Source organism: Paracoccus sp. SM22M-07, assembly GCF_001887735.1.
GTDB lineage: Bacteria > Pseudomonadota > Alphaproteobacteria > Rhodobacterales > Rhodobacteraceae > Paracoccus.
The window spans coordinates 1-55,547 of record NZ_JPKW01000004.1 but is presented as its reverse complement, the minus strand read 5'-3'; the positions used below and the strand labels follow the sequence as shown (position 1 = coordinate 55,547).

Here is a 55,547-nt window from a genome sequence, read left to right as displayed (position 1 = left end):
GTCTGCAGGACCACCGCCATCAGGACCACGAACCACAGGGGGTCAATGCCCATTTCGCCCACCAGCGGCAGGAAGATCGGGAAGGACAGCAGCACGATGCCCGTCCAGTCCAGGAACATGCCCAGGATGAACACGACCAGCAGCATCACCGCGATCAGCGTATAGGGATCGTCGGCCAGACCGCGGATCAGGTCCTGGCTGGCGCGCAGGCCCCCGGTGATGTTGAAGACCCCGGTAAAGGCCGTGGCGCCGATGACGATGAACAGGATCATGGCGCTGGTGCGCCCGGTTTCCAGCAGCGCCGAGTAGAAGGTCTTCCACTGGAAGCGGCCGCGCATGATGACGATCAGCAGGGCCAGGACGGCGCCGATGGCGCTGGCCTCGGTCGCGGTGGCGATGCCCGCCAGCAGCGATCCCAGGATGCCCAGGATCAGGATCAGCGGCGGCACGGCTTCGATGATCAGCATCTTCCACATGGCGGCGCGGCTGATCTGGTCGGCCTCGGCCACCTTGGGGGCCCATTCGGGCTTCAGCCAGGCGATGAACACGACATAGAGCGCATACATCACCCCCAACAGCAGCCCCGGCACCATGGCACCCGCGAACAGCTGTCCCACCGACAGGCCCGGCGCATAGGAGGCCATCAGGATCAGCATGATCGAGGGCGGGATCAGGATGCCCAGGCAACCCGACGCGCCGATCAGCCCCGTGGCCAGCCGCTTGTCATATCCGTATTGCAGCATCGGGCGCAGGGCCATCATGCCCATCACGGTGATCGAGGCGCCGATGATGCCCGTCGTCGCCGCCAGCAGGATCGAGATGAAGACCACCGCCAGCCCCAGACCGCCGGTGACCCGCGCCATCAAGTGGCGCAGCGCCTCGAACATGCGGTCGGTGACGCCGCTGTCCGACAGGAAGCGCGCCATCAGCACGAACAGCGGGATGGCGATCAGCACGTAATTGTCCAGCACGTCGCCGAAGATGCGGTTGATGACGATGCCCAGCACCATCGGCTTGCCCGCGATCAGCGCGCCCAGAACGGCCGTGCCGCCCAGGACCATCGCCAGCGGATGCCCCATGAACAGGCCCAGCAGAAGCAGGCCCGACATGATCAGCCCGATCGTTTCACCCGACATCATGCGGCTCCAGGTATTCGGTCCGGTTCAGGACCAGTTTCAGAACCTCGCTGACGCCTTGGATCAGCAGCAGGACGGCGGCCGCGAACATGGCCATCTTCAGCGGATAGACCGGCAGCTGCACCGCGCCATAGGTCAGTTCCCCCTGCCGCCACGAGGTGATGGCAAAGTCCCAGCTGCGGGTGGCAAAGACCCAGGCGAAGGGAAAGAAGAAGATGAGATAGCCCGCGATCTCGATCAGGCGGCGGGGCAGGCCGGACAGGCGCGACGTGACCAGATCCACGCGCACATGGGCCTGGTGGCGCAGCGCATAACCGCCCAGCATGACGAAATAAAAGCCGTAAAGCTGCTTGGTGACGTCGAAGGCCCATCGCGTCGGTTGGCCCAGCACATAGCGCATGAAGACGTCATAGATGATCATGGCGGCGAAAATGAGCGCGACGACCGACACGATGCGACCGACGATCTCATTTATGCCGTCGATCAGACGGATAATCGGCAAATCTTGGACCCTCCCCAGAGTCGCGGGCGCCATTTTTCTGCACCTGCACAAGGCAGTGTTTCCAATGCTTACGCGGGTGTCAACTGTGCGTGGGCATTTGCAACCGGCGCGGGTCGTCCCCATTTGTCAGGGAACACCCACAGGAGGCAGACATGGCCGGAGGCTGGGCCCGCGACGGGGCCGTGAACGAACAGATCGAGATCAGCACCGCCGAGGCGGTCGCCCGCGCACGCCAGAACGCGGCGCGGCGTGCGGCCCAAGGTGACAGTGCGGAATTCTGCGCCGAATGCGACGAACCGATCCCCGAGGCGCGGCGCAAGGCGCTGCCGGGGGTCAAGCTGTGCGTGGATTGTCAGGGTGGCCATGACAGGTCGCGGCGCGTGATGGGCGGCATGAACCGCCGCGCCAGCAAGGATGCGCTGCTGAAATGAAAAACGGCCCCGCGGGGCCGTTGGTTCTGTCAGGTGAAGCGCCTTACCTTACCAGCGCAGGACGACCGAACCCCAGCTGAGGCCGCCGCCGATCGCTTCGGTCACCAGCAGGTCGCCTTGCTTGAAGCGTCCCTGCTGATTGGCGACCGAGAGGGCCAGCGGGATCGATGCCGCCGAGGTGTTGCCGTGATCGGCCACCGTCAGGACCACCTTGTCCATCGGCAGGCCCATCTTCTGCGCGGTCGAGGTGATGATGCGCAGGTTCGCCTGATGCGGCACCAGCCAATCGACATCCTGGGCGGTCAGCTGAGCCTTGGCCAGCGAAGTGGCCGCCGTCTTGGAAAGCTTTTCCACCGCGTGGCGGAAGACCAGGTTGCCCTGCATGCGCAGCTGGCCTGCCGTACCGGTCGAGGACACGCCGCCATCGACGTAAAGCAGGTCGCGATGGGTGCCGTCGCTGTTCAGATCGGCCGACAGGATGCCGCGGTCATCGCTGGTGCCGGCGCTGTCCTGCGCTTCGAGCACCACGGCGCCGGCGCCATCGCCGAACAGCACGCAGGTGCTGCGGTCGGTCCAGTCCATGATGCGAGAGAAGGTTTCCGCCCCGATGACCAGGATCCGTTCGGCCATGCCAGCGCGGATCATCGCATCGGCATTGGCCAACGCAAAGACAAAGCCCGCGCAAACGGCCTGCACGTCATAGGCAAAGCCGCGCCTGACGCCCAGACCGGCCTGAATCATCGTTCCGACCGAAGGGAATGTCAGATCGGGCGTCGATGTCGCGACCACGATGCCGTCGATGTCGTCGGGGGTCAGCCCCGCGTCTTCAAGCGCCGCACGGGCGGCACGGATGCCCAGATCGCTGGTGGTCTGGCCTTCGGCGGCAAAATGGCGACGCTCGATCCCGGTGCGGGACCGGATCCATTCGTCGCTGGTATCCAGCCGTTCCTCGAACCAGCTGTTTTCCACGATGCGTTCGGGCAGGTAATGTCCGCTGCCCCGGATGACCGAACGTCGAATCAAGACGATGCTCCTGTCTCGGCCGTGCCGGCCGAGGCTGCTGCACTCTGGGCGACACGGGCGGCCAGACGGTCCTGAAAGCCCGACTTGGCCAGAGTGAAGGCCAGCTTGATCGCGGCGGAGACCCCCGTCGCATCGGCAGAGCCGTGCGATTTCACGACGGTGCCATTCAGGCCAAGGAAGATCCCGCCATTCACGCGGCGCGGATCGATGCGTTTCTGCAGGCGTTTCAGCGATGTCATTGCCAGCACTGCGGCGAATTTGGACATCACCGAATTCGAGAAGGCGTCCTTCAGGAACGCTCCGACCAACTTGGCGGTGCCTTCGCCGGTCTTCAATGCGACATTGCCGGTGAATCCGTCGGTGACGATCACATCCACGCGCGCCGAGGGCAGATCGCCGCCTTCGACGAAGCCCACATAGTCAAAGCTGCCGCCTTGGGCCGCCTGTTCGATCAGGTCATGCGCCTGCTTCAGCTCCGGCCGGCCCTTGTGTTCCTCGGTGCCGACATTCAGCAATCCGACGCGCGGATTTTCCAGCCCCAGGCCGTTGCGGGCATAGGAGGTGCCCATCAGCGCGTATTGCAGCAGGTCATGCGCGTCGGCGCGGATATCGGCGCCCACGTCCAGCATGATGTTGAAGCCTTGCGGGTTCAGCGACGGCCACAGGCAGGCGATGGCGGGGCGGTTGACGCCGGGCAACTTGCGCAGCCGCAGCATCGATAGCGCCATCAGCGCGCCGGTATTGCCGCAGGACACGGCGACCTGCGCCTCGCCCTGTTTGACCGATTCGATCGTCGACCACATCGACGTTCCCGCGCCCTTGCGGACGATCTGGCTGGGCTTGTCATCCATCGTCACGACCGATTCCGTGTGACGGATGTCGCAGCGGCCGGCCAGCGACCGGCGACGCGCGATCAGAGCACGCAATTCAGCTTCATCGCCATGGACGATGAAGCGGATTTCCGGGTTCTTCTCGGCGCTTTCCGCCATGCCCGCGACCACGACCGATGGGCCGCGGTCGCCGCCCATGGCGTCAACCGATATCACCACGCCACCCTTGTCATCCAAGGGGCGCGGTGTATCTGAGGTCGCTGCTTCGTCGATCATATGGATACGGCGCAGGCCCTTATCAGGCTGCGTCGTCGTCCAGGTCGATCTCGTTGGCCTGCGCGACGACTTCGCGGTCGGCATAGTGACCGCAGGACGGGCAAACGTGGTGCGGACGCTTCAGTTCGCCGCAGTTCGTGCATTCGTTCGGGTTGCCCGCAACCAGGGCATCATGCGCGCGGCGCATGTTACGCTTCGAGCGGGTTACGCGATTCTGAGGGACAGCCATGTCACCACCTCGAGTTGTCAGGGTGCGGCGCCGAAACGCAGGAACACCGTGGATTTGAATTCGTAAATGAACCGCGCAGATACGTCATCACGGCCCCGCCCGCAAGCCCTCGTGGAGGGGGCTCGGGGCAAATTGCGCAAGGTCAGCGGCGCAAATGCCCCATATTTGCGGCCCTGGACGCCGAGGCGGCGCTTTTGCGGCGGCGTTGTGGCCTCCGCGCCACGCCTTGGTCAGGCGCCTGTCGTCAGGATTCGCCGCCTTCCTTCTTTAGCAGCTGATCGAGTCCCGCGAAGGGGCGGCGGGTGTCCGCGGCGGGTTCGGCGGCGATGTCGGGCGCCACATCGTCCAGCCGGGCGCCCTCGGCGCGGGGATATTCCGGCAGCGCCAGGCTGAGCGCCTCGACCATGATGGCGGTCAGGTCGATGAAATTGCCCAGGGGCTCCAGCGTCTCGTCCAGCATCTCGACCTCCTCGGCCTCGACATCGGGCATGTGCGGGGTAAAGCGGATACGGACATCGTCGGCGATGTCCGTGCGCACCGGTTTCAGCGTCACGACGCAGGGCTGGGTCACGCGGGCCTGCAGCTTGCCGGTCAGCAGCCAGCCGTCACGACCCTCGGCGCGGACCTGGCCCTGGAAATCCAGGCGCGTCAGCCCGTCCAGCCCAAGCTCGGTCGCGATGTCGGCGCGGGGCTGGTCGCCGGGCCGCAGGTGAAAGGCGGTCGGCGTGTTGGGATTCAGATGCGCGACGCGCAGACGCTGCGGATGCGATTCGGGGGCTGTCATGGGGGCCTCGGGGGTTCTTGTGCGGATATGGCGGACAGGCTGCGCGATGCACCGGCTTGCCCCGCCGATTGATATTCTTGAGCAGGGTGCCCGAGTTTGCTAGGCAGGGCGGGCCGCGTCAACCGCCCCAAGGAGGGAACCTGCCCATGACCGCCATCAGAAGCCTGATGACACTGGCGTTTCTTGCCGTCCTCGGGCTTGCCGCCTGCGCTCCGGTCTATCGCAACCACGGATATGTCCCCCCCGACCTGGAACTGGCCGAAGTCGTCGTGGGCCAGACCACGATGGATGACCTGCCCGGGCTGATCGGGCGTCCCTCGGCGCAGGGGCTGCTGACGGGGTCGGGCTGGTATTACGTCGGTTCGCGCTGGCGCCGCTATGGCGCCGCCCCCTCGCGCGAGGTCGAGCGGCAGGTCGTCGCCGTGTCCTTCACCCCCGAGGGCGTCGTCAGCAATATCGAACGCTTCGGGCTGGAACGCGGCCGTGTGGTCACCCTGTCGCGCCGCGTGACCGAGGGCAGCATCACCGAAGTGTCGTTGATCGGCCAGCTGCTGGGCAACCTGGGCAACTTCCAGGCGGGCGATTTCGTCGACTGAGGCAGGCAGGGCGGGCAGCGCGCCGTTCAGATGGCGCGCACCATGCTGTCGGCCAGCCGGTCGAGGCTGATTCGATATCCGTTATTCGCCGAAGGCTGGTCGGGGTCCGACGTCATGGCGATGGCCATGGCGGGCCGGGTCAGGGTTTCGGGCAGGACATAGAGCATCTGCCCCCCGTAACCCCAGGCGCAGCGCGCGGGCCTGCCGCCGACGCGGGTCAGGAACCAGCCATAGCCGTATCCCTGTCCGGTGAAGACCGATCTGGTGCGCCGCTGCCAGCTGTCCTCCAGCCAGGATGCGGGAATGACCTGGCGGCCGGCGGCCTGACCCTGGCGCGCGCAGCAGGCGCCGAAGGCCAGCAGGGACCGGGTGCTCATCGCCATCTGGTTGCCGCCCAGATAGATGCCCTGCGGGTCGCGGTCCCATCCGGTGATGCGGAACCCCGGGATCTGTCCCAGCCAGTCGCGCGCCACGTTCAGCAGGGGCCGCCCCGTGACGCGGGTCAGGATCGCCGCGACCAGATGGGTCGAGGCCGTGGAATATTGCATCCGGCTGCCCGGATCTTCGGTGAAGGGGGCGGCCAATGCCGTGCGGACCCAGTTGCCGCTGCTGACCCAACGGCCGTAATTCGGGCCCGATTGACGTTCCAGCCCCGCCTGCATGGACAGCAGATGGCCGATGGTCACCTGCGCCAGGCGCGGATCGGGATCGGCGGGCAGGTCGGATCGCAGCAGGGGCGCGATCCTCTGGTCCGGCCCTTCCAGCAGGCCCTTGCCGATGGCGATGCCCGCCAGGGCCGAGATGATGGATTTCGAGGCCGACTTGATGTTCGTGGGCTGATCGGGGGTAAAGCCGTGATAGCCTTGGGCCGCGACCTCGTGGCCGCCCTCGTCGTCATCGCGCCATATGGCGACGTTGCGCAGCGGGTCCAGCCGATCGGCCTGCGCAAGGATGGGGGACAGCCCCGCCCGCGCGATGCGGGGCGCGGCCAGAACGGGCGCAAGGGCGGCGGTCAGGATCAACATGCGACGCTTCATCCGAGGAATATGGTCGGATTTTTGCATGAGGTGCAATCCTGCAATATCGTCGCAGGGCTTGTTCCGTCGCGGTCGCGCGATTAGGGCAAGGGAAACCCCAAACCGAGGGCCTGCCGGAATGACCGCTCTGGACGATCTTGCCATTGTTCCCTTCCACGATGCCGATGCCCCGCAGCGGGCCCGCATGCTGTCGCGGCTGGCCGATACCGAAGTGGCGGTCGCGCTGATGCGCGAGCCCCTGCGCGATCAGGTCGAACTGAAGCTGTTCGATCTGGACGGCGCCCGCATGGCCATCGCCTGCGACGGCGAGGATCGGCTGGCGGATTTCTTTGGCCAGGCCGTCGCCTATGCCGCGATGCCGGGGCGGGTTCTGGCGGCGTTGTTGCAGGCGGACGGGGCGGGGCTGCTGGTCAATCCCGGCCACCCGTCGCAGATGATGCTGGATGCGGCCACGCTGGACTGGCTGACCGGTGCGCTGGAAAGCGCCCCCCAAGAGGACGAGGCCCGCCTGCGTCTGGTCACGCCCGACGCCGGCACCGTGAACGCGCTGGCCATGCCCCTTGGCGATCGGCTGGCCGATATGCGCGGGCTGATCGCGGGGGCGGCGCTGGTGGGCATCGCGGGCGATGACGGGCAGCCGGCATCCCATCTGCTGCTGATCTCGGGGGCGCCGGCGGATCGACAGGCGGCCATCGCCAAGGCCCTGTCCGAGGCGCTGGCCTTTCTGCCCCCGCAACCCGGCGGCGTCGATATCAGCTTTGCCGAGGCCGTGGCCCCCATCGGCGCGCTGATCTTCGATCTGACCCCGCCCGAACCCGTCGTCGCGCCGCCCCGGCCCAAGGGACCGCCGATCCTGCGCTGATCCGCCGTCAGGGACGGCCTGTGCGGTTGCGCAGCCCGGCGCAACCTGCGACAAACTGCGCATGCAGATTCAACACAAAGCCCTGTCCGTCCATCTTCTGACCGCCACGGGCGCGGTCCTGTCCATGCTGGCGATGCTGGCCGCCGCCAATGGCGAATGGGCGCTGATGTTCCTGTGGTTGGTCGTGGCCTTCGTCGTCGACGGCATCGATGGGCCACTGGCGCGGCGCTATGACGTCAAGACGAACTTCCCCGCCTATGACGGCGTGCTGATGGATCTGATCATCGATTACCTGACCTATGTCTTCATTCCGGCCTTCGCGCTGTTCCAGTCGGGACTGCTGTCGGGCTGGACGGGCTGGTTCGCGATCATCGTCATCGTCTTCGGCAGCGTCGTCTATTTCGCGGATACGCGGATGAAGACCAAGGACAATTCCTTTGCGGGATTTCCGGGCTGCTGGAACATGGTGGTGCTGGTGTTGTTCGCGACAGAGCCGCATTGGACCGTGATCCTGGCCATCGTCACCGCGCTGAGCGTCGCGATGTTCACCAACATCAAGTTCATCCACCCCGTCCGGACCGAGCGGTGGCGCCCCGTGTCGCTGACCATCGCGATCCTGTGGGTGCTGTTCGCCGGGCGCGCGGCCTGGGTCGATTTCCACCCGTCAAGCTGGGCGATCTGGGGATTGGTGCTGACGTCGGTCTGGCTGTTGCTGGCAGGTGCGGTGCAACAGCTGATCCCGCAGCGGCGGCGGGACGGGCATCAGGCCTGAGGGCGGCTCAGGCCTGCGCGGGTTGCATGCGGTTGCGGCTGCGGTTCGCCAGGCGCTTGCGCAGGCGGCGCAGGGTCGGGAAGGCGGCGTTCAGGGCGCCGATCTCGTGGGGCAGCAGCATGAAGCGGCGGCCTTGGGGGCTTTTCTGGGCCATCAGGCGCTGGCCTTGGGCGGAATTATAGATGCCGAACTGTCCAAGCATTGGGCTGTTCCTTTCATATCAGGTTCATCCCTAATGTTGGCGCTATCGGTGGGCGGGACAAGCCGGATTCCGGACAGGTCCGCCTTGCACCCACCGCATGGCGCAAGGCGCCGGGGGATCACCCTGTGCGGTCGCCCGATCTCAGATCGAACAGCCCGTAGGCCGCCACCACCAGGAAGCACAGGCCCGGCACGACATAGGATATCGCCGCGCCATAGGCGTCCATGACGCCGCCATGCACCAGGGGCATCACGGCCCCGCCCAGGATCGCCATGACCAGGCCCGCGGCCCCGAACTTGGTGTCGGTCCCCAGCCCGTGCAGCGCCAGCCCATAGATCGTTGGGAACATCAGCGACAGGCAGGCCGACAGCGCCACGACCGCCCAGGCACCTAGGATACCCGGCCCCGCGGCGGCAAAGAAGCACAGTGCGGTGCCCGCCAGCGCCATCACCAGCAGCAGCAGGGCGGGGCGGATGACGCCCATCAGGCCGACCATCACGAAACGCGATACCAGGAAGACCAGCAGGCTGGCCTGCAGGTACCAGCCGGCCTGCGCCTCGGTGCGCTGCAGGGTTTCCATCACGTATTGGATGGTGAAGGTCCAGGCGCAGGTCTGGGCGGCAACGTTGAAGAACTGCGCCGTCACGCCAAAAACGTAGTGGCGGTTGGCCAGAAGGCGACCCAGGGTGGCGCGGAAATGGACCGGGGTGTCGCTTTCCTCGATCTGCTCATGCCGGGTGGGCATGCGCTTCAGCGCGATCATGATCCAGATCGCCAGCAGGACGAAGGCAAAGCCGACATAGGGGACCATCACGGCCTGCAATTCGGCCTGCTGGACGGCGCGCAGGGCCTCGGGGGCCATGGCGGCGCGATCCTCGGCGGATGCGATGTTCAGCTTGGGCAGGATCAGGGTGGCGGCCAGGAAGACGCCGATATTGGTGCCGACCGGGTTGAAGGCCTGGGCGAAATTCAGGCGCCGCGTGGCGTTGGCCTCGGGGCCCATGTCCATGACGAAGGGATTGGCCGAGGTCTCAAGGATCGACAGCCCCCCGGCCAGCAGGAACAGCGCCAGCAGGAAGAAGCCGAAGGTCATTGCATGGGCGGCGGGATAGAACATGAAGGCGCCCAGGATGGCGCAGCCCAGCCCCGTCAGGATGCCCGTGCGATAGGAGAAGCGGCGGTTGATGAAGGCGGCAGGCAGGGCCAGCAGGAAATAGGCCCCGTAATAGGCGAATTGCACGAAGGATGCCTGCAGCGTGGTCATCGAGAAGATCCGCGAAAAGACCTGCACCAGCGGATCGGTCATGTTCGCCGCGATCCCCCATGCCGCAAAGCAGGTCACCAGCAGGGCGAAGGGCAGGCGCATACCCTGGTAAACGAAACTGGGTTTGGTCAACGTGACGATCCTCTCTTCCGCGTGCAAGCCGCTGGCCTCCTGCCACAGATTCGCGAAGGGGGCCACTGGCGATCGCATCAAAAAGGGGCGGGCGCGTGATGCGCCCGCCCCATCGGGGTCGTCGGTCGGGATGCCGCCTATTCGAACTTGCGGATATCGCCGGATTTCAGGCGGCCCAGATAGCGGTTCATCTCGGCCTTGACGATCGGCATCAGCAGATACAGCGCGATGATGTTGGGCACCGCCATGGCGAAAATCATCGCATCCGAGAAGTCGATGACCGGACCCAGACCCGCCGAAGCGCCGATGACGACGAAGATGCAGAAGATGATCTTGAAGACCAGTTCCTTGGTCTGGCCTTCGCCAAAGAGGAAGGTCCAGGCCTTCAGGCCGTAATAGCTCCACGAGATCATGGTCGAGAAGGCGAAGAGCACGACGGCCAGCACCAGCACATAGCGGAACCACCCGAACGAGCTGCTGAAGGCGGCCGAGGTCAGCGCCACGCCGGTGTTGTCGCCCACCGTGCGGATCGCGTTGCCGGATTCGTTCAGGATGAACATGCCGGTTTCGGGATCGGTGATCAGCTGGCCGGTGATGATGATGACCAGCGCGGTCATGGTGCAGATCACCACGGTGTCGATGAAGGGTTCCAGCAGAGAGACGAAGCCCTCGGTCACGGGTTCCTTGGTGCGCACGGCGCTGTGGGCGATGGCGGCGGACCCGATGCCGGCCTCGTTCGAGAAGGCGGCGCGGCGGAAGCCCTGGATCAGTGCGCCGATGGCCCCGCCGACCACGCCGTCATTGGTGAAGGCGCCCGCGAAGATCTGGCCGAAGGCCGAGCCGATCATGTCATAGTTCATCACGATGATGATCAGCGCCGTGCCGACATAAAGCGCGGCCATGAAGGGCACGATCTTTTCGGTCACGCTGGCGATGGATTTCAGGCCGCCCACGATGACCAGGAAGACGATGACCGCCATGACAAGACCGGTGATCCAGCCGGGATAGTCGCCCACCACGTTGATGATCTGGGCATGGGCCTGGTTGGCCTGGAACATGTTCCCGCCGCCGAAGCTGCCCAGGATGCAGAAGATCGCGAAAAGGACCGCCAGGATCTTGCCGCCCGGCAGGCCGCGTTCGGCAAAGCCCTTGGTCATGTAGTACATCGGGCCGCCCGACACGGTGCCGTCGGCGTATTCGTTGCGGTATTTCACCCCAAGCGTACATTCGGTGAACTTGGACGCCATGCCCAGCAGGCCCGCAAGGATCATCCAGAAGGTCGCCCCCGGTCCGCCGATGCCCACGGCCACCGCGACGCCCGCGATGTTGCCAAGGCCGACCGTGCCCGACAGGGCGGTGGTCAGGGCCTGGAAATGGCTGACCTCGCCCGCGTCATTGGGGTCGGAGTAATCGCCGCGCACCAGCGCGATCGCGTGGCCGAAGCAGCGCAGCTGGACCAGGCCGAAATACAGCGTGAAGATGACCGCCGCGATCACCAGCCAGCCGACGATCCAGGGAAAGGACGTGCCGGGAAAGTTGGAAAAGATCAGGCTGACGAACCAGCCCGTCGAATTGGCAAAGGCCGCGTTGATGGATTCGTCGATCCCCTGCGCGGCGGCCGGTCCTGCGGCCAGGCTGGCCGCCATGCCCGCCGTCATCAGCGCCTTCGTGGTGTGTTTCATGATTTCGCTATCCTTGTTGATGACGCGCATGCAGGCTCAGGGGACGATGACGACGGGAACCGGCGCGACCTGCGCCAGCGTCGCCGCGACCGACCCGAAGATGCGGGTGGCAAAGCCCGAATTGCCCATCCTGCCGATGAAGATCATCGCGCCATCGGATTCCTTGGCGACGCGGCAGAGCGTTTCGGCGATATGGCCGTAGCGCATGGTCGTCTCGAAGGGGATGCCTGCTTGCTCCATGCGCGTCATCACGGGGCGCATGACGGCCGTTTCGGCGCGCAGCAGTTCCTCCTTGCGGCGGCGGTGGCGTTCTTCCAGCTCGCTTGGGGTCAGGAAGCTGTAGGGCGACCATTCCAGCACATGGGCGATCAGCAGGCTGTCCCCTTGTGCCTGCGCGCGTGAGATGGCGAAATCAAGCGCCCGCAGCGATGCATCGCTGCCGTCGAAACCGACGACCAGTTTGCGTGACATCTTACCCTCATCTGTTGGTTTTCGTTTTATTATGTTGGTGCTGAAAGGATAGGCACAGCTTTCGCCAAGGGCCAGAGAAAATGTAGCGATACATATCCCGCGACCCCGGCATCGGGCGAACTGCTTGTGTCGCGGGCAGGGCCGGGGCGGGGTGCGGCAGTCGGGCGATGCCGCCGGGCGGATGAATTTTTGTCTTTTCAATCACCGGTCGGGCCTGCATATTCGGCCCCATGATCCGGAAGCACCAGATATCCGCCGCCATGCTAGCGCCCCGAGGGGCGCTTCCGGCCGTGCATCTCCGTGGTCTGTTGCGTCTTACGCTGCGCTGAGCGGGTCGTCCGGGCCGCCGCTCAGTCAGGTCATGGCCCGGGTCCCAACCCCAGACACGCAGGAAGCCCCATGCGGGCCGTAAGAAAGACAGACAGATGACCGACAAGAACCGCGTCGTGATTTTCGACACCACGCTTCGCGACGGCGAACAATCCCCCGGCGCCACCATGTCCCATGCCGAAAAGCTGGAAATCGCCTCCATGCTGGACGAGATGGGCGTCGATGTGATCGAAGCCGGCTTTCCCATCGCATCCGAAGGTGATTTCGCCGCCGTTTCCGAGATTGCGAAACTGGCCAAGACCAGCGTCATCTGCGGCCTGGCCCGCGCGCAGATCCCCGATATCGACCGCTGCTGGGAGGCCGTGAAGCATGCCCGCCAGCCGCGCATCCACACCTTCATCGGCACCTCGCCCCTGCACCGCGCCATTCCGAACCTGGACATGGACCAGATGGCCGAGCGGATCGAACAGACCGTCAGCCATGCCCGCAACCTGTGCGACAATGTCCAATGGTCGCCCATGGACGCCACCCGGACCGAGCATGACTACCTGTGCCGCGTGGTGGAAATCGCCATCAAGGCGGGGGCCACGACGATCAACATCCCCGACACCGTCGGCTATACCGCGCCGCGCGAAAGTGCCCAGCTGATCCGCATGCTGCTGGAACGCGTGCCGGGCGCGGATGACATCATCTTCGCCACGCATTGCCACAACGACCTGGGCATGGCGACCGCCAACGCCCTGGCCGCCGTCGAAGCGGGTGCCCGCCAGATCGAATGCACCATCAACGGCCTGGGCGAACGCGCCGGCAACACCGCGCTGGAGGAGGTGGTGATGGCGATGCGGGTCCGCAATGACATCATGCCGTTCCAGACGGGCATCGACACCACCAAGATCATGGGCATCTCGCGCCGCGTGGCCTCGGTGTCGGGTTTCCCGGTGCAGTTCAACAAGGCCATCGTCGGCAAGAACGCCTTTCTGCACGAATCGGGCATCCACCAGGACGGCGTGCTGAAGAATGTCGAGACCTTCGAGATCATGCGCCCCGCCGATATCGGCCTGACCGAGAACAACATCGCCATGGGCAAGCATTCGGGCCGCGCCGCCCTGCGCGCCAAGCTGGCCGATCTGGGATACGAGGTGGGCGACAACCAGCTGAAGGACATCTTCGTGCGGTTCAAGGCGCTGGCCGACCGCAAGAAGGAGGTCTTTGACGAGGATATCGTCGCGCTGGTGCTGGACGCCGCCGCCAACACCCAGGACGACCACCTGCAGGTCAAGCATCTGCGCGTGATCTGCGGCACGGACGGCCAGTCGGCGCAGCTGACCATGACGGTCGACGGCGTGGAAAAGCAGGCCGAAACCACCGGCGACGGCCCGGTCGACGCCTGTTTCAAGGCCGTGCGGCAGATCTTTCCGCACGAGGCGCGGCTGCAGCTTTACCAGGTGCACGCCGTGACCGAGGGCACCGACGCGCAGGCCACCGTCAGCGTCCGCATGGAGGAGGAGGGCCGCATCGTCACCGGCCAGGCCGCCGACACGGACACGATCCTGGCATCGGTCAAGGCCTATGTCGGCGCGCTGAACCGGCTGATCCTGCGCCGCGCGATGACCGGTCAGGGCAGCGACGCCAAGCAGATCAGCATGTATTCGCACTGATCGATCAAGGCCCGTTTCCGTCGCGGAACGGGCCCTTTTCCCGCGCGCAAGAAGCCGCCTTTGCCGTGTTTCGCGTGTATCGGGGCTTTTCGCCTGCGGGTCAGGGTTCTATACGGGGCCAAGCCTGCAGGGGCGATTCAGGGCCGTTCACGGTCCCAAGACTGATTTCAAAGCAGGGCAGGCCGGGCCAACCGGCACGAAAAGGATACGGGCATGGCATTCGGCGGTTTGTTTTCGACCGACATCGCAATCGACCTGGGGACGGCGAACACGCTGATCTATGTCAAGGGCAAGGGCATCATCCTGAACGAACCCTCGGTCGTGGCCTATCACGTCAAGGACGGCAAGCGTCAGGTTCTGGCCGTGGGCGAGGACGCCAAGCTGATGCTGGGCCGCACGCCCGGCAGCATCGAGGCCATCCGCCCGATGCGCGAAGGGGTCATCGCCGATTTCGACAGCGCCGAACAGATGATCAAGCACTTCATCAAGAAGGTGTTCAAGCGCACGACCTTTTCCAAGCCCAAGATCATCGTCTGCGTCCCCCACGGCGCGACCCCGGTTGAAAAGCGCGCGATCCGCCAGTCGGTCCTGTCCGCAGGCGCGCGCAAGGCCGGTCTGATCGCGGAACCGATCGCTGCGGCCATCGGCGCCGGCATGCCCATCACCGAACCGACCGGCAGCATGGTCGTCGATATCGGCGGCGGCACCACCGAGGTGGCGGTCCTGTCGCTGGGCGACGTGGTCTATGCGCGCTCGGTCCGGATCGGTGGCGACCGGATGGACGAATCGATCATCAACTATCTGCGCCGCAACCAGAACATGCTGATCGGCGATTCGACCGCCGAACGCATCAAGACCAGCATCGGCACCGCCCGCATGCCCGATGACGGGCGCGGCGCCACGCTGATGGTGCGCGGCCGCGACCTGCTGAACGGCATCCCCAAGGAGATCGAGGTCAGCCAGGCGATGATCGCCGAGGCCCTGACCGAGCCGGTCCAGGCGATCTGCGAGGCCGTGATGGTCGCGCTGGAAGCGACCCCGCCGGACCTGGCCGCCGACATCGTCGACCGGGGCGTGATGCTGACCGGCGGCGGCGCGATGCTGGGCGAACTGGACCTGGCGCTGCGCGAGCAGACCGGCCTGTCGATCAGCCTGGCCGATCAACCCATGAGCTGCGTCGCGCTTGGCACCGGCAAGGCCCTGGAATTCGAAAAGCAGCTGCGCCACGTCATCGACTACGACAGCTGATCTGCCCATGCGGAGTTCCTGAATGGCCCGCAAAGGACCAGATTTCGCCACCCCTGTCCGGCGCATCCTGATTGCGGTGATGGCGCTTGCGCTGCTGGCGCTGTTCCTGTTCTGGCGCATCGACAGCCCGCGCGCCGAACAGATGCGCACCGCCATGATCGACCGGATCGTGCCACGTTTCGAATGGGCGCTGGTGCCCGTGACCCGCGTCTCTGAAATGGTCGCGGGCTTCCAGAGCTATGCCCGGCTTTACGAACAGAACCAGGAACTGCGCCGCGAATTGCAGCGCATGTCCGCCTGGAAAGAGGCCGCCGTCCAGCTGGAACAGGAAAACAGCAAGCTTCTGGCACAGAACAATGTCCGCCTGGACCCGGCGCTGACCAGCGTGACGGGGGTGGTGACGATGGACAGCGGTTCGGCGTTCCGGCAATCGGTGCTGCTGAACGTGGGGGCGCGCGACGGCATCATCGAAGGCTGGGCCACGATGGACGGCCTGGGCCTGGTGGGCCGGATCGCGGGCGTCGGACAGCGCAGCAGCCGGGTCGTGCTGCTGACGGACCCGTCGTCGCGCATCCCGGTCGTGGTGCAGCCGACGGGCGAACGCGCGTTGGCCACGGGGGACAACACGCCGCTGCCATTGCTGGAATTCATCGAATCGGGCGACAATGTGCGGCCGGGCGACCGGATCGTCACCTCGGGCGATGGCGGGGTATTTCCGCCGGGGTTGCTGGTGGGGCAGGTGGCGCAGGGGACGGACGGGCGGATGCGCGTCCGCATGGCCGCCGATTACGGGCGGCTGGAATTCCTGCGCGTCCTGCGCTCCCATCCCGCCGAAGCCGTGGTCGACACCACCGCCGTCATCCGCCGCGGCCCCGAGGGCTTCATCGGCCCGATGCTGCCCGACAGCCCCGTCGAGGCGGCCTCGGCGACCGATGCACTGGATCCGGGCACCGCGCCATGATCCAGTTGCCAAGCCGCAGCTTCGTGACCGGCACGGCGGTGTTCCTGCTGTCGGCGGCGGTGCTGCTGTTCATCCGGCTGCTGCCGCTGAAGGGCGGCATCATGGGTTGGCCCGGACCCGACATGACGCTGGCGCTGATCCTGGCCTGGGTGCTGCGCCGCCCCGACCAGCTGTCGGCACCGGTCATCGTGATCGCCGTCCTGATCGAGGATATCCTGCTGATGCGCCCGCTTGGCCTGTGGACCGCCTTCGTCCTGATGGGCAGCGAGGCCGCACGACTTCGCGAGCACCGTTGGCGTGATCAGCCTTTCATGGTTGAATGGGTCAGGGTGACGACCCTGATCGGCCTGATGATGCTGGGAAACCGCTTGGTCCAGATCCTGTTCGTTCTGCCGGTGCCGGCACTGGGACAGGTCATCCTGCAATTCCTGGCCACCGTGCTGGCCTATCCTCTGGTGATCTTTGCCGCGCGCTGGCTTTTGGGTCTGCGCCGCACGGGTCGCCCCGAGGGCGCGTAAGAAGGGTTCCGGGATGAAGAAATCTCAACGCGATATCGTCGACAGCAATCGGGGCATCACCCGTCGCGGACTGCTTCTGGCCGGGATCCAGGTCGGCACGGTGACGACGCTGGCGCTGAAGATGCGGTCGATGCAGCTGGACCATGCCGATGAATACCGGATGCTGGCGGATGGCAACTCGATCAAGATCCGCCTGCTGCCGCCGTCGCGCGGGCTGATCCTGGACCGGAACGGCCTGATCGTGGCGGGGAACGAACAGAATTACCGTGTCACCCTGACCCGCGAGGAAGCGGGCGGCGATGTCGAGCCGGTGCTGCAGCGGCTGGCCCAGCTGATCCCGATCAGCGATGCCCGCATGGCCGAACTGCGCGACGAATTTTCAAAGCGCAGCGCCATCACCCCGATCGTGCTGGCCGATCGCCTGTCTTGGGAACAGTTCAGCACCATCGCCGTCAACGCGCCGTCCCTGCCGGGGGTCACGCCGGAATCGGCGCTGTCGCGCGCCTATCCGCGGGCAGGCGATCTGGCGCATGTCATGGGCTATGTCGGTCCGGTATCCGATTACGACCTGTCGCGGATCGAGGATCCGGACCCGGTCCTGCGCCTGCCGGATTTCCAGCTGGGCAAGATCGGCGTCGAAGGCCGGCTTGAGGAAGTGCTGCGCGGCAAGGCCGGCGCCCGCCGGGTCGAGGTCAACAGCACCGGCCGAGAGATGCGCCAGCTGTCGCGCCAGGAAGGCGAACAGGGCGCCACGGTCCAACTGACCGTCGATGCCCAGCTGCAGAATTACTGCGCGCAGCGCATGGGCCAGGAAAGCGCCGCCGCCGTCGTCATGGATTGCCACACGGGCGAGCTGGTCGCCATCTGTTCATCCCCGAGTTTTGATCCGAACAAGTTCGTGCGCGGCATTTCCAGCACGGATTACCGCGGTCTGATGGATCACGACCACCGCCCCCTGGCCGACAAGACGGTGCAGGGCGTCTATCCGCCGGGTTCGACCTTCAAGCTGGTGACGCTGCTGGCGGGGCTGGAATCGGGCGTCATCAATGCCGGCAGCCGGTTCTTCTGCCCGGGCTATACCGAACTGGGCGGCCGCCGCTTCCATTGCTGGAGCCGGGGCGGCCACGGTTCGGTCGACGCGGTCAAGAGCCTCGAGGAAAGCTGCGACGTCTATTATTATGAACTGGCGCAGCGGGTCGGCATCGACCGGATCGCCGTGATGGCGCGCAAGCTGGGCATCGGGGTCAAGCACGACCTGCCCATGTCGGCGGTGTCCGAAGGCATCGCCCCCGACAGGGCCTGGAAGAAGGCCCGTTACGACCAGGCCTGGCAGATCGGCGACAGCCTGAACGCCTCGATCGGGCAGGGCTATGTACTGGCATCGCCCCTGCAACTGGCGGTGATGACGGCGCGGGTCGCATCGGGCCGGGTGATCGAACCGCAGCTGATCCGGTCGGTGGACGGGGTCAAGAAGATCGCATCCGATTTTCCGCCGCTGGACATCAGCGAATCCTCACTGCGGGTGGCGCGTGCGGGGATGGACGCGGTGATGAACAGCGCCCGCGGCACCGCCCGCAAGGCCCGGATCGAACGCGAGGACTGGCGCATGGTCGGCAAGACCGGCACCAGCCAGGTGCGCAACATCACCGCCGCCGAACGGGCGCGGGGGGTGATCTCCAACGACCAGCTGCCCTGGGAACGTCGCGACCACGCGCTGTTCGTCTGCTATGCCCCCTACGAGGCCCCGCGCTATGCCGTGTCGGTGGTGGTGGAACATGGCGGCGGCGGGTCCACCGTCGCGGCCCCCATCGCCCGCGACATCCTGCTGTTCGCGCTGAACGGCGGCCTGCCACCGCTGGATTCCGTTCCCTCGAACCAGCGGGCCGACATGGAAGCGCGCCACAACGCCATGCAGCTTTACAAGCCCGAGGCTCCGCGCCCCGGCCGCAGCCGCGCCTGAGGGGCCCATGTCATATCTGGACTATCAAGTCGCACAGGTCCCCACCGGGCTGCGCAAGGTCTTCTTCATCAACTGGCCGCTGGTCCTTCTGATCACCGCCGTCTGCTGCATCGGTTTCCTGATGCTCTATTCCGTGGCCGGCGGTCAGATCGAAACCTGGGCGCAGCCGCAGATGTACCGCTTTGCCGTCGGCATGGTCATCATGCTGGGGCTGGCCTTCGTACCGATGTGGTTCTGGCGCGGAATTTCGGTGTCGGCCTATGTGGTCTGCTTCCTGCTGCTGGTGGCGGTGGACCTGTTCGGGGCGATCGGCATGGGCGCACAGCGCTGGATCGATATCGGACCGATCCGCGTCCAGCCGTCCGAGCTGATGAAGATATCCCAGGTGCTGCTGCTTGCGGCCTATTACGACTGGCTGGACCTGAAAAAGGTGTCGCGCCCGCTTTGGGTGCTGATCCCGGTGGTGCTGATCCTGGCGCCGACGGGGCTGGTGCTGATGCAGCCCGACCTGGGCACGTCGATCATGCTGATCACCGGGGGCGGCATCGTGATGTTCGCCGCCGGCGTGTCGCTGTGGTATTTCGGGGCGGTGATCGGGGCGGGGGTTGGCCTGGTCTATGCCGTGATGCATTCGCGCGGCACCGACTGGCAACTGCTGAAGGATTATCAGTATCGCCGCATCGACACCTTCCTGGACCCCACCGCCGACCCCTTGGGCGCGGGCTATAACATCATCCAGAGCCAGATCGCACTGGGGTCGGGGGGCTGGTCGGGGCGCGGCTTCATGCAGGGGACGCAATCGCGGCTGAATTTCCTGCCCGAAAAGCATACCGACTTCATCTTCACCGTCCTCTCCGAGGAGTTCGGCTTTATCGGGGCCTTCTCGCTGCTGGCGCTCTATATGCTGATCGTGGGGTTCTGCCTCTATTCGGCGCTGTCGAACCGCGACCGTTTTGCCAGTCTGATCACCATCGGCATCAGCGGGACGTTCTTTTTGTATTTCGCCATCAACATGGCCACGGTGATGGGGCTGCTGCCCGCCAAGGGGTCGCCCCTGCCACTGGTCAGCTATGGCGGCACGTCGCTGATGATCCTGATGCTGGGCTTTGGCCTGGTGCAATCCGCCCATGTCCACAGACCGAGGTGACGTCATGAAGGTCCGCTTTTCCGCATCCCCCGCATCCTGGGACGAATGGGCACCCGCCCTCCGCGCCGCCGATCCGGGCATCGACCTGCATCGCGACGGTGATCCCGCCAGCTTCGATGCCATCATCTATGCCCCCGGCGGCGACATCACCGATTTCACGCCCTATCGGAACGTCTGCCTTGTCCAGAGCCTTTGGGCCGGGGTCGAACGGATCGTCACCAACGATACCCTGACCCAGCCCCTGGCGCGGATGGTCGATCCGGGTCTGGCGCAGGGCATGGCCGAATATTGCACGGGTTGGGCGATGCGGGCGCATCTGGGGATGGACGGCTATGGCCAGAACGGCATCTGGCGGAACGGCCATATCCCGCCGCTGGCCTCGGAACGCCCGGTTACCATCCTGGGGGTGGGCGAGCTGGGGCGCGCCACGGCGGCCATGCTGGGCGCGGTCGGCTTTCCCGTCACCGGCGTCAGCCATTCGGGTCGCGCCGTGCCGGGGATCGCCATGCATCCGCTGGCCGACCTGGACGAGGTGCTGGCCGGATCGCAGATCGTGATCTGCCTGCTGCCCGACACGGCCGATACACGAAACCTGCTGAATGCGCGCAGGCTGGCCCTGCTGCCCAAGGGGGCATGGATCATCAATGCCGGGCGCGGCACGCTGATCGACGATGATGCGCTGCTGCAGGGCCTGCGGGACGGGCGCCCGGCCCATGCGGTGCTGGACGTCTTTCGGTCGGAACCCCTGGCCCCCGATCATCCATTCTGGACGCATCCCGGCATCACGGTCACGCCCCATGTCGCCGCAGACACCCGTCCCGCGACGGCGGCTCCGGTCGCGGTGCAAAACCTGCGGCGCGCCATGCAGGGCCAGCCGGTCGACAACCTGGTGGATCGCGCCAAGGGTTACTGAGGGGGCTGCCGGTCCAGGTCGGGCCGGACATCCCCATCGCCCGGACGGTCGCGCAGGGCGGCCGCGCGTTGCAGCGCCAGCGCCGCGGCACGCTGCGATGCGCGCTCGATCCGGTCGGCCATCTTTTTTTCCCGCCGCCGCTGATAGGCGCGAAAGACCGGCACGGTCACGTAATGCACCCCGACCGACACGACCAGCCCCAGGATCGTGCCGCCCACCACATAGGGCCAGAAGATCTCAAAGAAGAAATCATGCAGCATGTTCCAATGCGCGACCTTGGGGCCGAACATGGACTGGATGTTGTGCCAGATCTCGCTGGTGGCGCGGGAGAATTCGCGAAAGATGAAATGCGGCGACAGATCGCCCTCAAGGCCCAGGATGTGGCGCCCCACCGCGGTCGAGGCGAAGGCGATGAAGGGCAGGGTGACCGGATTGCCGACAAAGGTCGCCAGCAGAGCCGCCAAGATGTTGCCGCCGATGATCCAGGCCGTCGCCGCCGCCGACAGGAAATGGAACCCGAAAAGCGGCGTGAAGGACACGAAGACACCGGACGCCACACCGCGCGCGATGCGATGCGGGTGGTCGGGCAGGCGGCGCAGACGGTACATGACATAGCGCGTCGCGCGACCCCATCCGCCACGGGGATAGATCATCTCGCTGGCGATCTGCCCGTAGCTGCGCGGTTTGCGTCTTTTGAACAAGTGACACCCGATCTGTGATGGTCACGGACCTCAACAACGGTCCCAAGGCCCTAGGGTTTCAGCGCAGGGTCGCGAATGCGTTCGACATGGGCAACATCGCTTTCCGCCTCCAGCGCGGTCAGCAGGTTGTGCAGGTGTTCGTGGTCCCGCAATTCCAGATCGACCTCGATGCGATAGAAATCCGACTTGCGCGTGATGAATTCCAGGTTCGAGATATTCGCCCCCTGCGCGCCGATCAAGGTGCAGATGCGCCCCAGCACGCCCGCGTCGTGACGGATGGTCAGGTGCAGCATGGTGGAATAGGCGGCGGGGTGACGCCCCTCGCGCCATTGCAGATCGACCCAACGATCGGGGCTGTCCTCGAATTCGGCCAGCACGGGGCAGTCGATGGCATGGATGACCACGCCCGCCCCGCGATAGGTGATGCCCACGATGCGTTCGCCCGGCAAGGGGTTGCAGCAGGGCGCGCGCTTGAAATTGGCGTCGGCTTCCAAGCCCGCGAAGGGACGTTCGCTGTCGATCTCGTCGTGGTGATCGACCAGTTCGGGATAAAGAACCCCCAGAACCTCCTTGGCGGAATTCTCGGCGCTGCCGATGCGGGCCAGAAGCTCTTCAGCGGAAGGCAGGCTCATCTGCTTGGCGGCGGTGCGCAGCGCCTTGTCGGTCACCTTGCGCCCGACATGTTCAAAGCTGACGCGCACCAGTTCGCGCCCCAACCGGATGAAGCGGTCGCGGTCTTCCTCGCGCAGAGACCGCCGGATCGCGGCCTTGGCACGGCCGGTGACCACGATGTCCAGCCAGGTCATCTGCGGGCGCTGGCCGCTGGCGGCGATGATCTCGACCGACTGGCCGTTGCGCAGGCGCGTCCACAGCGGCACGCGGATGCCGTCGATCTTGGCCCCGACGCAGGAATTGCCAAGCCGCGTGTGGATCGCATAGGCGAAATCGATCGGCGTCGCGCCGCGCGGCAGCTGCATCACGTCGCCCTTGGGCGTGAAGCAGAAGACCTGGTCCTGGTACATCTCCATCTTGACATGTTCCAGGAACTCGTTGTGGTCCTCGGTGTCGAAGCGGTCGTTCAGGCTGGCGATCCATTCGGCCGGATCGACGGCAAAGGGGTTCCGGGTGCGCACGCCATCGCGATAGGCCCAATGCGCGGCGACGCCGGCCTCGGCGACCTCGTGCATCTGGCGGGTCCGGATCTGCACCTCGACCCGCTTGCCGTCACGCCCGGATACCGTGGTGTGGATCGAGCGGTAGCCGTTCGATTTCGGCTGGCTGATGTAATCCTTGAACCGCCCCGGCACGGCGCGCCAGCGATGATGGATGACGCCCAAGACGCGATAGCAGTCCATTTCGCTGCGCGTGATGATGCGGAAACCATAGATGTCGGACAGCCGCGAAAAGGCCAGCTGCTTTTCCTGCATCTTGCGCCAGACGCTGAAGGGCTTCTTGGCACGGCCGAAGACGTCGGCGTCGATGCCTTCGCGTTCCAGTTCGGCGCGGATGTCGGTGGTGATCTGGCCGATGATGTCGCCGCTGTCCTTCTGCAGGCTGACAAAGCGGCGGATGATCGAACTGCGGGCTTCGGGGTTGATGACCTTGAAGGCCAGGTCCTCCAGCTCCTCGCGCATCCACTGCATGCCCATCCGGCCCGCCAGGGGGGCGTAGATGTCCATCGTCTCGCGCGCCTTCTTGACCTGCTTGTCGGGACGCATGGACCGGATGGTGCGCATGTTGTGCAGCCGGTCGGCCAGCTTGACCAGAATGACCCGCATGTCGCGCGACATGGCCATGAAAAGCTTGCGGAAGTTCTCGGCCTGCTTGGACTGGGTGCTGGACAGTTCCAGGTTGGTCAGCTTGGTCACGCCATCGACAAGCTCGGCGATCTCGGGGCTGAACATGCCCGCGACCTCTTCCTTGGTCGAGCGGGTGTCCTCGATCGTGTCGTGCAGGAGGGCGGTGATGATGGTGGCATCATCCAGCCGCATTTCCGTCAGGATGGCGGCGACGGCAATGGGATGGGTGAAATAGGGTTCGCCGGAATGGCGGAACTGGCCCTCATGCATCCGCATGCCATATTCATAGGCGTCGCGGATCAGGGCGGCATTGCTGCGCGGGTTGTAGTTTCGCACCAGGGCAAGCAGATCCTCGACGTCAATCATGATAGTGTCGAAGACCTCGTCTGCCCTGTGCTTTCGTGCGTTCGTATCAGCCGCGCTGGTTGGCTTCCAGCATCATCCGCAGCATCCGCTCTTCCGATTCCTCGTCGGCGGGCTTGGGACGATCCACTTCGGCACCCAGCAGAAGCGCCATGGCGTCTTCTTCCGGCTCGTCGACCTCGATCTGGGTCTGGGTCGATTCGATCATCCGCTCGCGCAGCTCATCGACGGGTTGGGTTTCGTCCGCGATCTCGCGCAGGGCGACGACCGGGTTCTTGTCGTTGTCACGATCGACGGTCGGCGCGGAGCCGGCCGTGATTTCGCGGGCGCGATGCGAGGCGAGCATCACCAGATCAAAGCGGTTGGGAACTTTGTCGACGCAGTCTTCAACCGTTACGCGGGCCATGAATCACCTGTGCAGTTGCGAATCGGATATTCGGGGCGAAAAAGGACTGATGGTCAGAACCGGGCCGATTGTCAAGCCAAAGCCGGGAAATCGGCGGGGTTCAGGGGCATCATTCCCGCCATCGCATCATCGGGCAGCCGGGCCAGCATCCGGGTGACGGACCGCCCGGTCAGGGGGTGGCGCCATTCCGGCGCGATTTCGGCCAGGGGACCAAGAACAAAGCCGCGATCCTGCAGCCGCGGGTGGGGCAGGATCAGCCGGTCGGGCGCGCGACGGCGCTGCTGATCGGGGGCCAGATCGATCCAGTGGCGCAGCGTGTCGGCATCGGGGGCGATCTTGTCGTCCAATGCGATCAGGTCCAGATCCAGCACCCGCGCCGACCAGCGGCCCGTGCTGCGGTCGCGACCGAAATCTGCTTCGATCGCATGCAACGCCTCCAGCAGAGGCTCGGCCGGCAACGAGGACGCGATCACCGCCACGGCATTGGCGAAATCGGGCCCGGAACCCGCGGGAAAGGCCGGCGTTCGCCAGAAGCGGCTGACAGAAGATATTGAAATTTCAGGGTGTTCGTGCAAGGTGATCAATGCGCTGCGCAAGCTGGCCCAAAGGTCCTGCGCCGGTCCGGGAATATTTGCGCCAAGCGCAACGATACCAAAAGACAGGTTAACCATAGTTTATCCTTCGTCCTACAGATAACATGGCGTGATTTGAATACGAACGGGTCCCTCACCCCGCACGTGCGATAGGCGCCTTGATCTTGCAAGTCCATCAAAGGCAACAAAATGTTTTACAAAGATGACAGATTGGCGATCTTCATAGACGGCGCAAATCTTTACGCGGCGGCGAAATCGCTGGGTTTCGACATTGACTACAAGCTGCTGCGCCAGGAATTCGACCGGCGCGGCAAGCTGACCCGCGCCTATTACTATACCGCCCTGGTCGAGGGCGACGAATATTCCCCGATCCGCCCGCTGGTCGACTGGCTGCATTACAACGGTTTCTGCGTGGTGACCAAGCCCGCCCGCGAATACACCGACGCCCAGGGCCGCCGCAAGATCAAGGGCAACATGGATATCGAGCTGACCGTCAACGCGATGGAATTGGCCCCCCATCTGGACCATATCGTCATCTTCTCGGGCGACGGCGATTTCCGTCCTCTGGTCGAGGCCCTGCAGCGGCAGGGCGTCCGCGTGTCGGTCGTGTCCACGATCCGCAGCCAGCCCCCGATGATCGCCGATGACCTGCGCCGCCAGGCCGACAATTTCATTGAACTGGAGGCCCTGCGCGACATCATCGGACGTCCGCCCCGCGAACCCCAGCAGGTCGAGACCTGATCGTCGGCCAGATCCCACCTGCGCCCGGCCGCTGGTCGGCGCTGGCCCTGATCTGCGCTGGCGTGATCGGGGCGATGGCCTGCTGGTTTTCGACCACGGCCATCGGTCCCGACCTGGCGGCGCATTGGGCGCTGTCCGACGGGCAGGCGGCCTGGCTGACGAATGCGGTGCAGATCGGCTTCGTGCTGGGGGCGCTGGCGTCGTCAGCCGTGAACCTGCCCGATATCATGGCGATGACGCGGCTGATCGCCATCGCCGCCACCCTGACCGCGCTGGCCAATGCCGCCGTCCTGTTGGAACCGGGTTTCGCTGGCCTGCTGCTGGCGCGTCTGGCCACCGGATTTGCGCTGGCGGGCGTCTATCCCCCGGCCTTGAAGCTGATGGCGACCTGGTTCGTCACCGGGCGCGGGCTGGCCATGGGGCTGCTGGTGGGCGCGCTGACGGTCGGATCGGCGGCGCCGCATCTGCTGCGCGCCTTGGGGCAGGGGCTGGATTGGCGGCTGGTCGTGGCGGGGGCCAGCATCGCCGCGTTCAGTTCGGCGGCGATCTTCGGCCTGGCCGTGCGCGAGGGGCCGCATGGTTTCGCCCGCGCCCGTTTCGATCCGCGCCAGACCCTGGCCGTGCTGCGCAATCGCCCGGTCCGCTTGGCCAATCTGGGTTATTTCGGCCATATGTGGGAGCTTTATGCCATGTGGGCCTGGTTCCTGTCCTTTGCCATCGCGGCCATGCAGGCAGGCCGGTTGCCTGCGGGCAGCGCCTCGGGGCTGACTTTCGCGGTGATCGCATCGGGGGTGAACGGCTGCGCGATCGGCGGCTGGCTGTCCGACCGGATCGGGCGTTGCCTGACCACGGCGGGCATGATGACGATATCGGGATGCTGCACGGTGCTAGTCTGCCTGGCATGGGGCGGCCCCGCCTGGCTGCTGGTGTTGGTGGCGATCATCTGGGGCATCAGCATCATCGGCGACAGCGCCCAGTTCTCGGCCGCCGTGACCGAACTGTCGGACCCGCGCCTTGTCGGAACGGCCCTGACGATGCAGCTGGCCCTGGGCTTTGCGCTGACGGTGGTCGCGATCTGGCTGATGCCGCATGTGGCGGCGCTGCTGGGGGGCTGGCGATGGGCCTTTCTGGCGCTGCTGCCCGGCCCGGTGATGGGGGTCTGGGCCATGATGCGCCTGCGCGGGCTGCCCCAGGCGGCGGCCATGGCGTCCGGGCGGCGTTGAAGAAGGGTGGTGGTGCGGACGGCGGGACTTGAACCCGCACTTCCTTACGGAAAACAGATTTTCGTACCACTTCGACTTTCGCCGCCGCCTTTCGGGCGTTCGTGGTCTGGACTATCCCTTCACCATCATCCCGCAAGGGGTCCCAGGTGCCGCCCGTCTAGTCTCTACACCTTCCCGACAGGTCGGGCTTGGCTCGGGATTGGCACGGGGGGCGACCCCCACAGCTTTCCCCGAATTTGAGCGGTTCTACTCCGCCGGTTTCCCGACGGGCACTCCAAAACTTAAAGTCTGGTGCGTCTACCGATTTCGCCACGTCCGCGTGACCGTCTTGGCATATCGCAAACCCCGCCCCCTTCGGCAAGGGACTTGATGAAGTTCATGCATCAAAAGGGGAACTGCGATCCTTTCCGCAAGTTGAAGCCCCAGATGCGCCAGCAGCACGAGGAGGCCAGCATGTCCGACATCACCGACCAGCACGGCAACGCAGGCGAATTGCACCAAAGAGGTGGCGACACGCTGACCACCAACCAGGGCATTCCCATTTCCGACAATCAGAACAGCCTGAAGGCCGGAGCGAAGGGTCCGACGCTGCTAGAAGATTTTGTTCTTCGCGAAAAGATTTTCCATTTTGACCACGAGCGGATCCCGGAGCGGATCGTCCACGCCCGCGGTTCGGGCGCGCATGGCTATTTCGAATGCACCGACCCGATCCCCGAGCTGACCTCGGCCAGTCTTCTGTCGAAGAAGACCAGGATCCCGGTCTTCACGCGTTTTTCCACCGTGGCGGGCGGCGCAGGCAGCGTCGATACGCCCCGCGACGTGCGCGGTTTCGCCGTGAAGTTCTATACCGAGGAAGGCAATTGGGACCTTGTCGGCAACGACATCCCCGTCTTTTTCATTCAGGACGCGATCAAGTTCCCCGACCTGATCCATTCGGTCAAGATGGAGGCCGACAAGGGCTATCCCCAAGCCGCCAGCGCGCATGACACCTTTTGGGATTTCGTGTCGCTGATGCCGGAATCGATGCACATGGTCATGTGGGCCATGTCCGACCGCGGCATTCCGCGCAGCCTGCGCATGATCGAGGGTTTCGGCATCCACACCTTCCGGCTGGTCAATGCCGAGGGCAAGTCCACCTTCGTCAAGTTCCACTGGAAGCCTAAGCTGGGCCTGCAGAGCCAGGTCTGGAACGAGGCCGTCAAGACCGCTGGCGCGAACCAGGATTACCATCGTCAGGACCTGTGGGAGGCCATCGAGGCCGGCGATTACCCCGAATGGGAACTGGGCATCCAGACCTTCGACGCCGAATGGGCCGCCAAGCAGCCCTATGACGTGCTGGATTCGACCAAGCTGATCCCCGAAGAGGACATTCCCGTCCGCATCGTGGGGCGCATGGTTCTGGACCGCAATCCGGACAACTTCTTTGCCGAGACCGAGCAGGTGGCCTTCTGCCCCGCCAATATCGTGCCCGGCATCGATTTCACCGATGACCCGCTGCTGCAGGGCCGCCTGTTCAGCTATCTGGATACGCAGAAGTCGCGTCTGGGGACGGCGAATTTCCACCAGATCCCGATCAATGCGCCGAAATGCCCGATGCACAACTTCCAACGTGACGGCATGATGCAGATGGCGGTGCCGAAGGGCCGTGCCAATTACGAGCCCAACAGCCTGGACCAGGCGGGCGAAGATCCCGGCCCCCGCGCCACGGATCAGGGCTTCAAGACGGTCGAGAAGATGACCGATCTGGGCTATGAACCCGACCAAAAACTGCGGGTGCGCCCCGAATTGTTCGGCGATCACTACAGCCAGGCGCGCTTGTTCTATCGCAGCCAGACCGAACCCGAACAGCGCCACATCGCCGACGCGATCACCTTCGAGCTGTCAAAGGTGGGTCTGGGTCACGTGATCCAGCGCGTGCTGGGCCACCTGCGCGTCATCGACGAAGAACTGGCCGAGATGGTCGCCGAAGGTCTGGCCGAGGATCTGCCCGAGGCCGCCAAGCCGCATCGTGCGGTGGTCGACATGCCCGTTTCGGACGCGCTGTCGATCATGAAAAGCGCCAAGCATACCCTGAAGGGCCGTCATGTCGGCATCCTGATCGGCGATGGCGGCGATACGGCCAAGGCCGATGCCATCAAGGCGGCGGTCGAGGCCGAGGGCGGCATGGTCACCATGATCGCCAAGGAACGCGGCAAGGCCGAGGCTCAGCTGGCCGGCACGCCTTCGGTGCTGCTGGATGCGGTGGCGCTGGTGCTGGGGCAGGATGACGGGGCGAAATTCGCCAAGTACAAGCCGGCGATCGACTTCGTCTCGGATGCTTTCGCCCACCTGAAGGCCATCGGTTGCGACGATGCGGCGGCACCGCTGCTGAAGGCGGCAGGGGTTCAGCCCGACGAAGGGGTGACCGGGTTGGAAGCCGGTGCCTTCGTCAAGGCGGCGGCCAAGCGGTTCTATGCCCGCGAAGAAAAGCTGTGGTGATCTGATGCTTGGGGCATGGCCCCGGTGATCGCGGAAAGGGGCGGGCATGTGCCCGCCCCTTTTGCCATTCGGGCCTCAGCCATAGCTGCGGGTGGGGCGGTCGAAGACCTTGCGGCCCATCAGGCTGCCGACCAGATCGACCATCAGCTTGGCCGTGCGCCCGCGTTCGTCCAAAAACGGGTTCAGCTCGACCAGGTCCAGCGATGTCACCAGTTCGGATTCGTGCAGCAGCTCCATCACCAGATGGGCCTCGCGGAAGGTGGCGCCCCCGGGCACCGTGGTCCCCACCGCCGGCGCGATGGAAGGGTCCAGGAAATCCACGTCCAGGCTGACATGCAGCAGCCCGTTGGCATCACGCACCCGGTCAAGGAAGGTGCGCAGCGGCGCGACGATGCCCTGTTCGTCCAGGACGCGCATGTCGTTGACGGTGATGTCGGTGGGCTGCATGGCCGCCAGTTCGGCGGGATCGACGCTGCGGATGCCGAACATGCAGATGTTTTCGCCCGGGATCGGGGCCGGGAAGGGCGGGAAGGGATCAAAGCCCGGCTGGCCGTTGGCATAGGCCATGGGCGTGCCATGCAGGTTCCCCGACGTGGTCGAGGCGACGCTGTGGAAATCGCTATGCGCGTCCAGCCAGATCACGAATTGCGGACGGCCGATATTGGCGGCATGCGACGCGACCCCCGCCACGGTGCCCAGGGCCAGCGAATGATCGCCACCCATGATGATGGGCATGCCGTCGGGCAGGGCCGCCTGCGTGGCCTGCGACAGGGCGCGGGTCCAGGCGATGGTTTCGGGCAGGTGATGGACGGCGGGATTGTCGCAGGTCTGCTCGCCAGGCGCGTCGGGGGCGACGTCGCCCCGATCCTCGACGCTGTGGCCAAGGGCGGACAGGGTGCCTGCCAGCCCCGCGGTGCGATAGGCGGCAGGGCCCATCAGGCAGCCGGGGCGGCGCTGCCCTTCGTCCACGGGCGCGCCGATGAGGATGCAATGGGTCATCCGGATCTCCGTTATTGATATCGGGATAAGACCCGCGCCGGCGGGGAATGTCCACCGGTCGGCCTGGGGGCCGCCGGGACTTTGCCCCCGCATCCTGAGACGGGCGGGGGCGTGCTGGTCAAAAAGATGCCTGGGGTCGGCGGCCAGAGAGACGAACCGCGTTACCTGGGTAGCCCGGCCGGGGGCCGGGACAGCGTTGGCCTCAGCTGCGGACGCCCTTGAAGCGTTCCTCCCACTCGGCGCGATTGTCGTCCGAAATCTTGGCGAACAGCACCTCGGGGACGGTGAAGGCATGGCCTGCGGGCAGGGCCTGCAGGGCGGCGGCGACATCATCGGGCCAGCCGGCATCCTCCGCGTTCATCGCCGCAAGCGTCGATCTCGCCGCGAAGGGGATGAAGGGTTCCGACAGGACGCCGTAAAGGCGGATCAGGTTCAGGCCCATGCGGACCTGCATCGCGGCCTTGTCGGGATCGGTCTTGAAGGCCGCCCACGGGGCCGCCGATTGCAGGTATTCGTTGCCGCGCACCCAGATGCCGCGCAGTTCGGCCGAGGCCTTGCGGATCTCCATGTCGTTCATCATCCGCTCGTAATTGCGGATGCGGGTGGTCAGATCGGCGATCAGCTGGTCTTCCTCGGGGCCGTAGGCGGGGCTGTCGGGGACGGTTTCGCCGAACTTGCTGCGGCAGAACTTGGTGATGCGGCTGACGAAATTGCCCAGCACGTCGGCCAGATCCTTGTTCACCGATTGCTGGAAGTTTTCCCAGGTGAACTCGCTGTCGCCCGATTCGGGGGCGTGCGACAGCAGCCACCAGCGCCAGTAATCGGCAGGCAGGATCGACAGGGCGTGGTCCATGAAGACGCCGCGCCCCTGGCTGGTCGAGAACTGACCGCCGTCATAGGTCAGATAGTTGAAGGACTTGATGTAATCGACCATCTTCCACGGCTCGCCCGACCCGATCAGGGTCGCGGGGAAGGACAGCGTGTGGAAGGGGACGTTATCCTTGCCCATGAACTGGGTATAGGTCACGTCCTCGGCGCCTTCGTCCTTGCGCCACCAGCTGCGCCAGTCGGCGTCGCTGCGACCGTTGGCATCGGCCCATTCGGCGGTGGCGGCGATATATTCGATGGGCGCGTCGAACCAGACATAGAAGACCTTGCCCTCCATCCCCGGCCAGTCCTTGTCGCCATGCTTGACCGGAACACCCCAGTCCAGATCGCGGGTGATGCCGCGATCCTGCAGGCCGTCGCCATCGTTCAACCATTTCCGGGCGATCGAGGTGGTCAGGATCGGCCAGTCGGTCTTGCTGTCGATCCAGGCGGCGATGTCGTCTTTCAGGGCGGACTGGCGCAGATACAGGTGCTTGGTCTCGCGCACCTCCAGGTCAGTGCTGCCGCTGATGGCGCTGCGCGGGTCGATCAGGTCGGTGGGGTCCAGCTGCTTGGTGCAGTTTTCGCACTGATCGCCGCGCGCCTTGTCGTAGCCGCAATTGGGGCAGGTGCCCTCGATATAGCGGTCGGGCAGATAGCGGCCGTCGGTGATGGAATAGACCTGCTTCTCGGACACTTCGCGGATATAGCCGCGATCGGCCAGCTGGCCCGCGAAATGCTGGGTCAGGGCGCGGTTGCGGTCGCTGCTGGAGCGTCCGTAATGGTCGAAGGACAGCCCGAAGCCGCGCGCCAGTTCGGCCTGTTCGGCATGCATCCGCGCGCAGTAATCGGCCACGGCCTCGCCGGTCTTGGCGGCGGCCAGCTCGGCGGGGGTGCCATGTTCGTCGGTGGCGCAGATGAACATCACCTCGTGGCCGCGGGCGCGCTGATAGCGGGCGAACAGGTCGGCGGGCAGCTGGGACCCGACAAGGTTCCCCAGATGCTTGATGCCGTTGATATAGGGCAGGGCAGAGGTGATCAGATGGCGGGCCATGGAATGCGTCCTTTTCAGTCGGCGCATCTCTAGCCCTTGTGGGGGGCAAATGAAAGATCCGCGCTGATCTGGGTATGCGGGGTGACGTGGCGGCGGTGATTGCAACTTTGGGCGGGATGCTGCAGTTGGGATACCTTTCACACAAATGTCACAGAGATCCTCTTGCCAGATACTGCAATCCACCGCTTTCCGCCTCCAACGCTGGTCTTTGCCATCACCTGTCTGACCAGTCTGCTGGTCCTGCTGACGGGGCTGGTCCTGTCCCACACCCCCAAGGAGGTCTTTGCCGAAAGCGGTCCGATCGAGCGTCTTTCGGCGCTGTACCTGATCCTGTCGGCAGTTCTGCTGGCTCTGATGTCGGAACGCGGGCGCTGGCATCAGGTGGTGCTGGTCGCGGCCGCCGGGTTGCGGGAACTGGACTGGGACAAGGCCTTCACCGACAGCGGCGTCCTGTCGCTGCGGCTTTATTCGGGGGATGCGCCGTTGATCCAGAAGGCCGCGGGTCTGGTGGTGCTGTCATTGCTGATTGCGGCCGGGATCAGGCTGCTGCGCCGCGATCTGGGCCCTTGGTTGCGGAACCTGCGGGCAGGACGGCCGGCGGCATGGCTGATCGCATTGATCCTGGTGATGCATGCGGTGGCCAAGTCGCTGGACGGATTGGGGCGAAAGCTGGCGCCTTGGGGGATCGATTTGGCCGAATGGACCAACAGGCTGGCCGGACGCAGCGAAGAGGCGCTGGAGCTGATTGCCGCGATCCTGATCCTGCAGATCGTCGTCCTGATCCGGCACAATGACGGGCGCCACAACGGCCGCGCATGAAAAAAGCCGCCCCGGGGGGCGGCTTTTCCGCATCGGCCAAAGGCGTCAGCGACGGCGGTCGCGGCGCGAACTCATGGGTTGGAAGGCGACGCCGACATGGGCCTCGCAATAGGGTTTGCCCGATTGGCTGGGCAACCCGCAGAACCAGAACTTGTCGGTCGCCGGATCGCCGATGGGCCATTTGCAGGTCCGTTCGGTCAGTTCCATCAGGGACAGCTTGCGGGCGCGCTTTTCGACCTCGCGGACCGAGGCCAGCGCTTCGGGGCTGATCTCGTTGGCCGAGGGCTGCGGCGGCAGGGGCTGACCTGCGGGCACGATCGGGCGACGGGGGACGGGCGTGAACACCGGCTGGGGCGCGGGTTCTTCCTCGGCCTCATCGGGTTCGGCCTCGACCGGTTCGGGGCGGGCGGGCGCAGGCTGGGGCGCCGGAGCGGCCACCTTGGGCGCTGCGGGCTTCTTGGGGGCCGCGGGTTCGGGCGCGGGGGCTGCCGCAGCGGGTGCGGGGGCGGCCTCGGCCTCGTCGTTGCGGTTCGACAGGCCAAGGCGATGCACCTTGCCGATCACGGCGTTGCGGGTGACGCCCCCCAGTTCTTTGGCGATGGCACTGGCCGACTGGCCCTCGGACCACATGCGCTTCAGCGTCTCGACACGTTCATCCGTCCAGGACATGGCTGCCTTTCCGGGCGGGTCTGACCTGCCGCCCCATCTTGTAACCTGCGATTGGTCCCGTCAGAAACGGGATGCCGAGATTTAGCTGTCGGTGCACAGAAATTCAAGGACCGCATGATGACCCCGCAAATGATCCCCGACCGCCCCGCGATGGGTGTCCGCCGTTTCGGCCGCGTGAACTGGCTTGGCCTGCGAACCCTGGCCACGCGTGAGGTGATGCGGTTCATGGCGGTCTGGCAGCAGACCATCTTTGCGCCGCTGATGACGGCGGGGCTGTTCGTGGTGGTCTTTGCGCTGGCCCTGGGGCAGGGACGCGGAGAGATCATGGGCCTGCCCTACTTGGTCTTTCTGGGTCCGGGCATCCTGATGATGACGGTCATCCAGAACAGTTTCGCCAACACCTCCAGCAGCATCACCGCCGCCAAGGTGCAGGGCAACATCGTCGACACGCTGATGCCGCCGCTGTCGGCGGGGGAACTGCTGGCGGGATACCTGTCGGGATCGGTCGTCCGGGCGGGACTTGTCGCAACCGTGATCGGAACCGGGATGATGCTGGTGACGCAGCGCGGCATCAGCCATCCGCTGTGGGCGCTGTGCTTCGTGCTGCTGGCTGCGGTGCTGCTGGGGGGCCTGGGCATCCTGGCCGGGATCATGGCGCAGAAATTCGACCAGATGGCGGCGATCACCAATTTCATCATCACGCCGCTCAGCTTTCTGTCGGGGACCTTCTATTCGGTCCAGACCCTGCCGCAGCCCTTCAACACGCTGTCGCACTGGAACCCGATCTTCTATCTGATCGACGGGGCGCGCTACGGCGTCACCGGGGTCAGCGACGCCCCGCCGCTGCGCGGCGCGCTGATCTGCACCGCGGTGGCGGCGGTCGTCCTGTACATCGCGTGGCGCTGGCTGAAGACCGGCTATCGCATGAAACCGTGATGGGCGCGCAAATAGCGCTTGCGTCGCGGGTGCATCCTGCGCATCTTTCCGGGCATGAGCAAACGACGTGCCCGCATCATCCGACGCTGACGCAGCCCCCGCGGGCCGCGTCCCGCCCCCGTTTGCCTTTCCCTTCCGCGTTCCCTGATCCCGTTGCCGGAGCCTTTCCATGATTTCGCATGTCCTGCCGACCTATAATCGCGCGCCCCTGTCCTTTGAACGCGGCGAGGGCGCCTGGGCCATCACCGCCGACGGGACCCGATACCTGGATCTGGGCGCGGGCATCGCGGTGAACGTGCTGGGCCATGCCAATCCCGATCTGGTGGCGGCGCTGACCGAACAGGCGGGCAGGATCTGGCATGTGTCGAACCTCTATCAGATCCCCCAGCAGGAGCGGCTGGCGACCGCGCTGGTGGAAAACACCTTTGCAGACACCGTCTTCTTCACCAATTCCGGCACCGAGGCCGCCGAGCTGGCCATCAAGATGGTGCGCAAGTACTGGGACCATGCGGGCGATCCTGACCGGATCGAGATCCTGACCTTCGAGGGCGCCTTTCACGGCCGGTCCACCGGTGCCATCGCGGCGTCGGGGGCGGAAAAGATGGTCAAGGGCTTTGGCCCGCTGATGCCGGGCTTTCGCACCCTGCCCTGGGGCGATCTGGAGGCATTGAAGGCCGCCATCTCGGACCGCACCGCCGCCGTCATGCTGGAGCCCGTCCAAGGCGAGGGCGGCATCCGCCCCATTTCCGATCAGGATCTGCGCGCCATCCGCGCGCTGTGCGATGAAACCGGCGCCCTGCTGGTTCTGGACGAGGTGCAATGCGGCGTCGGCCGGACCGGACGCCTGTTTGCGCATGAATATGCCGGCATCACCCCCGACGTGATGATGGTCGCCAAGGGCATCGGCGGCGGATTTCCCCTGGGGGCCGTGCTGGCCACGGAGGAGGCCGCATCGGGCATGGTGGCGGGGAGCCATGGTTCGACCTATGGCGGCAACCCCTTGGCCTGTGCTGTGGGCGCGCGCGTCATGCAGATCGTCGCCGACCCCGATTTTCTGGCGGAGGTGAACCGAAAGGGCGGTCTGTTCCGCCAGAAGCTGGAGGGGCTGATCGCCGCCCATCCGGACGTTTTCGAGGCCGTGCGCGGGCAGGGGCTGATGCTGGGCCTGAAATGCAGGATCGCGCCGGTCGATCTGGTCAAGGCGGGCTATGATCAGCAGATCCTGACCGTGCCCGCCGCGGACAACACCCTGCGCCTGCTGCCGCCGCTGAACATCTCGGATGAGGAGATCGCCGAGGCGGTGGCCCGGCTGGATCGCGCCGCAAGCGCCCTGGCGGCCTGAGGATGGAACGCCACGCTGGCGGCCCGGCGCATCACCGCCTGCGATGAGGGCATCTGTTTCGTGAAAACATTCCCGGGGGCGGTCATGGTGGCATGACCGAGGCATCGCCCTCTTGACCCCGGGGCCCCAAGCAGGCTTGCTTGCGAAAATCGCCGAAAGACAGACAGATGACCCATTTCCTGGATATCCATACGACCGACCGCGACGACCTGCGGTCCATCATCGACAATGCCAAGGCGATGAAACTGGCCCGTGACGGCTTGCCCAAGGGCACGCCGGATCAGGACCAGCCCCTGGCGGGCCACATGGTCGCGCTGATCTTTGAAAAGCCCTCGACCCGGACGCGCGTCAGCTTTGACGTGGGCGTGCGCCAGATGGGGGGGCAGACGATGATCCTGTCGGGGTCCGAGATGCAGCTGGGCCATGGTGAAACCATCGCCGACACGGCCCGGGTGCTGTCGCGCTATGTCGATCTGATCATGATCCGCACCTTCGAAGAGGCGACCCTGCTGGAGATGGCCGAACATGCCACGGTGCCGGTCATCAACGGGCTGACGAACCGGACCCATCCCTGCCAGATCATGGCCGACATCATGACCTTCGAGGAACATCGCGGCCCCATCGCGGGCAAGAAGGTGGTCTGGTCGGGTGACGGCAACAATGTCTTTGCAAGCTTTGCCCATGCGGCGGGGCAGTTCGGCTTCGACCTGACCTTTACCGGGCCGCCGCCCCTGGACCCCGAACGCGAATGGCTGGATTACGCGGCATCCATGGGCCATCCCGTGACGATCGAACGCGACCCCAACAAGGCCGTCATCGGGGCCGATCTGGTCGTCACCGACACCTGGGTCAGCATGCACGACCCGCAATCGGCCAAGGAACGGCGTCACAACCAGCTGCGCGGGTATCAGGTGAATGCCGACCTGATGGCCAAGGCCCGGCCGGATGCGCTGTTCATGCATTGTCTGCCGGCGCATCGCGATGACGAAGCCACCAGCGAGGTGATGGACGGCCCGCATTCGGTCATCTTCGACGAGGCAGAAAACAGGCTGCATGCCCAGAAAGCGATCATGCGCCATTGCCTGCGCCGCTAGACCGCGTCATGATAAGAAAGATGCCCCGGAGCGCCTGATCATGCCGCCCCGGGGCGCTTTTCCCCGAAATTCGCGTTTCCTGGCCCGGACCACCGATCATGTGATCCGGGATTGCGGCGTTCAGCCGATGGCAGCGGCGCGGATTTCGTCGTCGATGGCGTCCAGGTACTGCGCGAAATTGTCGCAGAACATCTGAACCAGCTTCCGCGCCTGCGCGTCATAGGCCGAAGGATCGTCCCAGGTGCGACGCGGATCCAGCAGCACATCGCTGACGCCCGGAACGCTGACGGGAACCTCGAAGCCGAAATTCGGGTCCTTGCGGAACTCGACCTCATTCAGGCTGCCATCCAAGGCCGCCGACAGCAGGTTGCGCGTGGCCGCGATGGGCATGCGCGACCCGGTGCCAAAGGCCCCGCCGGTCCAGCCGGTGTTCACCAGCCAGCAGGATGCGCCATGCTGGGCAATCTTTTGCTGCAGCAGCTTGCCATAGACCTCGGGGCGGCGCGGCATGAAGGGCGCGCCAAAGCAGGTCGAGAAGGTCGGGATCGGTTCGACCACGCCGACCTCGGTGCCCGGCGTCTTGGCGGTGAAGCCCGACAGGAAGTGATACATCGCCTGCGCCGGGGTCAGCCGCGCGATGGGCGGCAGCACGCCATAAGCGTCGCAGGTCAGCATGATGACGTTTTTCGGGTTGCCGCCCCGGCTGGTCCGGGATGCGTTCGAGATCGCATCCAGCGGATAGGCGCAGCGCATGTTGTCGGTGATCGAGTTGTCCTCGAAATCCAGCTCAAGGCTGTCAGGATCGCTGACCATGTTCTCGATCACGGTGCCGAAGCGCGACGTGGTGGCAAAGATCTCGGGCTCGGCCTTGGGCGACAGGTTGATGGTCTTGGCGTAGCAGCCGCCCTCGAAGTTGAAGATGCCGGTGTCCGACCAGCCATGTTCGTCATCGCCGATCAACACGCGCGACGGATCGGCCGACAACGTCGTCTTGCCCGTGCCCGACAGGCCGAAGAAGATGGCGCTGTCTTCGGGATCGCCCGGCGCATGGTTCGCGCTGCAATGCATCGGCATGATGCCCTTGCCCGGCAGGATATAGTTCAGCAGGGTAAAGACCGATTTCTTGTTTTCACCCGCATAGGCGGTATTGGCAATCAGGATCAGCTTCTTGTCGAAGTTGAGCGCAATGACGGTTTCCGACCGGCAACCATGACGCGCGGGATCGGCCTTGAAGCCCGGGCAGTTGATGATCGTGAATTCCGGGGCGAATGTCGCCAGTTCCTCGGCCTCGGGGCGGCGCAGCAGGTGGCGGATGAACAGACCGTGCCATGCCATCTCGGTGATGACACGCACATCCAGGCGATGCGCGGGATCGGCGCCGCCGAACAGGTCCTGCACGAAATAATCGCGGCCTTTCATGTGCTCCAGCATGTCGGCATGCAGGCGGTCGAAGGCGTCGGGTTGCATGGGGGCATTGTTGTCCCACCAGATCGTGTCTTCGACGGAAGGGGTGCGGACGACGAACTTGTCCTTGGGGGACCGACCGGTATGTGCCCCGGTGGATACCAGGAACGTCCCGCCAAGGCCCAACTTGCCCTCGCCGCGTGCGACGGCCTCGGTCATCAGGGCGGGTTCCAGCAGGTTGTAATGAACCTGGCCCAGCCCGGTGATGCCTTGGTCTTCCAGTCGGCAGTTCGGGTTCACGCGCGTCGTCATCTGGGGCTCCTGATCCATGGATTGTAGGCCGTCATCGTGGTTTCGTTGGAATCGGCTATAGCATGGCGATTTTGGGGCGAAACAAACCGGCGCTAACAGTTAGCGCAAACTGCAAATGTTATCGCCAACGGGATGGTTTTCGGGCGCCGGGGCACGGATCATGGCCGCCAAGGACAGGACGAAACGCAGAAGGTGATTCGCATGCGGCAGATCCACGCGACGACCATCGCATTAGATGGCAGGGGGCTGATCATCACCGGCCCGTCGGGCTCGGGCAAATCGACCCTGGCCCTTCAACTGATGGCCGTGGGCGCCCAGCTGGTGGCCGATGATCGCACCGATCTGCGCCTGTCGGCAGGCCATCTAATCGCCCAGGCCCCGCCGCCCCTGCTGGGCCAGATCGAGGCGCGGGGCGTCGGCATCCTGAGCGCCAAGCCCTCGCCGCCAGTGCCGGTCGTCGCAGCCGTCGATCTGGGCCTTGAGGAAATGGAGCGTTTGCCACAGGTGCGACATCGCGAATGGTTGGGAATCCGGGTTTTGCTTGTATCGGGGCCGTATCGACCGCATCTTTACGCTGCGCTGCGGCAGTTGATGCTGGGCCAACGCCTGGCATAGCCGCCCGACCCGACATGTGAAGGAAGACGGATGGGCCAAGACGCTCCGATCATCGAAGACGCGCCGCGTGGCGGTCAGAGACTGGTGCTGGTCACCGGCCCGTCGGGGGCTGGCAGGTCCACCGCGATCAACGTGCTGGAGGATCTGGGCTTCGAGGCGATCGACAACCTGCCTTTGTCGCTGATCCCGCGCCTGTTGGACGGTCCCGCCCGTCCCGTGCCTCTGGCCTTGGGTCTGGACGTGCGCAACCGCGATTTCTCGACCTCGAACGTGATCGAGTTGATCGATCGTCTGACGCGGATGCCGGGCTATTCCCCCGAAGTCCTGTTTCTGGATTGCGATGCGGATGTCCTTGTGCGCCGCTTCAACGAGACGCGCCGCCGCCATCCCTTGAACCCTGACAGCGAGCCGATGGCCGGTGTCCTGGCGGAAATCGACATTCTGGCCCCCATCCGCGCGCGGGCCGATGTGCTGCTGGACACATCGGAACTGTCACCTCATGACCTCAAGGCCGAATTGACGCGCTGGTTCGATCTGCGACCGGGCAAGAACCTCAGCGTGTCGCTGCATTCGTTCAGCTACAAGCGCGGGGTGCCCCGGGGCGTCGACGTGATGTTCGATTGCCGCTTTCTGGCGAACCCGCATTGGGAACCCGAATTGCGGGCCTTGGACGGCCGCGACCGGCGTGTCCAGGACCACGTGATCGCCGATCCGCGATTCGAAGAATTTTTCCTGCGGACCCGCGGTCTGGTTGAATTTCTTCTGCCGGCACATCTGCAAGAGGGCAAATCCCATCTTGCCGTAGGGTTCGGGTGTACCGGGGGGCAACACCGTTCCGTCACTTTGGTGGAAAAGATGGCCGTGGCGCTTGCGGATGCAGGCTGGCCGGTGTCAATAAGACATAGGGAACTCGAGCGTCGCAATGCGGCGCTGCATTCTGCCGGAGATGCATCGCCCAACGGCGAGGCACGACCGACGCAGAGGCAGGCGTCATGAAGACGCGGGCTTTTGGACTTGGTGGGGCGCGTTGATCGGAATTGTCATCGTAGCGCATGGCGGCCTGGCACGGGAATATCTCTCGGCGGTCGAACATGTCGTGGGTCCGCAGGTGGGCATCGTTGCCGTCGCGATCGAAGACGATCACGACCGCGCGGCCAAGACTGCGGAAATCAAAGCAGCGGCGAATGCCGTTGATCTGGGCGACGGCGTCGTCCTTGTCACCGATCTGTTCGGAGGCTCGCCCGCGAACCTGGCCCTGCCGGCCTGCGCCGTCGAGGATCGGACCATCCTTTACGGCGCCAATCTGCCCATGCTGGTCAAGCTGGCGAAATCGCGGAAATTGCGGGTGGCCGATGCCGTTGCGTTTGCCAAGGAGGCCGGGCGCAAGTACATCAATTCCTACAACGTCCCGCTTGAGGCGGGGATCGCCACAGGAACCCATCCTCGATGACCGGACCGATTGCCCGCGACCTTGCCATCATCAACGTCAAAGGCCTGCATGCGCGGGCCAGCGCCAAGTTCGTCGACGTGGTCGAGAATTACGACGCGCAGGCGCAGGTGGAAAAGGACGGGCATGCGGTCTCGGGTGATTCGATCATGGGCCTGCTGATGCTGGCAGCATCGCGTGGCAGTGACATCCGCGTCACGACCACCGGCCCCCAGGCCCAGGAGCTGGCGGACGCTCTGGAAGCTCTGGTCAAGGATTGCTTCGGCGAAGGCATGTAGTGGCCGACCGCAAATCCTATCACCACGGCAATCTGCGGCAGACGCTGGTCGATGCGACCGCTTCACTGATCCAGGACAGGGGGCCTCAGGCCTTCACACTGGCCGAGGCCGCGCGCCTGGCCGGGGTCTCGGCCGCCGCCCCCTATCGCCATTTCAAGGGTCGCGACGACCTGCTTGAAGAAGTCGCACGCCAGGGTTTCGTCGATTTCGCCGACCGCCTGACCACCGCGTTCGACGATGGTCGTCCGCACGCCCTGACCGCATTCCTGCGAACAGGCCAGGCCTATCTGGACTTTGCCGCGGACAGGCCCGGATTCTACATGGCCATGTTCGAATCCGGGATTTCCGTGGCCGGAAACGCCGATCTGGCGGCAGCCTCGGACAGGGCGCAGGGAGTGCTGATTTCCGCCGCCGAAGCCTTGGCCACGCGCCTTCCTGCCGACAGGCGCCCACCCGCGCGCATGGTCGCGAACCACATCTGGGCCCTCAGCCATGGCGTGGTCGAGTTGTTTTCCCGCGGCAAACCCGGCAGCCGCAGCCCCGTTGCCCCATCCGAAATGCTGGAAAGCGGTGCCATCATCTATCTGCGTGGGCTGGGCCTGATCCCCGAATAAAATTCGATCGCCCCATACTTGACGAAACCGGGCCTCGCCCCAATCTATGTAAATGTGATTAACATTAACATCGGGAGTGACACAGATGGATACTGCCACACAGGCCCTCTATCCGGTTCAGTCCGGCAAGGCACGCTTCGGCGATTTCCTTGCCCGTGGCCGCGACTGGTTGGACAGCAAGGGCCGCATCGCCTGGATCGCCGCCATGATCCTGGCCTTCATCGCCGCCTGGCCCGTCGGCTTGGCTCTTCTTGGATATATGATCTGGAGCAATCGGATGTTCGGATGCAGCAAGCGCGCGCCCATGGCGCGGACCCGTTACACAGCCCCCAGCACGGGCAACCACGCCTTCGACGCCTATCGCGAACAGACGCTGAAGCGTCTGGAAAACGAGCATAACGAATTCGTGGCCTTCCTGCAGAAGCTGCGCGAAGCCAAGGACAAGGCCGAATTCGATCAGTTCATGGACAGCCGCGGCCCCAAGGACGCCGCCTGACGCGACAAGCGGGGCCGGGATGACCGGCCCCGCCGCCTGATCATTCCCCGCGTGGAAAGCGCTGGCTCTCCTCCAGCACATTCAGATCCATGTGGTTGCGCATATAGCGTTCGGACGCCCGCTGAAGCGGCTGGTGGTCCCACGGGTAATAGGACCCGTTGCGCAACGCCTCATAGACGATCCAGCGCCGCGCCTGCGATTGGCGCACCTGCCCGTCATAGGCGTCCAGATCCCATCGCTGATGCGCCAACGACCGCAGATGGCCCAAGGTCTCGGCATGTTCCGGATCGCCCGCAAGGTTCGTCCGTTCGTCCGGGTCCGCCTCCAGATCGAACAGCATTTCCGGGTCCGCCATGCAGGCGATGTATTTCCACCGACCCTCGCGCAGCGCCACCAGGGGGGTGATGCTGCCCTCGGCGGCGTATTCCATCGGAACGGGTTCGCGCACCGCCCCCTTGGCCAGCGATACGCCGTCCGTCCAAGGCGCGATCTCGTCCATGGGCAGGCCCGCCAGATCGCACAGCGTCGGCAGAACGTCGATGGTGCTGACCGGCTGGTCCACCCGTCCTGCAGGCATGTCAGGGGCCGAAATCATCAGCGGCACGCGCGCGGATTGTTCATAGAAGCTCATCTTGAACCACATGCCGCGCTCGCCCAGCATCTCTCCGTGATCGGACAGAAACAGGATGATTGCCTCCTGCCGGGTCGCCTCCAGCACGTCCAGGATTTCGCCGATCTTGTCGTCGACATAGCTGATATTGGCGAAATATCCCTGCCTTGCGCGCCTGATCTGATCTTCGGTGATCTCCTGCGACTGCCAGTCGCTGGCATCCATCAGGCGCTGCGAATGATTGTCCATCTGGTCGTAGGGGATCGGTTCCGGCGCGGCCAGTTCGGGCGCGTCAGCATAGAGGTCCCAATATTTGCGCCGTGCCACGAAAGGGTCGTGCGGATGGGTAAAGCTGACCGTCAGGCACCAGGGCCGGTCGTCATGCCCGCGCGCCAGGTCGTAAAGCTTGCGCCGCGCGTGATGGGCGACCTCGTCGTCATATTCCAGCTGGTTGCTGATCTCGGCGACGCCGGCGCCGGTGACCGACCCCAGGTTGTGATACCACCAATCGATGCGTTCGCCCGGCTTGCGGTAATCGGGCGTCCAGCCGAAATCGGCGGGATAGATGTCGGTGGTCAGGCGTTCCTCGAAGCCGTGCAGCTGATCGGGACCGACGAAATGCATCTTTCCCGACAGGCAGGTGTGATATCCCGCCCGCCGCAGATGATGCGCATAGGTCGGGATATCCGACGCGAATTCGGCCGCGTTGTCATAGACCTGCGTCCGGCTTGGCAGCTGCCCCGACATGAAGCTGGCCCGACCCGGCGCACAAAGCGGACTGCCGGTATAGGCATTGGCAAAGCGGGTGGACCGCGCGGCCAGACGCTTCAGGTTGGGCGTATGCAGGAAATCGGCGGGGCCGTCGGGGAAAAGAACCCCCGACAGCTGGTCCGCCATCAGAATCAGGATGTTGGGCTTGCCGCTCATCAACCCTCCAGCTCGGCCTGGAGGGCGGGCAGACCGGGCTGGCCGTCCAGCGTGGTCACATCCTCCAGCCAGACCGAAAGCTGCTCGGGGTTGGCGGACAGCCAGTCGCGGGCCGCATCGGTGGGGGATTGGCCATCATTCAGGATCGCGCCCATCAGGACGTTCTCCATCTTCACGTCGAAGGTCAGCTGCGTGAACAGCTTGGCGGCGTTCGGGCAGGCCTCGACCCATTCCTTGCGGGCCAGGGTGTGGACCGTCGCACCGCCGAAATCGGGGCCAAACCGTTCGTCGCCGCCCGACAGATAGCTGATCTCGATCGCTTCGTTCATGGGGTGGGGTGCCCATGCCAGGAACACGGTGGGCGTGTCGCTGTTGCGCTGGACCTGCGCCAGCATGGCCTGTTCGCCGCTTTCGACCAGTTCCCAATCGCCAAGTCCGAATTCATCGGCATCGATCATCGACTGGATGTTCAGGTTGGCCGGCGCGCCGGGTTCGATGCCATAGATCTTGCCTTCGAAGGCTTCCTTGTGGGCATCCAGATCGGCGAAATCCTTGACGCCCAGCTCGGCCGCCGCAGGGTTGACGGCCAGCGTGAACTTGGCGCCTTCAAGGTTCTGCACCAGTTCGGTCACGCTGCCATCGGCATCCAGATCGGCGCGGAATTCCTGCTGCGCAGGCAGCCAATTGCCCAGGAAGACATCGGTCTGCGCGCCTTTCAGCGCCTCATAGCCCACAGGCACGGACAATGTCGCGATATCGGGGGTATAGCCCAGACCCTCCAGCAGCACCGCGGCGATGCCGTTCGTGGCCGAAATGTCGCTCCAGCCCGGATCCGACAGGCGGACGGTGCCGCAGGTTCCGGCGTCATCGGCCAGCGCGGGCAGGGCCGAAAATGCCGTCAGGGCAAGGACGGCGGCTTGAAGAGGTCTGCTCATGGTCGCTCCTGTTGGATTGGCCTGTCGCGGGACAGACTGCATCCCGCAGCAGGACCGGGAAAAAGCGGGGGCCCTTATCGGGTCGGAACCGGAGTGTCCCCGCGATAGTCGTAAAAGCCCCGCCCGGTCTTGCGACCCAGCCAGCCGGCTTCGACATATTTGGTCAGAAGCGGGCAGGGGCGATATTTCGTGTCGGCCAGGCCATCATGCAGCACGTTCATGATGGCAAGGCAGGTGTCCAGCCCGATGAAATCGGCCAGTTCCAGCGGCCCCATCGGATGATTGGTCCCCAGCTTCATCGCGCTGTCGATCGAACTGACCGAACCCACGCCCTCATAGAGCGTATAGACGGCCTCGTTGATCATCGGCATCAGGATGCGGTTGACGATGAAGGCGGGGAAATCCTCGGCGGTGGCCGAAGTCTTGCCCAGCTTTTCGACGACCGCATGCAGGGCCTTGTAGGTCGCCTCGTCCGTCGCGATGCCGCGGATCAGTTCGACCAGCTGCATGACGGGCACGGGGTTCATGAAATGAAAGCCCATGAACTTCTCGGGGCGGTCGGTGCGGCTGGCCAGTCGCGTGATGGAAATCGACGAAGTGTTCGAGGTCAGGATCGTCTCGGGTTTCAGATGCGGAACCAGATCCTCGAAGATGGCCTGCTTGACGGTCTCGCGCTCGGTCGCGGCTTCGATGACCAGATCTGTGCGGCCCAGGTCGGACAGCTTCAGGGTCGTGCTGATGCGCGCCATGGCATCGGATTTCACCTGCGCCGTGATCTTTTCGCGGCTGACCTGGCGTTCCAGATTGCGGTCGATCAGCGACACGGCCTTGTCCAATGCATCCTGGCTGATGTCGTTCATCAGGACGTCGAACCCGGCCAAGGCAAAGACATGGGCGATCCCGTTGCCCATCTGACCTGCACCGATCACGCCTACCGACTGAATAGCCATTCCGCACCCCCATCCTTCATGGGCGGGACGATAGGGCGGGGCGCAAGGTGCTGCAATGCAAAACCGCCCCCGGAAGGACCAGGGGCGGTTCAGGGCCCCGAAGGGGCAGGGGCGGCGCGGCCCCGGCATTGCCGGACGCGCGCGCCCCGTGATGTTCAGGTCAGCAGAACCTAGAGCTTTTCGGTCAGTTCCGGGACAAGGGTGAACAGGTCGCCCACCAGGCCGTAATCGGCCACCTGGAAGATCGGGGCCTCTTCGTCCTTGTTGATCGCGACGATGACCTTGCTGTCCTTCATGCCCGCAAGGTGCTGAATGGCGCCCGAAATGCCCACGGCGACATAAAGCTCGGGGGCGACGACCTTGCCGGTCTGGCCAACCTGCCAGTCGTTCGGGGCATAGCCCGAATCCACGGCGGCGCGCGATGCGCCGACGGCGGCACCCAGCTTGTCGGCCAGCTGCTCGATCAGCACGAACTGTTCCTTGGACCCCAAGGCACGACCACCCGAGACGACGCGGCCTGCCGAGGTCAGCTCGGGGCGGTCGCTTTCGGCAACCTCGTCCGAGACCCATTTCGACAGGGCCGGATCATCGGCCAAGGTCGCATCGGACACGCCGGCCGATCCGCCTTCGCCCGCCGCATCGAAGCTGGCGGTGCGAATGGTCATGACCTTGGTCGCGTCGGTGGACTTGACCGTCTGGATCGCGTTGCCGGCATAGACCGGGCGTTCGAAGGTATCGGCGTCGATGACGGCGGACACATCCGACAGCACCATCACGTCCAGCAGGGCCGCGACGCGCGGCATGACGTTCTTGGCATCGGTCGTGGCAGGCGCGACGATGTGGCTGTAATCGCCCGCCAGGCTGACGATCAGCGCGGCAGTCGGTTCGGCCAGACGATGACCATAGCGCGCATCCTCGGCGACCAGGACCTTGGCGACGCCGTCGATCTTGGCGGCTTCGTCGGCTGCCGCACGGGCGGATGCCCCTGCGCAAAGCAGCGTCACGTCGCCCAGGGATTTGACCGCAGCGACGGCCTTGGCCGTGGCATCGCGGCTGAGTTCACCATTGGTGACTTCGGCAAGAAGAAGAACTGCCATCACACGACCCCCGCTTCTTTCAGTTTCGACACCAGCTCGTCGACCGAGTCGACCTTGATCCCGGCCTTGCGGCCTTCGGGTTCGCGCGTGCTGACGACGGTCAGGCGCGGCGTGATATCGACGCCGTAATCGGCGGCGGTCTTTTCATCCAAAGGCTTCTTCTTGGCCTTCATGATGTTGGGCAACGACGCATAACGCGGTTCGTTCAGGCGCAGGTCGGCCGTAACGATAGCGGGCAGCGTGACTTCGATGGTCTGCAGGCCGCCATCGACTTCGCGGGTGACCTTCGCGGCGTCGCCTTCGATCTCCAGCTTGCTGGCGAAGGTGGCCTGGCTCCAGCCCAGCAGGGCGGACAGCATCTGGCCGGTGGCGTTCATGTCGTTGTCGATGGCCTGCTTGCCGGCGATGACCAGACGGGGCTGTTCCTCGTCGATGATGGCCTTCAGGATCTTGGCGACGGCCAGGGGTTCGATATCCTGGTGGACGTCATCGGCCGCGACGACCAGAATGGCGCGGTCCGCCCCCATCGCCAGCGCCGTGCGCAGCGTTTCGGCGGCCTGCTTGACGCCGATCGAGACGGCGACGACTTCGGTTGCGACACCTTTTTCCTTCAGACGGATGGCCTCTTCGACGGCGATCTCGTCGAATGGGTTCATCGACATCTTCACGTTGGCCAGATCGACCCCCGATCCGTCCGCTTTCACGCGGGCCTTCACGTTATAGTCGATCACGCGCTTGACTGGCACGAGCACCTTCATCGGCCTCTCTCCCTTTGTTGCGTCATCTGTCTGGGCAAAGTGTTAGACATGCGGAACCGGCAGGAACAGGGCAAAAACGTCACAGGACGTTGCGTTTACGGCAGGTCGCCGCCGGAACCTGATTGATTTCAGGCGCTAACGGCTGGCGCCCGGGACCCACAGGATGTCGTCCGCGCCGCCATTGTTGGCCACGCGCCCGGCCACGAACAGCCAGTCCGACAGCCGGTTCAGATAGCGGATGGCGGCGGTGTTCACATCCCCGCCCGCCAGCATTTCCGTGGCACGGCGTTCGGCGCGGCGGGCCACGGTGCGCGACAGGTGCAGATGGGCCGCCAGCGCGCTGCCGCCGGGCAGGATGAAGCTGCGCAGCGGCTGCAGATCGGCGTTCATCGCGTCGATCTCCGCTTCAAGCCGGTCGACCTGGCTGTCCACGATGCGCAGCACCGGGTATCCCGCCTGATCGTCGGCGGCCATGTTGGGGCGCGACAGATCGGCGCCCAGATCGAACAGGTCGTTCTGGATGACCGCCATGCGTTCGGCCAGTTCGCCCGTCGCATGCTGGCGGCACAGGCCAAGCGTGGCGTTCAGTTCATCGACGGTGCCATAGGCCTCGACCCTTGGATCATGCTTGGCGACGCGGCTGCCGTCGGACAGGGCGGTGTCGCCCTTGTCGCCGGTGCGGGTATAGATCTTGTTCAGCACGACCATCGATCAGGCCCTCCACCAGACGAATGCAAGCATGATGACGATGGCCGCCGCCTGCGCATAGATCCGCCAGCGCATCACCTTGTTCGCGTGTTTCTTGTTGAAATCCCCGCCGCGGGCAAAGCCGCCGATGCCGGTCATCAGGATGGCCACCACCACCCCGATCGCCAGCAGGGATACGATCATCAGGCTTTTGTCTTCCATGGCTCACCGCCTTTCGCGCCCGACCCTAGCTGCGGCGCGCAAACCAGTCCAGAGCGCGCCCCGGCAGAACCCGCCTTGCGACCGCCGAAATTCGCGTCGGCGCTGTGACATAGTAGCGCGCCTTGGGGTTCGGGGCGGTCAGCGCCGTCAGGATGCGGTCGCTGACGGCGGATGGGGGCAGTTCGAACCGGTCCTTGCCCGAGGGTTCATAAAGCCGCTTCAGCAGGCTGGCGCGATACTGGTCGGCGCGCGGGCTGTCCTGCCAGTTCACCCATCGTTCGAAATGCGGAATGGCGTTTTCGCGGATGCGGCTGGTGATGGGGCCGGGTTCGATCAGGACGACCTTGACGGGGGTGCCGTGCATTTCCAGGCGCAGCACGTCCGTCAGCCCCTCCAGCGCGAACTTGCTGGCCACATAGGGTCCGCGCCACGGGATGCCCACCAGCCCCAGGACCGAGCTGATCGTGACGATCCGGCCCGCGCCGCGCTGACGGAAATGCGGGATCAGGCGGGTCGTCAGATCATGCGTGCCCAGCAGGTTGGTTTCCATGATGGCGCGTATGGCACCGCGCGGCATGTCCTCGACCGCGCCGGGCAGGGCGAAGGCGGCGTTGTTCACCAGCGCATCGATGGGGCCGCCGGCCAGCGCCTGCATGACGCAGGTGGTGACGCTGTCCTCGTCCGACAGGTCCAGATGCAGGCATTCCATGCCCTCGGCCTGGCGGGCGGCGATGTCGTCAGGCTTGCGGCAGGTGGCGACCACGGCCCAGCCTTCGGCCTGAAGGCGGCGCGCGGCGTCAAGGCCGATGCCCGACGAACAGCCGGTGATCAGAACGCGACCGGCGGTCATGGCGCCTCGGCCGACAGGAACTGCCCCGAGGTGTATCCGGTCACATCCTGCTCGGTCCGGATCTGGACCCAATCGCCATCGGGCGGCCCAAGCGCCTCGACCCTGGTGCCGCGGGCCAGGCTGTCGATGACGCTGTTCTGGGTGCCGGGCCCCGACCGCATGTTCACACGCGATGCGGTCACATACATGATCTGGCCTTCCTCGCCCAAGGTCACCACGGGTTCGTCGGCGGTCCGGTCGGCATATTCAGGCGACGGTTCAAGCTCGGGGCCGGGATAGTCGACGGTTTTTTCGGGGGTCTGGGCTTCGGCCTGGACGATGGGTTCGACCGGCTCTGCAGGTTCCTGATCGGTGCCGCCTGCGGTCAGGGGTTCTGCGCCTGCATCCTGCGCGGCGCTGACGGGGGCGGAGGGCGCGGGCTGGCGGTCGGCGCGCAGATCCTGGTCGCCCAGGGTGCGCAGCACCAGAAACAGACCCAGCAGCGTTGCCAGCATCAGCAGTCCAAGTCGGATCATATCGCAGCCCTTCGCTTCGCGTTCCCACAGATTAACCGAAAGCCACGAAGGACGCCAACCGAACCCCATGCATTTCCGTCTGGACCGTCACCGCCGCGCGGCCTATCCAATGGCCCATGTCCGATGATCAACTTCCCGCACCCGACAAGGGTTTCCAGACAGAACCGCTGAGCCGTGCGATCGGTGAACGGTATTTGACCTATGCGCTGTCCACGATCATGCATCGCGCATTGCCCGATGCCCGTGACGGCCTGAAGCCGGTGCATCGCCGCATCCTTTATGCGATGCGCGAATTGCGCCTTGCGCCGAACGGTGCCTTCCGCAAATCGGCCAAGATCACCGGCGACGTGATGGGCAACTATCACCCGCATGGCGATGCGGCGATCTATGATGCGATGGCGCGCCTGGCCCAGGATTTCGCCATGCGCTATCCGCTGGTCGACGGTCAGGGCAATTTCGGCAATATCGACGGCGACAACCCCGCCGCCGCCCGATACACCGAGGCGCGCCTGGCGCAGGCTTCGGAATCGCTTCTGGCGGGGCTGGCCGAGGATTCGGTCGATTTCCGCCCGAACTATGACGGGACGCTCAGCGAACCCGTGGTGCTGCCCGCGGCATTCCCGAACCTGCTGGCCAACGGATCGTCCGGCATCGCGGTCGGCATGGCGACCAACGTGCCCCCCCACAACCTGCACGAGGTCGTGGACGCCTGCCTGCACCTGATCAAGACCCCCGAGGCCCGCGACGACACGCTGGCGGGCATCATCCAGGGCCCCGATTTCCCCACCGGCGGCGTCATCGTCGAAAGCCGTGAAACCATCGCCGAGACCTATCGCACCGGCCGCGGCGCCTTCCGCGTCCGCGCCACCTGGGAGCAGGAGGATCTGGGCCGCGGACAGTGGCAGATCGTCGTCACCGAAATTCCCTATCAGGTTCAGAAATCCAAGCTGATCGAGCGTCTGGCCGAACTGATCCAGACCCGCAAGATCCCGATCCTGGCCGATGTGCGCGACGAATCCGCCGAGGATATCCGCATCGTCCTGGAACCCAGGAACCGCACCGTCGATCCCGAACAGCTGATGGGCGCGCTGTTCCGCGCCAGCGACCTGGAGATTCGGTTTAACCTGAACATGAACGTGCTGATCGACGGCCGGGTGCCCAAGGTCTGCAGCCTCAAGGAGGTTTTGCGGGCATTTCTGGACCACCGCCGCGACGTGCTGATCCGCCGCAGCAATTTCCGCCTGCAAAAGATCGCCGCGCGGCTGGAGGTGCTGGAAGGCTATCTGGTCGCCTATCTGAACCTGGATCGCGTGATCGAGATCATCCGCACCGAGGACGAGCCCAAGGCCGTGATGATGGCCGAATTCGGTCTGAACGAGGTCCAGGTCGAGGCGATCCTGAACATGCGCCTGCGCGCCCTGCGCAAGCTGGAAGAAATTGAACTCCGCGCCGAACGCGACGCCCTTCAGGAAGAACGCCAGGGGCTGGAGGCCATGCTGGCCAGCGAGGATGCCCAGTGGTCGCGGATCTCCGATGAGCTGAAGGAGGTGCGCAACCTCTTTGGCAAGTCCAAGCCCGAAGGCCAGCGCCGCACCCGCATCCAGGAGGCCGGCGAGACCGTCGTCATCGACCTGGAAGCGATGATCGAACGCGAGCCCGTCACCGTCATCCTGTCCAAGATGGGCTGGATCCGCAGCATGAAGGGCCATCAGCCGCTGGATGCGGAGCTGAAGTTCAAGGATGGCGATGGTCCGGGCCTGGCGGTGCATGCGGAAACGACCGACAAGCTGATGATCTTCGCGTCGAACGGTCGCTTCTATACGCTGGCGACCAGCACGCTGCCGGGTGGTCGCGGCATGGGCGAACCGCTGCGTCTGATGGTCGATCTGCCCAACGAGGCCGAGATCATCGCCATGTTCCCCTGGCGCGAGGGCGAGAAATACCTGGTCGCCTCGAAGGCGGGGGACGGGTTCGTCGTCAATGCGGGGGATATCCTGGCGCAGACCAAGACGGGCAAGCAGGTCCTGAACGGCGACGCGCTTCTGTGCCGTCCCGTGCGGGGCGATCACGTCGCCGTCGTTGGCGACAACCGCAAGATGCTGGTCTTCCCGCTGGCCGAACTGCCCGAAATGTCGCGCGGCAAGGGTGTCCGGCTGCAGCGCTATGGCAAGGGTGGCGGGCTGATCCGCGACGACATGCTGAGCGACGCGATCTGCCTGACGCTGGCGGATGGGCTGTCCTGGCCCATGGTGGGCGGCAAGACCCGGACCGAACCGGACCTGAGCGAATGGCTGGGCAAGCGCGGGTCTTCGGGGCGGATGGCGCCGCGCGGCTTTCCGCGCGACAACAAGTTTGCCTGAGATGGCAGAAGGGCGGGGAAACCCCCGCCCTTTTTCGTTACAGACCGCCGCCGCCGACCGAACCGAAATATTCGCCGGTGATATAGCTGCCCTCATCCGATGCCAGCAGGACATAGATGGGCGCGATCTCGACCGGCTGGCCGGGACGACCCAGAGGCTGGCTCTTGCCGTGTTCGGTCGCCTTGTCGGTCGGTTGGCCGCCGCTGATCTGCAGGGCCGTCCAATAGGGGCCGGGGCAGACGGCGTTGACGCGGATGCCGCGCGGGGCCAGCTGCTTGGCCAGCGATTGCGCGAAGGCCACGTTGGCCGCTTTGGATTGCGCATAGTCGAACAGATGCGCCGAGGGTGAAAACGCCTGCACGGACGAGGTGACGATGAGCGACGCGCCCTTGTCCATATGCGGCAGTGCCGCCTTGGTCACCCAGAAGGGCGCATAGACGTTGGTCTTCATCGTGGCGTCGAAATCCCCGGTCGTCAGATCCTCGAGATTGTTGCAGAACTGCTGGCGACCGGCATTGTTGACCAGAACGTCCAATCCGCCCAGTTGCGAAACGGCGCTCTCGACCATCTCCTTGCAGAAGGCTTCCTCGCGCAGGTCGCCCGGAATGGCGATGGCGGTGCGGCCCTCGGCCTGGATGATGGCGACGACACGGTCGGCATCGGGCTGTTCGTCCGGCAGATAGGTGATGGCGACATCGGCACCTTCACGGGCAAAGGCGATCGCCGCGGCCGCGCCGATGCCGCTGTCGCCGCCGGTGATTAGCGCGCGCTTGCCCTTCAGGCGACCGGTGCCGCGATAGCTGGTCTCGCCGTGATCGGGCTGGGGGGTCATCTCTTGGGCAAGGCCGGGAAAACGCTGTTCCTGGGCCGGAAAATCAGGGGTGGGCAGGTTCGGGTTGTCGATGGCACCGCTGCGAAACGGAGGAATGATTGCGTCGCTGGACATGTTGACCTCGTGCGGTTTGATTTCACGAGGCCAACGATGCCCATGGCCGCAAGTTCCTGTCAGGTCAGGTTAACCTTTGCGAACCCATTTCCAGCCGGTGATCATCGGCCGGACCAGATCCTCATGCTTCCAGACCCGATAGAACAGGATGACGGCGATGTGCAGCACCACCAGTGCGAAGATCAGGTTGGACCCCAGATCATGCCAACCGACAGCCGCGCGGTTCACGTCGCGCCCCACCTGATCGGCCAGCGGCCCCACATTGATGAAATCGTCCGGGTCCATGACCAATCCGGTCCCGACCTGCCACAACAGCACCAGCAGGATCGCCACCACGGACAGCGCCCCCATGGGGTTGTGCCCCGGCGTCAGGCTGGGCCGCCGCCGCGGCAGGTGGCGCATATAGGCCCAGATTGCCGACGGTCCCCGCAGAAAGCTGGAAAACCGCGCGGGTTCCGGCCCGATGATCCCCCAGACGATGCGGAAGATCACCAGTGCCAGAATGCAGTAGCCGAACCAGAAATGCAGGGTCATCACCGTCGGGCCGAACTTGCCCAGCAGCCAATTCGCGATGACCAGTCCTGCCAGCAGCCAATGAAAGATGCGCAGTGCGGGGTCCCAGACCCTGACACGGCTTGGTTCGGCTGGGCGCATCAGCGATCCACGCGATAGGGCTTGTGGCATTCGCTGCAGGTCGTGCCCAGCTTTTGCAGGACGGGGCCGACATTCTCCTGACCACCCATCACGGCCTGATCGATGCCCGCAGTCGCGTCGGACAAGGCGGCGAACTTGGCATTGAAGTCCTCCTTGTCTTCCCAGATGGCAGGCAGAGCATCGGACCCCTCGACATCGTCCGAAGACGTGCCTTCGATGAACAGCTTGGGGGCATCGTACTGCGCCAGGGCCATCAGGTTGCTGGCGGCGGCGCTGGCTGCGGCCTCGTCGTATTCGACTTCGCCCTTGGCCATGCCGGCCAGCGTCGCCATCTCCATCGAGATCATCTTCATGAAGCCGTGGCGCGCCTCCAGCGCATCTTCGGCCGGTGATGCAAGGACGGCGCTGCCTGCAAGGCAGAGGGCCGCAACAAGGAATGGCTGACGCATGATTGGCTCCTGTGGTTGGCTGATCCGAAATTGAAGCTTGCCAGAGGTGGGCTTGCGGATCAATCTGGCGTGAGGGCCTTCACGCGAAAGAACTGGAAACCGCTGCCCGCCTTGGGGCAGCGGCAGGACAGCCTTAGCTGCGGTTGTAGAGAGGCATGACGCCGGCCTCGTCGTGGATGCGGTTCACGGTGGCGCGGTCGAGATCCATCGCGACGGCCAGGTCGTTCAGATAACGTGCCTCGGCCTCGCTGTCGAAATCGATGGCCAGCAGGGACATCAGATAGACCTGCGACTGCATCCCGTCGGGCACTTCGGCGGCAAGGGCCTTGGCATCGACGGGGGCGGCCATCTGTTCGCGAATGAAGGCACGTTCGTCATCGTCCAGATCATCGCCGACATGACCCAGCAGGCGCTGCTTTTCGGCATCGTCGATCGTGCCGTCCGATTTTGCGGCCTGGATCATGGCGCGCAGCATCAATCCGGCCAAGGCGTTCTGCTCCGCAGTGGGCGCGGTGGTCGGCTCCCCGCCATTGGCGATGGAATCGTTGAACAGCTCGCCGAAGGTGGCGTTGTTTGACGGCTGTGCGCCTTTCTGGGCCAGGCTGCCCGCGGCACCCCCGGCGGCTGCGCCGCCCAGCAGGCCGCCCAACATGCCGCCCAGGCCCCCGCCGGAACCGGAACCGGACTTGCCCGACAAGCTGTCCAAGAGGCCGCCCAGGCCACCGGCGCTGTGCCCGGTCGTGCCTTGGCCCGTCCGGCCGCCAAGCGCGCGGCTGAGCGTATCCGAAAGGCTGCCCCCCGATCCGCCCGTGTTGTTGCCCAGCAGGCTGTCCAGCAGACCGCCTTTGGAACTGCGCGACGCGCCCGTCGTGTTGCCGTGCTGGCCCTTGTTCATGGCCGCGCCGATGCCTTTGGCCAGCATCACGCCGGCGGCGACCTTGGTCAGACTTCTCATCAGGCTCATGCGAATCCCCCTTCAGGTGAATGGTGCCCGTTTGGGCGTCACTGACAAATGATATGGAGCGCCGCTGGTTCCGGACAATCGCCCTATGGTGCGACAACCGGCCCCATGATGCACGACGCCGTGACTGCCCTATGCGAACCGCCGGCAGAACCGTGTTCCGGCCCTTGATTTTCCCCCCGGCGCCTTATACATCGCTGCGCACGTCAAATTCGGGGCCGAACAGCCATGCCCCGCGGATCAGGAGGCCCTCATGGCAAAGGCAAAGTTTGAACGGAACAAACCGCACGTCAACATCGGGACCATCGGTCACGTTGACCACGGCAAGACGACGCTGACCGCTGCGATCACGAAGTATTTCGGCGATTTCCGCGCCTATGACCAGATCGACGGCGCGCCCGAAGAGAAGGCC

General features: G+C 64.9%; 59 protein-coding genes (1 of these 59 running past the window's edge). 26 read left to right on the top strand and 33 right to left on the bottom strand.

Annotated elements, in window-relative coordinates:
* On the bottom strand, positions 1-1,136 hold the 5' portion of the coding sequence (locus tag IE00_RS07170) for a TRAP transporter large permease subunit (RefSeq protein ID WP_170864102.1). 187 nt of this gene lie to the left of the window's left edge; only the first 1,136 of its 1,323 coding nucleotides appear in the window; the start codon lies at positions 1,134-1,136; its stop codon lies beyond the left edge, outside the window.
* The gene (locus tag IE00_RS07165) at positions 1,126-1,638 is read right to left on the bottom strand and encodes a TRAP transporter small permease subunit (protein ID WP_240493813.1); all 513 of its coding nucleotides are present in this window, start codon (positions 1,636-1,638) and stop codon (positions 1,126-1,128) included. Before IE00_RS07165 ends, IE00_RS07170 begins: the two co-directional genes overlap by 11 nt.
* A gap of 152 nt (positions 1,639-1,790) precedes the next feature.
* Between IE00_RS07165 and IE00_RS07160 the strand changes: the two genes are divergently transcribed.
* Positions 1,791-2,069 carry a DksA/TraR family C4-type zinc finger protein gene (locus IE00_RS07160; protein ID WP_072296411.1) on the top strand — a complete coding sequence of 93 codons (279 nt, stop codon included), beginning with the start codon at positions 1,791-1,793 and terminating at the stop codon, positions 2,067-2,069.
* A gap of 48 nt (positions 2,070-2,117) precedes the next feature.
* Here the strand turns inward: IE00_RS07160 and IE00_RS07155 are convergent, their stop codons facing one another.
* The 4 genes from IE00_RS07155 to IE00_RS07140 form a co-directional block, all read right to left on the bottom strand.
* Positions 2,118-3,089, bottom strand: coding sequence for a beta-ketoacyl-ACP synthase III (locus IE00_RS07155; protein WP_072296835.1), 972 nt, complete (start codon positions 3,087-3,089; stop codon positions 2,118-2,120).
* Positions 3,089-4,198 (bottom strand): phosphate acyltransferase PlsX, encoded by a 1,110-nt coding sequence (gene plsX, locus IE00_RS07150; RefSeq protein ID WP_072296410.1) that lies wholly within the window; start codon positions 4,196-4,198, stop codon positions 3,089-3,091. Before plsX ends, IE00_RS07155 begins: the two co-directional genes overlap by 1 nt.
* Positions 4,199-4,220: 22 nt before the next feature.
* A complete protein-coding gene (rpmF, locus tag IE00_RS07145) occupies positions 4,221-4,427 on the bottom strand; it encodes a 50S ribosomal protein L32 (RefSeq protein WP_072296409.1) in 207 nt (68 codons plus the stop codon).
* Positions 4,428-4,671: 244 nt separating this feature from the next.
* Complete coding sequence (locus tag IE00_RS07140) at positions 4,672-5,211, bottom strand: DUF177 domain-containing protein (protein WP_072296408.1); 540 nt, start codon at positions 5,209-5,211, stop codon at positions 4,672-4,674.
* A gap of 146 nt (positions 5,212-5,357) precedes the next feature.
* On the opposite strand from IE00_RS07140, the gene IE00_RS07135 reads away from it, so the two are divergent.
* Positions 5,358-5,807, top strand: a complete 450-nt coding sequence (locus IE00_RS07135) for an outer membrane protein assembly factor BamE (protein WP_139291364.1) — start codon at positions 5,358-5,360, stop codon at positions 5,805-5,807.
* Positions 5,808-5,833: 26 nt separating this feature from the next.
* On the opposite strand, the gene IE00_RS07130 is transcribed toward IE00_RS07135, so the two are convergent.
* Positions 5,834-6,844 carry a serine hydrolase gene (locus IE00_RS07130; RefSeq protein ID WP_072296833.1) on the bottom strand — a complete coding sequence of 337 codons (1,011 nt, stop codon included), beginning with the start codon at positions 6,842-6,844 and terminating at the stop codon, positions 5,834-5,836.
* A gap of 118 nt (positions 6,845-6,962) precedes the next feature.
* Here IE00_RS07130 and IE00_RS07125 point away from each other — a divergent pair, with 118 nt between their 5' ends.
* Both IE00_RS07125 and IE00_RS07120 read left to right on the top strand, forming a co-directional pair.
* Positions 6,963-7,706, top strand: a complete 744-nt coding sequence (locus IE00_RS07125; RefSeq protein ID WP_072296407.1) for an SseB family protein — start codon at positions 6,963-6,965, stop codon at positions 7,704-7,706.
* Between the two features lie 61 nt (positions 7,707-7,767).
* A complete protein-coding gene (locus IE00_RS07120; RefSeq protein ID WP_072296406.1) occupies positions 7,768-8,478 on the top strand; it encodes a phosphatidylcholine/phosphatidylserine synthase in 711 nt (236 codons plus the stop codon).
* 7 nt (positions 8,479-8,485) lie between these two features.
* Here the strand turns inward: IE00_RS07120 and IE00_RS07115 are convergent, their stop codons facing one another.
* The 5 genes from IE00_RS07115 to IE00_RS19715 form a co-directional block, all read right to left on the bottom strand.
* Complete coding sequence (locus IE00_RS07115; RefSeq protein WP_072296405.1) at positions 8,486-8,680, bottom strand: hypothetical protein; 195 nt, start codon at positions 8,678-8,680, stop codon at positions 8,486-8,488.
* A 118-nt stretch (positions 8,681-8,798) separates the two neighbouring features.
* Positions 8,799-10,076, bottom strand: coding sequence for an L-fucose:H+ symporter permease (gene fucP, locus IE00_RS07110; RefSeq protein ID WP_205949659.1), 1,278 nt, complete (start codon positions 10,074-10,076; stop codon positions 8,799-8,801).
* Positions 10,077-10,213: 137 nt separating this feature from the next.
* Complete coding sequence (locus IE00_RS07105) at positions 10,214-11,758, bottom strand: sodium:alanine symporter family protein (RefSeq protein ID WP_072296832.1); 1,545 nt, start codon at positions 11,756-11,758, stop codon at positions 10,214-10,216.
* Positions 11,759-11,794: 36 nt separating this feature from the next.
* Positions 11,795-12,229 (bottom strand): universal stress protein, encoded by a 435-nt coding sequence (locus IE00_RS07100; RefSeq protein ID WP_072296403.1) that lies wholly within the window; start codon positions 12,227-12,229, stop codon positions 11,795-11,797.
* Positions 12,230-12,236: 7 nt separating this feature from the next.
* A complete protein-coding gene (locus IE00_RS19715) occupies positions 12,237-12,491 on the bottom strand; it encodes a hypothetical protein (protein WP_139291363.1) in 255 nt (84 codons plus the stop codon).
* A 163-nt stretch (positions 12,492-12,654) separates the two neighbouring features.
* Between IE00_RS19715 and IE00_RS07095 the strand changes: the two genes are divergently transcribed.
* From IE00_RS07095 to IE00_RS07065, 7 genes are all read left to right on the top strand, one after another.
* Positions 12,655-14,217, top strand: a complete 1,563-nt coding sequence (locus IE00_RS07095) for a 2-isopropylmalate synthase (protein WP_072296402.1) — start codon at positions 12,655-12,657, stop codon at positions 14,215-14,217.
* Between the two features lie 213 nt (positions 14,218-14,430).
* Entirely contained in the window at positions 14,431-15,465 is a 1,035-nt protein-coding gene (locus IE00_RS07090) for a rod shape-determining protein (protein WP_072296401.1), read from the top strand.
* Between the two features lie 22 nt (positions 15,466-15,487).
* Positions 15,488-16,426: a rod shape-determining protein MreC gene (mreC, locus tag IE00_RS07085; protein ID WP_072296400.1), complete on the top strand. Its 939-nt coding sequence runs from the start codon at positions 15,488-15,490 to the stop codon at positions 16,424-16,426.
* The gene (locus IE00_RS07080; protein WP_072296399.1) at positions 16,423-16,944 is read left to right on the top strand and encodes a rod shape-determining protein MreD; all 522 of its coding nucleotides are present in this window, start codon (positions 16,423-16,425) and stop codon (positions 16,942-16,944) included. The genes mreC and IE00_RS07080 overlap by 4 nt, the downstream gene beginning before the upstream one ends.
* Before the next feature lie 13 nt (positions 16,945-16,957).
* Positions 16,958-18,904: a penicillin-binding protein 2 gene (gene mrdA, locus IE00_RS07075; protein ID WP_072296398.1), complete on the top strand. Its 1,947-nt coding sequence runs from the start codon at positions 16,958-16,960 to the stop codon at positions 18,902-18,904.
* 7 nt (positions 18,905-18,911) lie between these two features.
* A complete protein-coding gene (rodA, locus tag IE00_RS07070; protein ID WP_072296397.1) occupies positions 18,912-20,051 on the top strand; it encodes a rod shape-determining protein RodA in 1,140 nt (379 codons plus the stop codon).
* Positions 20,032-20,964 carry a glyoxylate/hydroxypyruvate reductase A gene (locus IE00_RS07065; protein WP_240493812.1) on the top strand — a complete coding sequence of 311 codons (933 nt, stop codon included), beginning with the start codon at positions 20,032-20,034 and terminating at the stop codon, positions 20,962-20,964. The genes rodA and IE00_RS07065 overlap by 20 nt, the downstream gene beginning before the upstream one ends.
* Here IE00_RS07065 and IE00_RS07060 read toward each other — a convergent pair.
* The 4 genes from IE00_RS07060 to folK all read right to left on the bottom strand — a co-directional run bounded on the left by IE00_RS07060 (position 20,958) and on the right by folK (position 24,904).
* Positions 20,958-21,617, bottom strand: coding sequence for a DUF2062 domain-containing protein (locus IE00_RS07060; RefSeq protein WP_083554225.1), 660 nt, complete (start codon positions 21,615-21,617; stop codon positions 20,958-20,960). The genes IE00_RS07065 and IE00_RS07060 overlap by 7 nt on opposite strands.
* Positions 21,618-21,715: 98 nt before the next feature.
* Complete coding sequence (locus IE00_RS07055; RefSeq protein ID WP_072296394.1) at positions 21,716-23,830, bottom strand: bifunctional (p)ppGpp synthetase/guanosine-3',5'-bis(diphosphate) 3'-pyrophosphohydrolase; 2,115 nt, start codon at positions 23,828-23,830, stop codon at positions 21,716-21,718.
* Positions 23,831-23,876: 46 nt separating this feature from the next.
* Positions 23,877-24,233 carry a DNA-directed RNA polymerase subunit omega gene (gene rpoZ, locus IE00_RS07050; RefSeq protein ID WP_072296393.1) on the bottom strand — a complete coding sequence of 119 codons (357 nt, stop codon included), beginning with the start codon at positions 24,231-24,233 and terminating at the stop codon, positions 23,877-23,879.
* A gap of 71 nt (positions 24,234-24,304) precedes the next feature.
* Entirely contained in the window at positions 24,305-24,904 is a 600-nt protein-coding gene (gene folK, locus IE00_RS07045; RefSeq protein ID WP_072296392.1) for a 2-amino-4-hydroxy-6-hydroxymethyldihydropteridine diphosphokinase, read from the bottom strand.
* 111 nt (positions 24,905-25,015) lie between these two features.
* Here folK and IE00_RS07040 point away from each other — a divergent pair, with 111 nt between their 5' ends.
* From IE00_RS07040 to IE00_RS07030, 3 genes are all read left to right on the top strand, one after another.
* The gene (locus tag IE00_RS07040) at positions 25,016-25,567 is read left to right on the top strand and encodes an NYN domain-containing protein (protein WP_072296391.1); all 552 of its coding nucleotides are present in this window, start codon (positions 25,016-25,018) and stop codon (positions 25,565-25,567) included.
* Positions 25,568-25,629: 62 nt separating this feature from the next.
* Positions 25,630-26,790, top strand: a complete 1,161-nt coding sequence (locus tag IE00_RS07035; protein WP_240493811.1) for an MFS transporter — start codon at positions 25,630-25,632, stop codon at positions 26,788-26,790.
* Between the two features lie 369 nt (positions 26,791-27,159).
* Positions 27,160-29,268 carry a catalase gene (locus IE00_RS07030; protein WP_240493810.1) on the top strand — a complete coding sequence of 703 codons (2,109 nt, stop codon included), beginning with the start codon at positions 27,160-27,162 and terminating at the stop codon, positions 29,266-29,268.
* Between the two features lie 75 nt (positions 29,269-29,343).
* Here IE00_RS07030 and rocF read toward each other — a convergent pair whose 3' ends face one another.
* Together rocF and metG are read right to left on the bottom strand one after the other, a co-directional pair.
* A complete protein-coding gene (gene rocF / locus IE00_RS07025; RefSeq protein WP_170864113.1) occupies positions 29,344-30,273 on the bottom strand; it encodes an arginase in 930 nt (309 codons plus the stop codon).
* A gap of 196 nt (positions 30,274-30,469) precedes the next feature.
* Positions 30,470-32,188, bottom strand: coding sequence for a methionine--tRNA ligase (gene metG / locus IE00_RS07020; protein WP_072296388.1), 1,719 nt, complete (start codon positions 32,186-32,188; stop codon positions 30,470-30,472).
* Positions 32,189-32,350: 162 nt separating this feature from the next.
* On the opposite strand from metG, the gene IE00_RS07015 reads away from it, so the two are divergent.
* Entirely contained in the window at positions 32,351-33,007 is a 657-nt protein-coding gene (locus tag IE00_RS07015; RefSeq protein ID WP_072296387.1) for a hypothetical protein, read from the top strand.
* A 45-nt stretch (positions 33,008-33,052) separates the two neighbouring features.
* On the opposite strand, the gene IE00_RS07010 is transcribed toward IE00_RS07015, so the two are convergent.
* Entirely contained in the window at positions 33,053-33,676 is a 624-nt protein-coding gene (locus tag IE00_RS07010) for a GcrA family cell cycle regulator (protein ID WP_072296386.1), read from the bottom strand.
* A gap of 117 nt (positions 33,677-33,793) precedes the next feature.
* Here IE00_RS07010 and IE00_RS07005 point away from each other — a divergent pair, with 117 nt between their 5' ends.
* The 3 genes from IE00_RS07005 to argF all read left to right on the top strand — a co-directional run bounded on the left by IE00_RS07005 (position 33,794) and on the right by argF (position 37,048).
* A complete protein-coding gene (locus IE00_RS07005; protein ID WP_240493809.1) occupies positions 33,794-34,612 on the top strand; it encodes an ABC transporter permease in 819 nt (272 codons plus the stop codon).
* A gap of 169 nt (positions 34,613-34,781) precedes the next feature.
* Positions 34,782-35,954: an aspartate aminotransferase family protein gene (locus IE00_RS07000; protein ID WP_072296384.1), complete on the top strand. Its 1,173-nt coding sequence runs from the start codon at positions 34,782-34,784 to the stop codon at positions 35,952-35,954.
* A 167-nt stretch (positions 35,955-36,121) separates the two neighbouring features.
* On the top strand, positions 36,122-37,048 hold the full coding sequence (argF, locus tag IE00_RS06995) for an ornithine carbamoyltransferase (RefSeq protein ID WP_072296383.1): 927 nt from the start codon (positions 36,122-36,124) through the stop codon (positions 37,046-37,048).
* A gap of 120 nt (positions 37,049-37,168) precedes the next feature.
* Here argF and IE00_RS06990 read toward each other — a convergent pair whose 3' ends face one another.
* A complete protein-coding gene (locus IE00_RS06990) occupies positions 37,169-38,764 on the bottom strand; it encodes a phosphoenolpyruvate carboxykinase (protein WP_072296830.1) in 1,596 nt (531 codons plus the stop codon).
* Between the two features lie 201 nt (positions 38,765-38,965).
* Here IE00_RS06990 and IE00_RS20510 point away from each other — a divergent pair, with 201 nt between their 5' ends.
* From IE00_RS20510 to IE00_RS06960, 6 genes are all read left to right on the top strand, one after another.
* The gene (locus tag IE00_RS20510; RefSeq protein WP_072296829.1) at positions 38,966-39,379 is read left to right on the top strand and encodes an HPr kinase/phosphorylase; all 414 of its coding nucleotides are present in this window, start codon (positions 38,966-38,968) and stop codon (positions 39,377-39,379) included.
* A 30-nt stretch (positions 39,380-39,409) separates the two neighbouring features.
* On the top strand, positions 39,410-40,375 hold the full coding sequence (rapZ, locus tag IE00_RS19465; protein WP_139291362.1) for an RNase adapter RapZ: 966 nt from the start codon (positions 39,410-39,412) through the stop codon (positions 40,373-40,375).
* A gap of 31 nt (positions 40,376-40,406) precedes the next feature.
* Positions 40,407-40,829: a PTS sugar transporter subunit IIA gene (locus tag IE00_RS06975; RefSeq protein ID WP_072296382.1), complete on the top strand. Its 423-nt coding sequence runs from the start codon at positions 40,407-40,409 to the stop codon at positions 40,827-40,829.
* The gene (locus IE00_RS06970; RefSeq protein WP_072296381.1) at positions 40,826-41,104 is read left to right on the top strand and encodes an HPr family phosphocarrier protein; all 279 of its coding nucleotides are present in this window, start codon (positions 40,826-40,828) and stop codon (positions 41,102-41,104) included. Before IE00_RS06975 ends, IE00_RS06970 begins: the two co-directional genes overlap by 4 nt.
* Positions 41,104-41,718, top strand: a complete 615-nt coding sequence (locus IE00_RS06965; protein WP_072296380.1) for a TetR/AcrR family transcriptional regulator — start codon at positions 41,104-41,106, stop codon at positions 41,716-41,718. The genes IE00_RS06970 and IE00_RS06965 overlap by 1 nt, the downstream gene beginning before the upstream one ends.
* Positions 41,719-41,803: 85 nt before the next feature.
* Positions 41,804-42,214 (top strand): DUF2852 domain-containing protein, encoded by a 411-nt coding sequence (locus IE00_RS06960; protein ID WP_072296379.1) that lies wholly within the window; start codon positions 41,804-41,806, stop codon positions 42,212-42,214.
* Between the two features lie 40 nt (positions 42,215-42,254).
* Here the strand turns inward: IE00_RS06960 and betC are convergent, their stop codons facing one another.
* The 9 genes from betC to IE00_RS06915 form a co-directional block, all read right to left on the bottom strand.
* Entirely contained in the window at positions 42,255-43,751 is a 1,497-nt protein-coding gene (betC, locus tag IE00_RS06955) for a choline-sulfatase (RefSeq protein ID WP_072296378.1), read from the bottom strand.
* Entirely contained in the window at positions 43,751-44,686 is a 936-nt protein-coding gene (choX, locus tag IE00_RS06950; protein WP_072296377.1) for a choline ABC transporter substrate-binding protein, read from the bottom strand. Before choX ends, betC begins: the two co-directional genes overlap by 1 nt.
* Positions 44,687-44,760: 74 nt before the next feature.
* A complete protein-coding gene (locus IE00_RS06945) occupies positions 44,761-45,636 on the bottom strand; it encodes a 3-hydroxybutyryl-CoA dehydrogenase (protein ID WP_072296376.1) in 876 nt (291 codons plus the stop codon).
* A 170-nt stretch (positions 45,637-45,806) separates the two neighbouring features.
* Entirely contained in the window at positions 45,807-46,733 is a 927-nt protein-coding gene (locus IE00_RS06940) for an electron transfer flavoprotein subunit alpha/FixB family protein (RefSeq protein WP_072296375.1), read from the bottom strand.
* The gene (locus IE00_RS06935; RefSeq protein ID WP_072296374.1) at positions 46,733-47,491 is read right to left on the bottom strand and encodes an electron transfer flavoprotein subunit beta/FixA family protein; all 759 of its coding nucleotides are present in this window, start codon (positions 47,489-47,491) and stop codon (positions 46,733-46,735) included. The genes IE00_RS06940 and IE00_RS06935 overlap by 1 nt, the downstream gene beginning before the upstream one ends.
* A gap of 135 nt (positions 47,492-47,626) precedes the next feature.
* The gene (locus tag IE00_RS06930) at positions 47,627-48,199 is read right to left on the bottom strand and encodes a cob(I)yrinic acid a,c-diamide adenosyltransferase (protein ID WP_072296373.1); all 573 of its coding nucleotides are present in this window, start codon (positions 48,197-48,199) and stop codon (positions 47,627-47,629) included.
* 3 nt (positions 48,200-48,202) lie between these two features.
* Positions 48,203-48,400: a twin transmembrane helix small protein gene (locus IE00_RS06925; protein WP_072296372.1), complete on the bottom strand. Its 198-nt coding sequence runs from the start codon at positions 48,398-48,400 to the stop codon at positions 48,203-48,205.
* A gap of 25 nt (positions 48,401-48,425) precedes the next feature.
* Positions 48,426-49,250: an SDR family NAD(P)-dependent oxidoreductase gene (locus IE00_RS06920; protein ID WP_072296371.1), complete on the bottom strand. Its 825-nt coding sequence runs from the start codon at positions 49,248-49,250 to the stop codon at positions 48,426-48,428.
* Entirely contained in the window at positions 49,247-49,765 is a 519-nt protein-coding gene (locus tag IE00_RS06915; protein WP_072296370.1) for an SH3 domain-containing protein, read from the bottom strand. The genes IE00_RS06920 and IE00_RS06915 overlap by 4 nt, the downstream gene beginning before the upstream one ends.
* Positions 49,766-49,881: 116 nt before the next feature.
* Between IE00_RS06915 and parC the strand changes: the two genes are divergently transcribed.
* Positions 49,882-52,125, top strand: a complete 2,244-nt coding sequence (parC, locus tag IE00_RS06910) for a DNA topoisomerase IV subunit A (RefSeq protein ID WP_072296369.1) — start codon at positions 49,882-49,884, stop codon at positions 52,123-52,125.
* A 37-nt stretch (positions 52,126-52,162) separates the two neighbouring features.
* On the opposite strand, the gene IE00_RS06905 is transcribed toward parC, so the two are convergent.
* The 4 genes from IE00_RS06905 to IE00_RS06890 form a co-directional block, all read right to left on the bottom strand.
* Complete coding sequence (locus tag IE00_RS06905; RefSeq protein ID WP_072296368.1) at positions 52,163-53,071, bottom strand: SDR family oxidoreductase; 909 nt, start codon at positions 53,069-53,071, stop codon at positions 52,163-52,165.
* 69 nt (positions 53,072-53,140) lie between these two features.
* Positions 53,141-53,755 carry a cytochrome b/b6 domain-containing protein gene (locus IE00_RS06900; protein WP_240493808.1) on the bottom strand — a complete coding sequence of 205 codons (615 nt, stop codon included), beginning with the start codon at positions 53,753-53,755 and terminating at the stop codon, positions 53,141-53,143.
* On the bottom strand, positions 53,725-54,174 hold the full coding sequence (locus tag IE00_RS06895) for a cytochrome c (RefSeq protein ID WP_072296366.1): 450 nt from the start codon (positions 54,172-54,174) through the stop codon (positions 53,725-53,727). The genes IE00_RS06900 and IE00_RS06895 overlap by 31 nt, the downstream gene beginning before the upstream one ends.
* A gap of 133 nt (positions 54,175-54,307) precedes the next feature.
* Complete coding sequence (locus IE00_RS06890; RefSeq protein WP_072296365.1) at positions 54,308-55,138, bottom strand: tellurite resistance TerB family protein; 831 nt, start codon at positions 55,136-55,138, stop codon at positions 54,308-54,310.
* Between the two features lie 250 nt (positions 55,139-55,388).
* Between IE00_RS06890 and IE00_RS06885 the strand changes: the two genes are divergently transcribed.
* Positions 55,389-55,547: GTP-binding protein (locus IE00_RS06885; RefSeq protein WP_240493834.1), on the top strand; the 159-nt coding region annotated here is incomplete at its 3' end.

Bases quoted from the DNA above. Each gene is read 5' to 3' on its own strand.
- IE00_RS07100 (WP_072296403.1), bottom strand. From the start codon at position 12,229: ATGTCACGCAAACTGGTCGTCGGTTTCGACGGCAGCGATGCATCGCTG.
- IE00_RS07105 (WP_072296832.1), bottom strand. From the start codon at position 11,758: ATGAAACACACCACGAAGGCGCTGATGACGGCGGGCATGGCGGCCAGC.
- plsX (WP_072296410.1), bottom strand. From the start codon at position 4,198: ATGATCGACGAAGCAGCGACCTCAGATACACCGCGCCCCTTGGATGAC.
- IE00_RS06940 (WP_072296375.1), bottom strand. From the start codon at position 46,733: ATGGCAGTTCTTCTTCTTGCCGAAGTCACCAATGGTGAACTCAGCCGC.
- IE00_RS06900 (WP_240493808.1), bottom strand. From the start codon at position 53,755: ATGCCACAAGCCCTATCGCGTGGATCGCTGATGCGCCCAGCCGAACCA.
- betC (WP_072296378.1), bottom strand. From the start codon at position 43,751: ATGAGCGGCAAGCCCAACATCCTGATTCTGATGGCGGACCAGCTGTCG.
- mrdA (WP_072296398.1), top strand. From the start codon at position 16,958: ATGAAGAAATCTCAACGCGATATCGTCGACAGCAATCGGGGCATCACC.
- IE00_RS07140 (WP_072296408.1), bottom strand. From the start codon at position 5,211: ATGACAGCCCCCGAATCGCATCCGCAGCGTCTGCGCGTCGCGCATCTG.
- IE00_RS06895 (WP_072296366.1), bottom strand. From the start codon at position 54,174: ATGCGTCAGCCATTCCTTGTTGCGGCCCTCTGCCTTGCAGGCAGCGCC.
- IE00_RS07030 (WP_240493810.1), top strand. From the start codon at position 27,160: ATGAAGTTCATGCATCAAAAGGGGAACTGCGATCCTTTCCGCAAGTTG.
- IE00_RS07115 (WP_072296405.1), bottom strand. From the start codon at position 8,680: ATGCTTGGACAGTTCGGCATCTATAATTCCGCCCAAGGCCAGCGCCTG.
- IE00_RS07010 (WP_072296386.1), bottom strand. From the start codon at position 33,676: ATGTCCTGGACGGATGAACGTGTCGAGACGCTGAAGCGCATGTGGTCC.
- IE00_RS06935 (WP_072296374.1), bottom strand. From the start codon at position 47,491: ATGAAGGTGCTCGTGCCAGTCAAGCGCGTGATCGACTATAACGTGAAG.
- IE00_RS06970 (WP_072296381.1), top strand. From the start codon at position 40,826: ATGACCGGACCGATTGCCCGCGACCTTGCCATCATCAACGTCAAAGGC.
- IE00_RS07065 (WP_240493812.1), top strand. From the start codon at position 20,032: ATGTCCACAGACCGAGGTGACGTCATGAAGGTCCGCTTTTCCGCATCC.
- metG (WP_072296388.1), bottom strand. From the start codon at position 32,188: ATGGCCCGCCATCTGATCACCTCTGCCCTGCCCTATATCAACGGCATC.
- IE00_RS06890 (WP_072296365.1), bottom strand. From the start codon at position 55,138: ATGAGCCTGATGAGAAGTCTGACCAAGGTCGCCGCCGGCGTGATGCTG.
- rodA (WP_072296397.1), top strand. From the start codon at position 18,912: ATGTCATATCTGGACTATCAAGTCGCACAGGTCCCCACCGGGCTGCGC.
- choX (WP_072296377.1), bottom strand. From the start codon at position 44,686: ATGAGCAGACCTCTTCAAGCCGCCGTCCTTGCCCTGACGGCATTTTCG.
- IE00_RS07005 (WP_240493809.1), top strand. From the start codon at position 33,794: ATGACCCCGCAAATGATCCCCGACCGCCCCGCGATGGGTGTCCGCCGT.
- IE00_RS06920 (WP_072296371.1), bottom strand. From the start codon at position 49,250: ATGACCGCCGGTCGCGTTCTGATCACCGGCTGTTCGTCGGGCATCGGC.
- argF (WP_072296383.1), top strand. From the start codon at position 36,122: ATGACCCATTTCCTGGATATCCATACGACCGACCGCGACGACCTGCGG.
- IE00_RS07080 (WP_072296399.1), top strand. From the start codon at position 16,423: ATGATCCAGTTGCCAAGCCGCAGCTTCGTGACCGGCACGGCGGTGTTC.
- IE00_RS07095 (WP_072296402.1), top strand. From the start codon at position 12,655: ATGACCGACAAGAACCGCGTCGTGATTTTCGACACCACGCTTCGCGAC.
- folK (WP_072296392.1), bottom strand. From the start codon at position 24,904: ATGGTTAACCTGTCTTTTGGTATCGTTGCGCTTGGCGCAAATATTCCC.
- IE00_RS06960 (WP_072296379.1), top strand. From the start codon at position 41,804: ATGGATACTGCCACACAGGCCCTCTATCCGGTTCAGTCCGGCAAGGCA.
- IE00_RS07160 (WP_072296411.1), top strand. From the start codon at position 1,791: ATGGCCGGAGGCTGGGCCCGCGACGGGGCCGTGAACGAACAGATCGAG.
- rapZ (WP_139291362.1), top strand. From the start codon at position 39,410: ATGGGCCAAGACGCTCCGATCATCGAAGACGCGCCGCGTGGCGGTCAG.
- IE00_RS06945 (WP_072296376.1), bottom strand. From the start codon at position 45,636: ATGGCTATTCAGTCGGTAGGCGTGATCGGTGCAGGTCAGATGGGCAAC.
- IE00_RS07090 (WP_072296401.1), top strand. From the start codon at position 14,431: ATGGCATTCGGCGGTTTGTTTTCGACCGACATCGCAATCGACCTGGGG.
- IE00_RS07120 (WP_072296406.1), top strand. From the start codon at position 7,768: ATGCAGATTCAACACAAAGCCCTGTCCGTCCATCTTCTGACCGCCACG.
- IE00_RS07060 (WP_083554225.1), bottom strand. From the start codon at position 21,617: ATGATCTATCCCCGTGGCGGATGGGGTCGCGCGACGCGCTATGTCATG.
- rpmF (WP_072296409.1), bottom strand. From the start codon at position 4,427: ATGGCTGTCCCTCAGAATCGCGTAACCCGCTCGAAGCGTAACATGCGC.
- parC (WP_072296369.1), top strand. From the start codon at position 49,882: ATGTCCGATGATCAACTTCCCGCACCCGACAAGGGTTTCCAGACAGAA.
- IE00_RS06905 (WP_072296368.1), bottom strand. From the start codon at position 53,071: ATGTCCAGCGACGCAATCATTCCTCCGTTTCGCAGCGGTGCCATCGAC.
- IE00_RS07125 (WP_072296407.1), top strand. From the start codon at position 6,963: ATGACCGCTCTGGACGATCTTGCCATTGTTCCCTTCCACGATGCCGAT.
- IE00_RS06930 (WP_072296373.1), bottom strand. From the start codon at position 48,199: ATGGTCGTGCTGAACAAGATCTATACCCGCACCGGCGACAAGGGCGAC.
- IE00_RS07135 (WP_139291364.1), top strand. From the start codon at position 5,358: ATGACCGCCATCAGAAGCCTGATGACACTGGCGTTTCTTGCCGTCCTC.
- IE00_RS06925 (WP_072296372.1), bottom strand. From the start codon at position 48,400: ATGGAAGACAAAAGCCTGATGATCGTATCCCTGCTGGCGATCGGGGTG.
- IE00_RS07130 (WP_072296833.1), bottom strand. From the start codon at position 6,844: ATGAAGCGTCGCATGTTGATCCTGACCGCCGCCCTTGCGCCCGTTCTG.
- IE00_RS07055 (WP_072296394.1), bottom strand. From the start codon at position 23,830: ATGATTGACGTCGAGGATCTGCTTGCCCTGGTGCGAAACTACAACCCG.
- IE00_RS06990 (WP_072296830.1), bottom strand. From the start codon at position 38,764: ATGACGACGCGCGTGAACCCGAACTGCCGACTGGAAGACCAAGGCATC.
- IE00_RS07000 (WP_072296384.1), top strand. From the start codon at position 34,782: ATGATTTCGCATGTCCTGCCGACCTATAATCGCGCGCCCCTGTCCTTT.
- rpoZ (WP_072296393.1), bottom strand. From the start codon at position 24,233: ATGGCCCGCGTAACGGTTGAAGACTGCGTCGACAAAGTTCCCAACCGC.
- mreC (WP_072296400.1), top strand. From the start codon at position 15,488: ATGGCCCGCAAAGGACCAGATTTCGCCACCCCTGTCCGGCGCATCCTG.
- IE00_RS20510 (WP_072296829.1), top strand. From the start codon at position 38,966: ATGCGGCAGATCCACGCGACGACCATCGCATTAGATGGCAGGGGGCTG.
- IE00_RS19715 (WP_139291363.1), bottom strand. From the start codon at position 12,491: ATGGCGGCGGATATCTGGTGCTTCCGGATCATGGGGCCGAATATGCAG.
- IE00_RS07040 (WP_072296391.1), top strand. From the start codon at position 25,016: ATGTTTTACAAAGATGACAGATTGGCGATCTTCATAGACGGCGCAAAT.
- IE00_RS06915 (WP_072296370.1), bottom strand. From the start codon at position 49,765: ATGATCCGACTTGGACTGCTGATGCTGGCAACGCTGCTGGGTCTGTTT.